This window comes from Haloterrigena salina JCM 13891, from assembly GCF_000337495.1.
Taxonomy (GTDB): domain Archaea; phylum Halobacteriota; class Halobacteria; order Halobacteriales; family Natrialbaceae; genus Haloterrigena; species Haloterrigena salina.
In genome coordinates this window covers 1-57,671 of the sequence record NZ_AOIS01000063.1, presented here as the reverse complement: position 1 = coordinate 57,671, position 57,671 = coordinate 1, and the positions used below count along the sequence as shown (strand labels likewise).

Annotated in this window: 52 protein-coding genes and 1 tRNA gene; 31 read left to right on the top strand and 22 right to left on the bottom strand. The window is 66.9% G+C overall.

What is annotated here, in order from left to right; all coding sequences use genetic code 11:
* Positions 1 to 217 precede the first annotated feature (217 nt).
* Positions 218 to 790, top strand: a complete 573-nt coding sequence (locus C477_RS19645; protein WP_008896306.1) for a HalX domain-containing protein — start codon at positions 218 to 220, stop codon at positions 788 to 790.
* Here C477_RS19645 and C477_RS19640 read toward each other — a convergent pair.
* Together C477_RS19640 and C477_RS19635 are read right to left on the bottom strand one after the other, a co-directional pair.
* The gene (locus C477_RS19640) at positions 787 to 2,748 is read right to left on the bottom strand and encodes a PAS domain S-box protein (RefSeq protein WP_008896305.1); all 1,962 of its coding nucleotides are present in this window, start codon (positions 2,746 to 2,748) and stop codon (positions 787 to 789) included. The genes C477_RS19645 and C477_RS19640 overlap by 4 nt on opposite strands.
* A 186-nt stretch (positions 2,749 to 2,934) precedes the next feature.
* Positions 2,935 to 4,086 (bottom strand): acyl-CoA dehydrogenase family protein, encoded by a 1,152-nt coding sequence (locus C477_RS19635; protein ID WP_008896304.1) that lies wholly within the window; start codon positions 4,084 to 4,086, stop codon positions 2,935 to 2,937.
* A 277-nt stretch (positions 4,087 to 4,363) separates the two neighbouring features.
* Between C477_RS19635 and C477_RS19630 the strand changes: the two genes are divergently transcribed.
* Positions 4,364 to 5,389, top strand: coding sequence for a DUF4382 domain-containing protein (locus C477_RS19630; RefSeq protein ID WP_008896303.1), 1,026 nt, complete (start codon positions 4,364 to 4,366; stop codon positions 5,387 to 5,389).
* 130 nt (positions 5,390 to 5,519) lie between these two features.
* Here the strand turns inward: C477_RS19630 and C477_RS19625 are convergent, their stop codons facing one another.
* From C477_RS19625 to nikR, 3 genes are all read right to left on the bottom strand, one after another.
* The gene (locus C477_RS19625) at positions 5,520 to 5,966 is read right to left on the bottom strand and encodes a hypothetical protein (RefSeq protein ID WP_193366273.1); all 447 of its coding nucleotides are present in this window, start codon (positions 5,964 to 5,966) and stop codon (positions 5,520 to 5,522) included.
* 150 nt (positions 5,967 to 6,116) lie between these two features.
* Positions 6,117 to 6,494 carry a cupin domain-containing protein gene (locus tag C477_RS19620; protein WP_008896301.1) on the bottom strand — a complete coding sequence of 126 codons (378 nt, stop codon included), beginning with the start codon at positions 6,492 to 6,494 and terminating at the stop codon, positions 6,117 to 6,119.
* A 59-nt stretch (positions 6,495 to 6,553) separates the two neighbouring features.
* The gene (gene nikR, locus C477_RS19615; RefSeq protein ID WP_008896300.1) at positions 6,554 to 6,982 is read right to left on the bottom strand and encodes a nickel-responsive transcriptional regulator NikR; all 429 of its coding nucleotides are present in this window, start codon (positions 6,980 to 6,982) and stop codon (positions 6,554 to 6,556) included.
* 185 nt (positions 6,983 to 7,167) lie between these two features.
* Between nikR and C477_RS19610 the strand changes: the two genes are divergently transcribed.
* Complete coding sequence (locus C477_RS19610) at positions 7,168 to 7,968, top strand: creatininase family protein (RefSeq protein ID WP_008896299.1); 801 nt, start codon at positions 7,168 to 7,170, stop codon at positions 7,966 to 7,968.
* A 568-nt stretch (positions 7,969 to 8,536) separates the two neighbouring features.
* The gene (locus C477_RS19605; RefSeq protein ID WP_008896298.1) at positions 8,537 to 9,355 is read left to right on the top strand and encodes a mechanosensitive ion channel family protein; all 819 of its coding nucleotides are present in this window, start codon (positions 8,537 to 8,539) and stop codon (positions 9,353 to 9,355) included.
* Between the two features lie 39 nt (positions 9,356 to 9,394).
* On the opposite strand, the gene C477_RS19600 is transcribed toward C477_RS19605, so the two are convergent.
* Positions 9,395 to 9,805, bottom strand: a complete 411-nt coding sequence (locus tag C477_RS19600) for a hypothetical protein (protein WP_008896297.1) — start codon at positions 9,803 to 9,805, stop codon at positions 9,395 to 9,397.
* A gap of 273 nt (positions 9,806 to 10,078) precedes the next feature.
* Here C477_RS19600 and C477_RS19595 point away from each other — a divergent pair, with 273 nt between their 5' ends.
* A complete protein-coding gene (locus C477_RS19595; RefSeq protein WP_049914696.1) occupies positions 10,079 to 10,531 on the top strand; it encodes a hypothetical protein in 453 nt (150 codons plus the stop codon).
* A gap of 294 nt (positions 10,532 to 10,825) precedes the next feature.
* Positions 10,826 to 11,281, top strand: a complete 456-nt coding sequence (locus tag C477_RS19590) for a hypothetical protein (protein ID WP_008896295.1) — start codon at positions 10,826 to 10,828, stop codon at positions 11,279 to 11,281.
* A gap of 136 nt (positions 11,282 to 11,417) precedes the next feature.
* On the opposite strand, the gene C477_RS19585 is transcribed toward C477_RS19590, so the two are convergent.
* On the bottom strand, positions 11,418 to 12,086 hold the full coding sequence (locus C477_RS19585; protein ID WP_008896294.1) for an O-methyltransferase: 669 nt from the start codon (positions 12,084 to 12,086) through the stop codon (positions 11,418 to 11,420).
* A gap of 121 nt (positions 12,087 to 12,207) precedes the next feature.
* Between C477_RS19585 and C477_RS19580 the strand changes: the two genes are divergently transcribed.
* Positions 12,208 to 12,894: a LysE family translocator gene (locus C477_RS19580; protein ID WP_008896293.1), complete on the top strand. Its 687-nt coding sequence runs from the start codon at positions 12,208 to 12,210 to the stop codon at positions 12,892 to 12,894.
* A 4-nt stretch (positions 12,895 to 12,898) separates the two neighbouring features.
* Here C477_RS19580 and C477_RS19575 read toward each other — a convergent pair whose 3' ends face one another.
* From C477_RS19575 to C477_RS19565, 3 genes are all read right to left on the bottom strand, one after another.
* Positions 12,899 to 13,471, bottom strand: coding sequence for a DUF7332 family protein (locus C477_RS19575; protein WP_008896292.1), 573 nt, complete (start codon positions 13,469 to 13,471; stop codon positions 12,899 to 12,901).
* Positions 13,472 to 13,745: 274 nt separating this feature from the next.
* Entirely contained in the window at positions 13,746 to 14,420 is a 675-nt protein-coding gene (locus C477_RS19570) for an HD domain-containing protein (protein ID WP_008896291.1), read from the bottom strand.
* 551 nt (positions 14,421 to 14,971) lie between these two features.
* Positions 14,972 to 15,616, bottom strand: a complete 645-nt coding sequence (locus C477_RS19565) for a hypothetical protein (RefSeq protein ID WP_008896290.1) — start codon at positions 15,614 to 15,616, stop codon at positions 14,972 to 14,974.
* Between the two features lie 316 nt (positions 15,617 to 15,932).
* Here C477_RS19565 and C477_RS19560 point away from each other — a divergent pair, with 316 nt between their 5' ends.
* From C477_RS19560 to C477_RS19550, 3 genes are all read left to right on the top strand, one after another.
* Entirely contained in the window at positions 15,933 to 16,349 is a 417-nt protein-coding gene (locus C477_RS19560; RefSeq protein WP_008896289.1) for a cobalamin B12-binding domain-containing protein, read from the top strand.
* Positions 16,346 to 17,419 (top strand): methylmalonyl Co-A mutase-associated GTPase MeaB, encoded by a 1,074-nt coding sequence (gene meaB, locus C477_RS19555; RefSeq protein ID WP_008896288.1) that lies wholly within the window; start codon positions 16,346 to 16,348, stop codon positions 17,417 to 17,419. The genes C477_RS19560 and meaB overlap by 4 nt, the downstream gene beginning before the upstream one ends.
* 90 nt (positions 17,420 to 17,509) lie before the next feature.
* Positions 17,510 to 18,472, top strand: coding sequence for an alpha/beta fold hydrolase (locus C477_RS19550; protein WP_008896287.1), 963 nt, complete (start codon positions 17,510 to 17,512; stop codon positions 18,470 to 18,472).
* 365 nt (positions 18,473 to 18,837) lie between these two features.
* Here the strand turns inward: C477_RS19550 and C477_RS19545 are convergent, their stop codons facing one another.
* Positions 18,838 to 19,227, bottom strand: a complete 390-nt coding sequence (locus tag C477_RS19545) for a Zn-ribbon domain-containing OB-fold protein (protein ID WP_008896286.1) — start codon at positions 19,225 to 19,227, stop codon at positions 18,838 to 18,840.
* Positions 19,227 to 20,393: a thiolase domain-containing protein gene (locus C477_RS19540; RefSeq protein ID WP_008896285.1), complete on the bottom strand. Its 1,167-nt coding sequence runs from the start codon at positions 20,391 to 20,393 to the stop codon at positions 19,227 to 19,229. The genes C477_RS19545 and C477_RS19540 overlap by 1 nt, the downstream gene beginning before the upstream one ends.
* Before the next feature lie 178 nt (positions 20,394 to 20,571).
* On the opposite strand from C477_RS19540, the gene C477_RS19535 reads away from it, so the two are divergent.
* From C477_RS19535 to C477_RS19520, 4 genes are all read left to right on the top strand, one after another.
* Positions 20,572 to 21,639: a M42 family metallopeptidase gene (locus C477_RS19535; RefSeq protein WP_008896284.1), complete on the top strand. Its 1,068-nt coding sequence runs from the start codon at positions 20,572 to 20,574 to the stop codon at positions 21,637 to 21,639.
* A 165-nt stretch (positions 21,640 to 21,804) separates the two neighbouring features.
* Positions 21,805 to 22,056, top strand: a complete 252-nt coding sequence (locus tag C477_RS19530) for a hypothetical protein (protein ID WP_008896283.1) — start codon at positions 21,805 to 21,807, stop codon at positions 22,054 to 22,056.
* A gap of 79 nt (positions 22,057 to 22,135) precedes the next feature.
* The gene (locus C477_RS19525; RefSeq protein ID WP_008896282.1) at positions 22,136 to 23,758 is read left to right on the top strand and encodes an SLC13 family permease; all 1,623 of its coding nucleotides are present in this window, start codon (positions 22,136 to 22,138) and stop codon (positions 23,756 to 23,758) included.
* 294 nt (positions 23,759 to 24,052) lie between these two features.
* Positions 24,053 to 25,282: an MFS transporter gene (locus C477_RS19520; protein WP_049914709.1), complete on the top strand. Its 1,230-nt coding sequence runs from the start codon at positions 24,053 to 24,055 to the stop codon at positions 25,280 to 25,282.
* A 58-nt stretch (positions 25,283 to 25,340) separates the two neighbouring features.
* On the opposite strand, the gene C477_RS19515 is transcribed toward C477_RS19520, so the two are convergent.
* From C477_RS19515 to C477_RS19505, 3 genes are all read right to left on the bottom strand, one after another.
* On the bottom strand, positions 25,341 to 25,862 hold the full coding sequence (locus C477_RS19515) for an SRPBCC family protein (protein WP_008896280.1): 522 nt from the start codon (positions 25,860 to 25,862) through the stop codon (positions 25,341 to 25,343).
* 104 nt (positions 25,863 to 25,966) lie between these two features.
* Complete coding sequence (locus C477_RS19510; protein ID WP_008896279.1) at positions 25,967 to 27,769, bottom strand: aldehyde ferredoxin oxidoreductase family protein; 1,803 nt, start codon at positions 27,767 to 27,769, stop codon at positions 25,967 to 25,969.
* Between the two features lie 109 nt (positions 27,770 to 27,878).
* On the bottom strand, positions 27,879 to 28,157 hold the full coding sequence (locus C477_RS19505) for a hypothetical protein (protein ID WP_008896278.1): 279 nt from the start codon (positions 28,155 to 28,157) through the stop codon (positions 27,879 to 27,881).
* Between the two features lie 273 nt (positions 28,158 to 28,430).
* On the opposite strand from C477_RS19505, the gene C477_RS19500 reads away from it, so the two are divergent.
* The 5 genes from C477_RS19500 to C477_RS19480 all read left to right on the top strand — a co-directional run bounded on the left by C477_RS19500 (position 28,431) and on the right by C477_RS19480 (position 37,901).
* Positions 28,431 to 29,723 (top strand): L-lactate MFS transporter, encoded by a 1,293-nt coding sequence (locus C477_RS19500; protein WP_049914694.1) that lies wholly within the window; start codon positions 28,431 to 28,433, stop codon positions 29,721 to 29,723.
* A gap of 178 nt (positions 29,724 to 29,901) precedes the next feature.
* The gene (locus tag C477_RS19495; protein ID WP_008896276.1) at positions 29,902 to 31,431 is read left to right on the top strand and encodes an NADH-ubiquinone oxidoreductase-F iron-sulfur binding region domain-containing protein; all 1,530 of its coding nucleotides are present in this window, start codon (positions 29,902 to 29,904) and stop codon (positions 31,429 to 31,431) included.
* On the top strand, positions 31,428 to 34,796 hold the full coding sequence (fdhF, locus tag C477_RS19490) for a formate dehydrogenase subunit alpha (protein WP_008896275.1): 3,369 nt from the start codon (positions 31,428 to 31,430) through the stop codon (positions 34,794 to 34,796). Before C477_RS19495 ends, fdhF begins: the two co-directional genes overlap by 4 nt.
* A gap of 108 nt (positions 34,797 to 34,904) precedes the next feature.
* The gene (locus tag C477_RS19485; protein ID WP_008896274.1) at positions 34,905 to 35,648 is read left to right on the top strand and encodes an NAD(P)/FAD-dependent oxidoreductase; all 744 of its coding nucleotides are present in this window, start codon (positions 34,905 to 34,907) and stop codon (positions 35,646 to 35,648) included.
* Between the two features lie 96 nt (positions 35,649 to 35,744).
* Complete coding sequence (locus tag C477_RS19480) at positions 35,745 to 37,901, top strand: IucA/IucC family protein (protein WP_008896273.1); 2,157 nt, start codon at positions 35,745 to 35,747, stop codon at positions 37,899 to 37,901.
* Positions 37,902 to 38,076: 175 nt separating this feature from the next.
* Here C477_RS19480 and C477_RS19475 read toward each other — a convergent pair whose 3' ends face one another.
* Positions 38,077 to 39,075 carry a type IV pilin gene (locus C477_RS19475; RefSeq protein WP_008896272.1) on the bottom strand — a complete coding sequence of 333 codons (999 nt, stop codon included), beginning with the start codon at positions 39,073 to 39,075 and terminating at the stop codon, positions 38,077 to 38,079.
* A 61-nt stretch (positions 39,076 to 39,136) separates the two neighbouring features.
* On the opposite strand from C477_RS19475, the gene C477_RS24790 reads away from it, so the two are divergent.
* From C477_RS24790 to C477_RS19425, 11 genes are all read left to right on the top strand, one after another.
* Positions 39,137 to 39,271 (top strand): hypothetical protein, encoded by a 135-nt coding sequence (locus tag C477_RS24790; protein WP_008896271.1) that lies wholly within the window; start codon positions 39,137 to 39,139, stop codon positions 39,269 to 39,271.
* Positions 39,272 to 39,322: 51 nt separating this feature from the next.
* A complete protein-coding gene (locus C477_RS19470; protein ID WP_008896270.1) occupies positions 39,323 to 40,057 on the top strand; it encodes a competence/damage-inducible protein A in 735 nt (244 codons plus the stop codon).
* Positions 40,058 to 40,110: 53 nt separating this feature from the next.
* Positions 40,111 to 41,331: a bifunctional phosphopantothenoylcysteine decarboxylase/phosphopantothenate--cysteine ligase CoaBC gene (coaBC, locus tag C477_RS19465; protein ID WP_008896269.1), complete on the top strand. Its 1,221-nt coding sequence runs from the start codon at positions 40,111 to 40,113 to the stop codon at positions 41,329 to 41,331.
* Between the two features lie 229 nt (positions 41,332 to 41,560).
* Positions 41,561 to 42,133, top strand: a complete 573-nt coding sequence (locus C477_RS19460; RefSeq protein WP_049914708.1) for a DUF7344 domain-containing protein — start codon at positions 41,561 to 41,563, stop codon at positions 42,131 to 42,133.
* Between the two features lie 105 nt (positions 42,134 to 42,238).
* Complete coding sequence (gene hpt, locus C477_RS19455; RefSeq protein ID WP_008896267.1) at positions 42,239 to 42,808, top strand: hypoxanthine/guanine phosphoribosyltransferase; 570 nt, start codon at positions 42,239 to 42,241, stop codon at positions 42,806 to 42,808.
* Positions 42,809 to 42,928: 120 nt separating this feature from the next.
* Positions 42,929 to 44,572, top strand: coding sequence for an ABC transporter substrate-binding protein (locus tag C477_RS19450; RefSeq protein WP_049914693.1), 1,644 nt, complete (start codon positions 42,929 to 42,931; stop codon positions 44,570 to 44,572).
* A gap of 24 nt (positions 44,573 to 44,596) precedes the next feature.
* Positions 44,597 to 45,550 (top strand): ABC transporter permease, encoded by a 954-nt coding sequence (locus C477_RS19445; RefSeq protein WP_008896265.1) that lies wholly within the window; start codon positions 44,597 to 44,599, stop codon positions 45,548 to 45,550.
* A 10-nt stretch (positions 45,551 to 45,560) separates the two neighbouring features.
* On the top strand, positions 45,561 to 46,616 hold the full coding sequence (locus tag C477_RS19440) for an ABC transporter permease (protein WP_008896264.1): 1,056 nt from the start codon (positions 45,561 to 45,563) through the stop codon (positions 46,614 to 46,616).
* Between the two features lies 1 nt (position 46,617).
* Positions 46,618 to 47,685 (top strand): ABC transporter ATP-binding protein, encoded by a 1,068-nt coding sequence (locus tag C477_RS19435; RefSeq protein WP_008896263.1) that lies wholly within the window; start codon positions 46,618 to 46,620, stop codon positions 47,683 to 47,685.
* Positions 47,682 to 48,992, top strand: coding sequence for an ABC transporter ATP-binding protein (locus tag C477_RS19430; RefSeq protein WP_008896262.1), 1,311 nt, complete (start codon positions 47,682 to 47,684; stop codon positions 48,990 to 48,992). Before C477_RS19435 ends, C477_RS19430 begins: the two co-directional genes overlap by 4 nt.
* Positions 48,989 to 49,519 (top strand): hypothetical protein, encoded by a 531-nt coding sequence (locus C477_RS19425; protein ID WP_008896261.1) that lies wholly within the window; start codon positions 48,989 to 48,991, stop codon positions 49,517 to 49,519. Before C477_RS19430 ends, C477_RS19425 begins: the two co-directional genes overlap by 4 nt.
* A gap of 50 nt (positions 49,520 to 49,569) precedes the next feature.
* On the opposite strand, the gene C477_RS19420 is transcribed toward C477_RS19425, so the two are convergent.
* The 6 genes from C477_RS19420 to C477_RS19395 all read right to left on the bottom strand — a co-directional run bounded on the left by C477_RS19420 (position 49,570) and on the right by C477_RS19395 (position 57,256).
* Positions 49,570 to 50,535: a phosphatase PAP2 family protein gene (locus C477_RS19420; RefSeq protein WP_008896260.1), complete on the bottom strand. Its 966-nt coding sequence runs from the start codon at positions 50,533 to 50,535 to the stop codon at positions 49,570 to 49,572.
* Positions 50,535 to 52,214, bottom strand: a complete 1,680-nt coding sequence (locus C477_RS19415; RefSeq protein ID WP_008896259.1) for an ABC transporter substrate-binding protein — start codon at positions 52,212 to 52,214, stop codon at positions 50,535 to 50,537. The genes C477_RS19420 and C477_RS19415 overlap by 1 nt, the downstream gene beginning before the upstream one ends.
* 598 nt (positions 52,215 to 52,812) lie before the next feature.
* Positions 52,813 to 52,887, bottom strand: a tRNA-Met gene (locus C477_RS19410).
* Between the two features lie 66 nt (positions 52,888 to 52,953).
* A complete protein-coding gene (locus tag C477_RS19405) occupies positions 52,954 to 53,400 on the bottom strand; it encodes a GtrA family protein (protein ID WP_008896258.1) in 447 nt (148 codons plus the stop codon).
* A gap of 199 nt (positions 53,401 to 53,599) precedes the next feature.
* On the bottom strand, positions 53,600 to 53,866 hold the full coding sequence (locus tag C477_RS19400; protein ID WP_008896257.1) for an HAH_0734 family protein: 267 nt from the start codon (positions 53,864 to 53,866) through the stop codon (positions 53,600 to 53,602).
* Positions 53,867 to 54,016: 150 nt separating this feature from the next.
* Positions 54,017 to 57,256 carry a cbb3-type cytochrome c oxidase subunit I gene (locus tag C477_RS19395; RefSeq protein ID WP_008896256.1) on the bottom strand — a complete coding sequence of 1,080 codons (3,240 nt, stop codon included), beginning with the start codon at positions 57,254 to 57,256 and terminating at the stop codon, positions 54,017 to 54,019.
* A 178-nt stretch (positions 57,257 to 57,434) separates the two neighbouring features.
* On the opposite strand from C477_RS19395, the gene C477_RS23180 reads away from it, so the two are divergent.
* The coding region (locus C477_RS23180) for a 50S ribosomal protein L44e (protein ID WP_008896255.1) at positions 57,435 to 57,671 on the top strand (237 nt) is incomplete at its 3' end.

Sequence of the window (57,671 nt, the reverse complement as noted above, 5' to 3'; positions counted from 1 at the left end):
TTGACAGTATATTGGTTCAATGAATCGTAACCCTACGTATATTTACACGTTCGGAGAGTCCGGGTTCTAGCTTCGAACACGATATATCCGACCGCTTCCGTCCGTGATTCATCCGTCTAGTGGTCCGAACACTGATATTTGGTCGCGAGATTTATCACGAAGAGGTACCATTGGAGACCCGTGGCTGTAACGATGCAGAGAACGGAGGGGGCTCCCAATGAGTGACGACCTCGAGATTCTCGTCGTCGACGACGAGGCGCGCCTCGCGGATCTGTTCGCCGCGTGGCTCCAGAGCGAGTGGACCGTCGACACGGCCTACGACGGCGAACAGGCCCTCGAGAAGATATCCGACTCCGTCGAAGTCGTCCTGCTGGACCGTCGAATGCCGGGTCTGTCGGGCGACGAGGTGCTCGAGCGAATCAGGGACGCCGGCTACGAGTCCCGGGTGGTGATGGTGACGGCGGTCGATCCCGACTTCGATATCATCGAGATGGGGTTCGACGATTACCTCGTCAAACCGGTCTCGAAGGACGAGCTGATCGAGATCGTCGACGACGTCGCCGACCGAACGGAGTACGAATCGGATATTCAGGAGTACTACGCGCTCGTCTCGAAGAAGGCGCTGCTGGAGTCCGAGAAGGCCGATCGGGAACTCGCGAACAACGAGGAGTACCAGGACCTCTGTGACCGCGTCGAGGAACTCGAGGCCCGCGTCGACGAGACCGTCTCCGGAATGTCGTCCCACGACGACTTCGTCGGCGCGTTTCAGGACCTTCAATCGGAGCACTAATCGCCTTCGTCGAACGCGAACTCGAACCGAGCCCCTCCGTCGACGCTTTCGGTCGCGGTAACCGACCAGCCGTGTCCGGTAGCGACTTCTCTGACGACCCAGAGTCCGATCCCGAGCCCCCCGGCGGCGGTCGAGACCGACGGATCGAACAGGTCGTCGTTGATCTCGTCGGGTAACCCCGACCCGTCGTCCGCGACGAAAAAGCCGCGATCGGAACCACCCTCGGACTCGAGGGCGCCGACGCGAACGGCGACGTCTTTGCCGCCGTGCTCGATCGAGTTCCGGAAGAGGTTCTCGAGTAAGCGCAGCAGTCGCGATCGGTCGGCCTCGATAGCCATCGTCTCCGCGACCGAAAGCGTCGCGTCGGCCGTCGAAACGTACTCCCAGGCGTCGTCGGCGACCGACTCGAGGTCGACGGGTTCGGAGTCGGTCGCCCACTCCCCGTCGCGCGCGATCGCCAGGACGTCTTCGATGATCGCCTCCATTCGATCGAGTCCGTCGCGAACGCTGTCGACGTACTCGAGCGATTCGGTCTCCTCGAGCAACTCGAGATAGCCCTGCGCGACGCCGAGCGGATTGCGCAGGTCGTGGCTGACGATCCGCGCGAAGGCGTCCAGCCGCTCGTTCTGTTCGCGGAGCTTTCGCTCGCTGCGCTTTCGTTCGGTGATATCGCGGACGACGCCGACCGAGCCCACGAACGCCTCGTCGCGGACGAGGACGGCGATCTGGGCCTCGCAGGGGATTCGCTCGCCGGCTTTCGTCTCGAGGGAGAGTTCGACCGTGTCCGTACTGTCGCCGCTGGAGAGCAGCGAGCGGATCATCTCCCGGCCGGCGTCGACGTCGGCCTCGCCGAAGACGATCGAGGCGTGCTCGCCGAGCAGCCCCTCGCGGCTGTAGCCGGTCATCGCCGTCAGCGCGTCGTTGACGGTCATGAAGTGGCCCTGTTCGTCGAGGACGTACATCCCGTCGCCGGCCGTCTCGACGAGGCGCTCGTACCGCTGGAGCGTCCGCTCCTGTTGTTCGAGTTGACCGCGGATCGCGATCGTCTCGAGGACGTGAGAGGCCGTCCCGGCGACCATCTCGATCCCCGTCCGTTCGGCCTCCGAGAGCGTCTCGAGCGCGTAGACGACGAACACCCCGTACCGCTCGTCGCCCGACGCGAGCGGCGCGACGGCGGCGGCGCGGACGCCCCGGTCGACGGCGTGCTCGCCGAACGGAACCGCGCCGCACCGGTCGGCCACGTGCTGGTGGCTCTGGAACTCGTCCGTTCGGATCGCCCGCTCGAGGAGCGGCTGGTCGCCGTCGCCGATCCCGAAGGTGCGTTGCATCGGCCACTCCATGCTGTCGGGGTCGGTCAGCCAGGGGACGATCTCCCCCTCGCCCTGATCGTACTCGCCGACCCAGGCGAACGCGTAGCGGTCGGTCGCGGTAAACTCCTCGCGGAGGATTCGCTCGACGTCGACGGGAGAGGTGACGTCAACCAGCCGCCGCCTGACCGCGGAGACGAGCGCCGCGATGTCGTCGGGCAACGACGCGAGGCCGTCGTCCGTTTCGGAGTCGGTATCGCCCGCCTCGAGATCGTCGGGCGCGGTTCGCGAGTCGGCGCCGACGCGTTCGGTGATCGTCTCGGCGAGGCGATCGGGCCGGCCGGTCTCGTCGGTTCGAGCGACCACCTCGCTCAAGACGGCGACGGACGCGTCGCTCTCGTCGTCGCCCCAGTGGACGAACGCCGGCGTCGACGGCGCCTCCGCTTCGACGGTGTCGACGAGCTGTGGCACGTTCGGGATCGAACTCGCGTCGATGACGACGGCGTCGATCGCTCCCCGTTCGAGTCGGTCGACGGCCTCGGCCGCGCGCTGGGCGATAACGACGTTGACCGGCGCGTCGGTCAACGCGAGCGTGACGGACGCACGCGTGGATCGATCGTTGCTGACACAGAGGACGCGTGGCCGACTCATATCACTCAGTCACTCTCGGATTCGGTATCGATCGTCGATACCGCTGCCTACCGGGGCGAAACGGATTGTTCTTTCGGCGTGTCAGTCACGCCAATGGACCATCGATCGGCTGCGGACGCGGTCGCGGACGCATCGACTGGCCGGAGGTCGACGGTCGACGAACGCGGAAGTTCCGCCGGCCCGACGTTACGGCGCCTGCCCGTAGATCAGGTTGCGCTGAATCTCGTTCGCCCCCTCGTAGATGACCGGAATGCGGACGTCGCGGTAGACGCGGGCGATCCGTCGCTCGTCCAGGATCGACCGACCGCCGTGGAACTGCATCCCCTGTTCGGCGACCGAAGTCGCGGTCTCGGTCGCGTTGGTCTTCGACAGCGCCGCCCAGTAGCCCTCGTTCTCCCCGTTTTGTACTTTCTCGCAGGCTCGCCAGGTGAGCGAACGGGCGCTCTCGAACTCGATCAGCATGTCCGAGAGGCCGTGCTGGACCGCCTGAAAGTCGCTGATCGTCCGACCGAACTGCTCGCGGTCGTGGACGAACTCCCAAGTGGACTCGATGGCCGCCGCCGCGAGGCCGATCCCGTGGCCGGAGACGGCGATTCGGCCGTGGTTGAAGAAGTCCGCGAGCATCCAGAACCCCTCGCCCTCCTCGCCGATCAGGTTCTCCTCGGGGATCCGGCAGTCCTCGAGTTCGATATGGGCCTGTTTCGAGGCGCGCATCGCCATCTTCTCGGGGATGTGTTCGGCCTCGTAGCCGTCGGTGTCGGTCGGGACGATAAAGAGCGAGTAGTTGGCGTAGGGGTTCGACTCGTCGTCGCCGGTGCGCGCGTAGAGGGTGATCCAGTCGGCCTCGACGCCGTTGCCGATCCAGTACTTCTCGCCGTTGATCACGTATTCGTCGCCGTCCTTCTCCGCCGTGGTCTCCATCCCCGCGAGGTCGCTGCCGGTGTCGGGTTCGGAGACGCCAAGCCCCGAGCGCTGCTCGCCCTCGGCGACCGGTCGGATGTACTCCTCGCACTGCTCGTCGGTGCCGTACTCGTAGGTGAGTTCACAGCCGAAACTCGCCAACTGGAGCGTCAGCGCGATCCCCGCGTCTGCGCGGTAGAACTCCTCGGTCAGCGCAAGCAGTTGCGGGAGATCGAGCCCCCGGCCGCCCCACTCCTCGGGAATGTCCTGCGCGACGAGGTTCGCCTCCTGACCCGCCTCGAGGATCTCCTCCGGATACTCGCCGGCCTGGTAGTACTCCTGGGCGTTCGGTTCGATGTGTTCGCGCGCGAACTCCCGGGCTTCGGCCTTGATATCGCGGGCGTGCTCCGGGACGATGCTGTCGTCGAGTAGGTCCATATGGTGTCAGAGGACAGCACGATAAATATAGGTGCGGTGATCCGTTGCAAGCCACAGACCGGGATGCGGCGGGGCGGCCGTCCCCTCGGCGTCGCCGGTCGCTGTCGCTCGCGGGAGGAGACGAATCGGTGTTCGCCGAAACGGCGTCCTGCGGAGCGCTCGACGGTTCCGTCGGGTTCCTTCCTGCAGAAAGTCGCCGTCCGAAACGTTCGTGAACCGTTCTGTCCGTTCAGAACGACTGTCACCCTTTTAGCGACCCGCATCCGACGGACGGCATATGACGACCGACCCGACGAACGACGAACGAGACGACGAACCGTACGACTCCGATATCGACCGCCGGGCGTTCATCGCCGCGGGCGGCACCGTCGGCGCGACGATGCTGGCCGGCTGCGCCGGCGATGCGACGCCTGAGGACTCGAGCGACGCGCCGGACGACGAGGCTGACAGCGAGGAGACCGACGGGCCGACGACCGCCGACGCGGCGAACTTCCGGCTGCTCGTCAGCGACAGGCCCGCCGACATCGGCAACTTCGATCGACTCGACGTGTCCTTTGACAGCGCCCGCATCTTCGACGGCGGGGGCGAGGAGTCGGACGACGGCGAGAGTGGCGAGTCCGAGACCGACGGCGAAGACGCCGAAACCGACGACGAGGAAGCGGCCGACGACGGGGACGAGGAGGAATCGTCCGAGGACGGCGACGACGGGACATCGTCGGGTGACGAATCCGGCGACGAATCGGACGCGAACGACGGCGAATCGGACGCAGACGGTGACGAATCCGACTCGAGCGAGACCGGCGTCGAGCGACGCCGCGGATTCTACTGGCTCGACCTCGAGGGCGCGACGGTCGACCTGACGCAGGTCGTCGGCGAGAAGGCCGTCTCGGTCTTCGAGGGCGGCCTCTCGGCGGGGACCTACGAGAAGATCGAACTCCACGTCGCGGACGTCGAAGGCGTCGTCGACGGCGAGACGGTGCCCGTGAAGGTGCCGAGCGAGAAACTCCAGATCACCCACGCCTTCGAGGTTCGCGAGGACGAACCCCTCGAGTTCGTGTTCGACATCAACGTGGTCAAGAAAGGAAACGGCGGCTACAACCTGACGCCCGTCATCTCGGAGAGCGGCGTCGCGGGCGAGGACGTCGACGTCGAAGAGGTCGACGACGAATCCGACGAGAGCGACGAGGACGCCGACGACCGTGGCGACGCCGAGGCGAACGACGGCGAGACCGGCGGCTCCGGCGGGAACGAAACGGACGACGGCAGTGCGGACGACGACAACGAGAGCGGGGCGAACTCGTAGTTCCGACGGCGCAGTTGGATCGCCCAGCGGCGGAGCCGGGTCGCCGTTCACCGCTTCCGCTGCGAGACGGTACCGTCACCGGCGGTAGCGTCGCTCAGACGGTACGGCCGGTAGTCGAGTGCCGTCGCTGCTATCGAAGCTCCCGAACGAGGTCGTTGACCGAGGCCGAATTGGCCGCGTGGTCCTCGAGTCGCCAGCGGTCCCACACCACGTCACAGACGACGTGGACGTAGAGGACGACGCCGGTCACGATCGCGAGCGAGCGGCTCGCGAGCGCCAGCAGCGGGACGACGGTTCCGATGATGAGGAGGTGGCTCAACAGCCGTGAGAGCACGCCGACGTCGCCGTTCTCGAAGATCTGCCCCTGGTCGGCGACGGCCGCGATCGGATTCGCGAGGCAGAACCAGACGGCGTCCCAGCTCCCGGTCTTGATCCGCGCGATGAGCAAGTGATCGACGTCGATGAGCACGCCGGCGGCGGTGCCGTAGACGACGACCGCGACGGCAGGGAGTTCGACGCCCAGCGCGCTGATCGGCGACAGTACGGCGGCGAGAACGCCGGCGGCGACGAGCGAGATGGCGGCGTGGTGTTTCGAGTAGATCGGCGGTCACCTGGGAGTCGAAACCACGGCGAGGCACAAAACCGTCCCGCTGTCTCTCGATTCCTCGCCGACCGCGACCGAGCGCGACACCCCGCGGCGCGGTTCGATCGAAGCGACGCTGCGATCTCAGCCGGCGAAGCCCGAAAGCGACCACTCTCCGTTGTCGCCGTCTTCCTCGGCGATACTCGGGGCGCTGACGAGCACGAACGCGCTCTCCGCGTCGCCGTTGCGGATCTGGCGGGTCGACGACGGGGGGATCCACAGCGCGTCGCCGGTCTCCATCGCGACCGGTTCGTCGTCGATGATGACCGTCGCATTCCCCTCGATCAGCACGTAAACCTCCTCGTGGCCGTTCTCCGTGTGATCGTGGGGTTTGCTGTTCCAGCCGGGATCGCAGCGAGCGACCGTCACCCCCACCTGCTCGGTCTCGAGCGGATCCGATAAGAAGTGCATCGCGCTCGAGACCTGTTCGACGTCCTCGTAGTTCACCTTCCGGTAGGTCATGTCCGTGTGTTAGGCTGCCGTACAGTAAAACTAGTCGTTCGATCGAACCCGAGACGGGGTCAGTTACCCTGTGCGAACGGATCGAAATCGTCGACGGGAATTACCGAGTAGTCGACCGTCAGCGCGTCCTTGGTCGCGCGGATCTTTCCGACGAACGTCGAGATATCCTCGAGTTCGCCCTCGAGGACGAACAGTTCCATACAGTAGTGGTCGCCGACGTGGCTGTGGAAGTTCGAGGCGACGAGGTCCTCGTGTTCGTGACGCAGGTGCATCATCTGTTCCTCGACGCTGGTCGTTTCGTAGTCGAAGAGGACGGTGACGATTCCCATCAGATCGCGGTCCTCGAGACGGGTGTCCTCGAACTCGCCGAGGAGGTTCCGCGAGGCCTCCCGGACGACCTCGCTCCGGCCGGTGTAGCCGTGTTCGTCCGCGAACTGATCGAGTCGCTCGAGGAGTTCGTCCGGCATCGAGACGCTGACGACTGCCATATAATAACTTCCGGGGACTGATCTATTAAGAGTTATCATAATAGTCCGTCTGGAACCGGCTCGAATAGCAATCGAATCGGTCGATCGACCCGGCGGACCGCGTCGAGGCGGCCCTCGAGTCGGACCGAGGCGGCGACGGGTTCCGCAGCACCCACTGTTTTCCGGCTTCGCCGAGAGCGTCGACTATGTACCTCGCCAACCGGAGTTGGCCGGAACTCGGCGACTACGTCGCGGACGAGTCGCTCGCGGTCGTCCCGCTGGGCTCGACCGAGCAGCACGGCCCGCACCTCCCCGAAGGGACGGACCACATGATCGCCGAGGCGCTGGCCCGCGAAGCGACCGATCGTACCGGGTACCTCTGTACGCCGCCGATTCCGATCGGCGTCAGCTCCCACCACCGGCAGTTCCACGGGACGATGTGGGTCGAGGCGCCGATCTTTCGGGACTACGTCGAGAGCCTCTCGCGAAACCTCACCTACCACGGCATCGACCGCATCGTCTACGTCAACGCCCACGGCGGCAACGTCGCTCACCTCCGGGAGGTCGGCCGGCGGCTCCACGACGACGGCACCGCCTACGCCATCGAGTGGATGTGGGACGAGTCCATCCCCGAACTGATCGAGGAGGTCTTCGAGACCCCCGGCCCCCACGGCGGCCCCAAGGAGACGGCGATGATCATGCACATCGCCAACGAACTCGTCCGCGAGGACCGCCTCGAGGAGGCCCGCGACGGCGGCGCGGTCTTCGACTACGACGCCGAGCGAGTACACGGCGCGACCACGTTCTACGACTGCATCGAGAACAGCCCCAACGGCGTCTTCGGCGACCAGACCGACGCGACCCCCGAGGTCGGCGAAGAGCTGTTCGAAGCCGCGACGGACCAACTGGTGGCGCTGCTCGAGTGGCTCGACGAGCGGCCGATCGAGGAGCTCATGCCGGAACCGCAGCTGGAGCCCCGGTCGGATCGCCGTCGAGAGGGCGCGTGAATGCCCCGCTGACGGTTCCGTTCTGCCGATGGAGGACCGATCTCGGTCGCGCTCGGCCCTCGGCAGCCGGACCGATTCGCCGTCGTCGCTAATCCGCTATTACGGCCGTCGGGTTAGCTAGACACCGAAACGGCCGCTCGCTGAGCGACCGCGAACGACCGCTCCGAATCGGTGGGCGAATCGGACCGAGTCGTGGATCGAAACGACCTCGAGCCTCGTCTCGAAGCGCGGATAGTACCGGGTCTCGTCATGCACGAAACCCGGTAGTTACCGTCCGAGATTCGTCTCCGAATTCGACGGTGCCGTCGCGCGATCTGTCGGCGGGTCGGCGACAGGATCGCCAAACCCTCATTATCGCACGCCGGCGGGACGACAACTCCGACACCAGCGGCGAGCTACGCGTCGTCACGGCTCGAAACCGATACCGCTCCGTTACCGTCCGTTCGACGCGCAATTCGGGACAACGGACACTTCAATTGCGGTGCCATCGCCGGGCCGAACGGGTTGGTTTCACTATATTTCGATAGGGACTCAATTACGAAACCCCGCGGGGACGACGCGTCGGTGTATGGTTCAACCGCAACTCGCCCAGCAAGGACAGGTTCCCGACTGGTTACAGGATCCGATCGCGGAACTCGTCACGTTCCTTCCGCGGCTGATCGGCGCGCTGGTGATCCTCTTCATCGGCTGGATCATCGGCCGCGTCGCCGCGCGCGCCGTTCGAAGCCTCGCCGACGGGATCGAACTCGACAGGATGGTCCTCGAGACGCCGCTGGGGCGCATCCTCGGCGGGACGGAACGGGCCGTCTCCAGCGCCTTCGGCTCGCTCGCGAAGTGGTTCGTCTACGCCCTTGCCATCCTCGCGGCCGCCAACGCCCTCGCGATCCAGTTGCTGTCGGAGTGGATCGCGACGGCCGTCTCGTACCTGCCGGCGTTCATCGCCGGACTGCTCGTCATCGTCATCGGCTTCGTCGTCGCCGACTTCGTCGGTGACATCATCGAGCGGACGCGAGCGGCAGCCGAGACGGTCTACGGGAACTGGTTCGCCAACGGCGCCCGCATGTTCCTCTACTTCACCGCGATCGTCATCGGGCTCGACACGATGGGGATCGACGTCAGCATCCTCTACGTCTTCGCGCGAGCGCTCGCGTGGGGCCTCGCCGCGGCGGTCGCCATCGGCGCCGGCGTCGCCTTCGGCTGGGGCGGCAAGGACTACGTCGCCGAGAACATCGGTCGCTGGATGGGACGCACCGCCACCGTCACGCCCGACGAAGAAGGCTCGAGCGGGGGTCGCTCGACCGGAAGCGATCGGTCCGCCGGCAGTCAGTCTCGCCGCTCCGATCGGGACCCTGGCTCCGAGCCCGGACCGACCGACGACGACGACTGATCGCCGCGCGACGATCACCGTCCGCCGCGCCGGACGCCGTTACTCGACGACTGACTCGATCCGCTGCTCGTCGGTCGCTCGATCGGGTGGAAACAGCGGCTTGACCGGGACGACGACGTGGGACTTGACGAGCCGGTCGTCGGACGGCCGCCACTTCTCGACTCGCGCGAGCGAGCGCGCCTCATAGCAGTCCTCGAGCGACTCGAGGGCGGCCTCGAACGCGTCGGCGTCGAACCGGTCGGCCGAGACGGGGTCGGAAACGACCGCGAGTCGGCGCGTCCGCGCGTACACGTCGAGGCGTCCCTCGAAGACGTGTTCCAGGCGTTCGATACAGTCGTGCACCTCGCCGAACGACGGGTCGTCGTCGCGCGTCGGGAGGGAGACGTACGCCTGATACTCGTCCGGCCGCTTCCGGACGTGTCGTTTCCAGAGTCGGGTTACGAACCGCACGAATCACCCTCCGGAGTCGGCCGAACGGGAACGGTCGGTCTCGGCGAACGACGGAACGGATCCGCGCGGATCGCCGTCCGTCGGTCCGTACCGACGGACGTCCGACTCGCACTCGGTTGCGTCTCGGGCCACATCATTCTCACCTTCGTCTCGTCGACGTCGGTAATACGTTCTTTGTTGTCGACCGCGACCGAACTGTGGTCACGATCCGCGCGGTCGAGCGCGGCCGGTTCGCGAGAGTTTTGTACAACGACTCGCTACCGCTTTGCAGCTATGAAACGATCGTTCGCGTCACGTCCCAGTTTGGTGCTCGTCGGGGCCGTCGCGCTCGTCGCCGTCGGCGTCGCGAGTAATATCGGGTTGGACTCGCCGTACCGGTTGTTCCCGTCCCTACTTCTGATGGCGCTCGGCGTCGCCGGCGTCGCGACCCAGGTCCGCGACGACAGCGTCGCTCAACTCCGCCTGACGGCGAAACGCTGGTGGGTCGTCGCGTTCGTCGCGTTTCTCCCCTACGCGCTGGTCGCGGCCCCTGAAAGCGATTCGGCGGCGGCCGTCACCGACGGACTCGCCGCCCCGCCGATCCCGCTCATCCTCGAGTCGATCTCAGGTGCGGTCGTCTGCTGTGCGGTGGCGGTGACGGTGCTGTACGGCTTCGCCAGCTACGGCGTCCACCCCGGCCGACCCTCGCCCGAGGAACGCGTTCTCGCGGACGGCGGAGACGACTAACGCGAACCGACGGCGAACCGGTCGTGACGGAGACCGGCGCCGCTCGACGGAACAGGGCCGTGTACCGGAGCCGCCGCGAATCCTCCTCGAGTCCGTGTCCGGCGAAGATCGACGTTTTCGGTGACGCTGCCGGCCGCCGACGACTGAGCTATCAGCCGGGTCGCAGTTCGCGACCCGAGAGCGGACCGATCGCGGTCGATTTCGCCAGCAGTCGGCCGATCGTCGCCGCTCACAGCGGTCGACGAATCGAGCCAACAGCTATATATCCGACCGCCTATTCATCCCGGCAAAGCGGTGCACGACGTGATTCCGACCTCCATCCGTTCGGATCGGCTGTTGCTGGCCGTATCGTTCGCCTGCTTCGCCGTCGCCGGCATGGCGACCAGTACTGTCGAGGCGCTCGTGCCGACGGTCGGAGCGACCGCGGTCGCCATCGCGGGCGTTTACTGCGTGGCCCAGTACGCGACCCGCGTCTCCCGACGGACGCTGGCCGGGCTTTCGGCCGCCTTCTGGCTCGGTTTTCTCGCGACCGCCGCGCTCCACGGCATCGGCCTCGAGACCATCGGCGCGACCGTCCCGGGCAGCGACGCGACGATCGCCGGCTCGCTGACCGCGGTCACGTGGGCGACGCTGCTGACCGCCGTCGCCGCGACGACGTTCCTCGGCTTCCGTGAGTACGGCGCCACCACCAGCGCCGATTCGCCCGAGGAACAGGTCCTCGAGGGCGACTCCGACTACTCGACGCAGTAACGCTCGTTTTCGGTCCCGTTGGTCGGACTCTTCGCTCGAGTTTCGGTGGAAGTGTCGGAATTTCGACGGAAAGCTGACGATAAGTCGCGCTGCTACCGATCCTAGTAGGACAGCACGTCGGCTCCCTCGAGGCGCCTCACTCGAGCCGGTAGCTGATCGCGATCCCCTCGCCCAGCGGCAGCGCGATCGTCTCGAAGTCGGGGTCGTCAGTTACCCGCTCGAGGTAGTCGGCGATCCCCTGCGTGTGCTCGTCGACGTCGCCGGGTTCCTCGCCCTCGACGAGCGCGAGCAGTTGCTCGAAGTCCATCGGTGCCGCGGTGATCGCGTTGTCCGCGACGACGACGCCGCCCGGCGACAGCTTCTCGCGGACGGCCTCGAACGCGTCGCGGTAGCGGTGTTTCTGGCAATCGATCAGGACGACGTCGAACGGGCCGTCGTAGTCGTCGATCGTCTCGAGCGCGTCGCCCAGTTCGTACCGCGCGCGGTCGTCGTAGCCGCCCTCACGCATGTACTCGCGGGCCATCTCGAGTTCGTCCTCGTCGACCTCGGTGAGGACGATCTCGCCGTCGTCGGGGAGGGCCTCGGCCATCCAGTAGGCCGAGTAGCCGTAGCCGGAACCGAACTCGAAGATCCGCTCGGCGTCGGTCAGGCGGGCGAGCAGGCGGAGAGTGGCGCCGACCTCGGGGCCCACGTATGGGAACCCCTCCTCGCGGGCGTAGTCGCCCATCTCGCGCAACGTTTCGTCCGGGTTCGGTCCGACCGCACGAACGAAGCGACCGATGTCGTCCGAAAGCACGTCGACCATGGCTCGCCCTTCGTCGGCCCGGGTATCAAAGCCGTCGACTCGGGCGAGTCGTTGTCACGGGCCGAGAACCCATACGAAATCGAAGTCAGCGTGCTTTTCACGGCTGGTTGCCCACTCGAGTATGAGAACCGTGACCGTCCTCACGACGGCGCTCGCGGGCGTGGTCTTCGGACTCGCGCTCGCCGCGCCACCGGGACCGATGAACGCGATTATCGCCGAAGAGAGCGTCATCCGCGGCCGGATCGCCGGCTTCCGAGCCGGACTGGGTGCGATGAGCGCGGACGCACTGTTCTTCGTCCTGACGCTGGCCGGCGCCGTCGCGGTGATCGACCGCTATCCGGCCGCCCGGCCCGCGCTCTACTTCGCTGGCGGACTGCTGATGCTGTACTTCGCCGTGGGTGCGGTAGAAGAGGCCAGAAGCGCCACCACCTTCACCGGCGGCCGCGAGGACGGGTCGTCGGGCTTTCGCAAGACGTTCGTCCTCTCGCTGACCAACCCCTACCAGATCGGCTTCTGGCTCACAGTCGGCGTTGGCCTGCTCCAACCTGGAACGCTCGACATCCTCTCGCACGTCCCCGCCGCCGGGTCGGCCCTCGAGGGGGTGCTGGTCGTCGAAACTGGCTCTCCCGCGCTGTTGACCGGCTTCTTCGCGGGGATCGCGCTCTGGATCGTCGTCTATCCGGTAACGCTGGACGCGGTCGGCCGCCGCGTCGACGCCTTCGCGCCCGTCATCGCGGCGTTGAGCGCCGTCGTCCTCGTCGGGTTCGGGCTGGTCTTCCTCGCGATCGGAACGCTTCGGGTCGTCTGAGGACTCAGCACCGAATCATCTCGAACGGGCTGTCGCTGGCCCGTTGACCACCGCGTTGCCCGTCGTCGCTCCCGTTCGCGGCGCTGTCTCCGCTCTCGTTTTCGGCGCCGCCGTCGCTCCCGGCGGCCTCGTCGGCCCCGAGCCCGCTCGAGGCCATCTCGAGCATCGGCAACTGGAAGTCGAACCCGCTGATCAGTTCGACCGACTCACCGGGACTCGAGAGGAGATCGAGGAAGCCGTCGCCGACGAACTGAATCCCGGCGACGACCTCGACGATCGAGGTCCCCCCGGTCGAGCCGATCATTTCGGCGCCGAGCGCCCAGCCGGAATCGGTGAGCGGCCCAGCGTGGAGGCGAATCCAGATGTTCGTTCCGTCCGACGAACCGATGACGAACTCGGAGCCTCCGGCGTCGAAGCAAGCCGACGCCTGCCCGGCGACGTCGACCTCGGTCTGACTCGCAGCCGGCGATCCGTCGACGACGGCCGCCGACTGCTGTGCGGCTCCGACGACCGGCCCAACTGTCAGTATAGCTAGGCAACAACACACGACAAGGCCGGTTCGGCGAACGCGTCCCATTACCACCGATTCGAGGCTACACTGTCATGAACGCAACGGCCGTCTCGACCCGATATGATTCGTGTCTGAAACGCCTCCTTCGTCCGTCGAGACTCAATCGACACTGGTCGGCCGCCGAAGCGTTTCAGCTTCCGCGACCGGACGGGACTGATAGCGTCGCTCTCGAGCGGCGGGGATTCTCGTGGGGAGATCGACGGCTCTCGTCGGGATATCGGCGGGACCGGGCGCTCGAGAAGGGTATTTCATCGACCGGTCGAACGGGATGAGACCGGCTCTAGTCGCCCATCGCGGCGATTTCGTCCTCGAGCCACTCCCGGAACCACTTCACGCGCTTGAGCCGGCGGTGGGCGATCCCTTCGGCGGTGTCGCTCTGGACGCGGGAGGCAGCGTCGTAGCCGCGCTCTAAGACGCGGTCGACCATCTCGTCGCAGTCCATGTGAGTCCGCGCCTCGTAGCCCATCCGCAACAGCATCAGGGCGGTGCCGTTGGCCCCGACCTTATCGAGCAGGTCGGCCTCGATGAGACACTGGGCCTCGAGCGTGAGATCGGTCAGGTCGCCCTGGTAGGAGTGGTGTTCGATGGCCCGACAGACCTGCTCGATGAACGATTCGGGGTAGTCCGCGCGGGACTCGAGGTACTCCCGGGCGACGCGCGCGCCGGCCTCGGCGTGGAGCTCCTGATCGGTCTCGAGTTTGGCGACGTCGTGAAAGAGCGCGGCGACGCGGGTGACGTCGATGTCGGCGCCCTCCTCGCGCGCGATATCCGTCGCGAGTTCGACCACGTTGAGGATGTGATTGTGTCGGTACTCCGCCGAGTGCCACGGGTACCAGCGCATCCGACCGCCCTCCTCTTCCTTCTCGACGCTGGCCGCGAGATACTCGAAGACGAATCCCTTCATCTCCTCGAACTCGGCGTCGGATACCCTGGTCTCTTTTATTTCGACGCCCACGAGAGATCCCTCCGCAATAAACGAACGATAGTCATTACTCGAATGTTAGGTCGTTACGTTCTTTAGCCTTTGGTTCGGGGGAGTTTCTCTCACGAGACGGCCGTTTTCTCGGTATCGGCTCGGCCGATATCACTCGGTTCGTCTCGTCGGCTCGCGGTTCGCACCCGACCCGTAACGACGCTGGAGACGACCCCAAACAGACGTCAAGGCGCCTCCGAACGCGGTTGCGGTCGTTACGGGCACGGTCACGCGCGGCAACCCGCCGCCGACTCGCTGAGGAAGCCGCGTGGCACCCCGCCGGACTGGACGTAGTACGACTCCGCGAAGGGCGAATTTGCCTCGATAACGAACGATACGGCCTGTGATCACGTCGCCGACAATATCCGGGTCGACGCGTCGGCGCCGTGTGCGGTCACCGAGGTAGTCGATTACCGTAGCAGTTTACGAGTCGATCGACGCGAGGGCTCGCGTCGGGTCGTCGGTCGGTCGCGTCGAACGATGACCACGTATTCAGTAGGCGATTAGCGCCATCTGTCCGGATCGCTGGTGATTCAGCCGTCGTCCGCTTCACCCGTGAGATCGTCTCGAAGCGCTTCGAGCGCCCGAATGCCCTCGTCGATGTGTTGTGCCGCCGTCTCGGGCGATCCAAGCTCCGCGATATCTTCGTAGGTATGCTCGAGTCCGGACAGGAACAGCTCCGCCCGTTCACCGAAGGAGTACTCCTGGTGTCCCGCCGCGATTTCGAGCACCATCCACCACCCGATCGGTTGGTTCGAATCCTCGTTCGGATACGTATCGATCGGCGCGGGCCGAGTGTCGAACGTCTCGAACGCGGCGGTCGTCAGCTGGTTCGCAACGTCGTGACACTGCAGTAGCAACTCGCCGCCCTGTTCGCCGGCGGTCTCGTACCAGTCCTCCGTAACTTCCGTCACGTCCCATTCCGAGACGAGGTCCGCTTCGACGAGCGCGTCCCACGCCTCGGATTCGTGTTCGACGAGGGCGTCACTGTCGCCGGCGACCGTGAGCCACACGTTACTACCGTCGACCGCCTCGTGCGTAACGGGCATGAACGCCGCGTACTCACAGCAGGACAACTCCGGGAGCCTGTCGATCGCGTCGACGACGTAACGTTCGATGAGCCGTCTATTCTCGGCTTCGCCGACCGTCTTGAAGCGTATTTCACTGATTTCTCGCATGCGTCTCGATCCTCGACGGCGGAGCGAAAAGCCGTGTTCAATAGCACAATTATGACCCCAAAGACCAAGGGGTTACAAGTAACAACGTAGAGTGTCCGAACGGACAAATTACGGGTTCTCTTGGTTCTCGGTTCCATCAGCAGCTACTGTACGACGAGTTTCAACGCAGCGAGTGAGAGCCGGTTCGCGGAGACCGACACGGGTCCAAATCGTCGACTCGATACCGTTTCCGCTCGAGAACGGATGTTTCTAACCATCATAGTCTTCCATTAATGTCTTCCGTTAAAGTCAAACGGTCGGACGAAGAACCCCCGCTATGAGCAGCGAACAGGAACAGGAGTCGATCCGGTGTCTCGTCGCCAAAGTCGGTCTCGACGGCCACGATCGGGGAGCTCACGTCATCGCGCGGGCGTTCCGCGACGCCGGCTTCGAGGTCATTTACTCCGGGCTGCACAAGGCGCCCGAGGAGATCGTTCAGGCGGCCGTCCAGGAGGACGTCGACGTGCTCGGAATCTCCATCCTCTCGGGGGCTCACGACACGCTCATCCCGAAGATCATGGACGGGCTCGAGGAGTACGGCGCCAAGGAGGACACGCTCGTGCTGGCCGGCGGCGTCATCCCCGAAGAGGACCGCGAGGAACTGATGGCGGAGGGCGTCGCGGCCGTCTTCGGCCCCGGGACGTCGATCGAGGAGACCATCGAGTTCGTCCGCGAGAACGCCCCCCAGCGATGAGCGCCGACGAGGAGTTGCTCGAGGACCTGCTCGCGGGCAAACACCGCGCGCTGGCTCGAGTCATCTCGAAGATCGAGAACCGGTCGCCGGGGTACCGGGATCTCGTCTCCGAACTGTACGCCCACACCGGCGACGCCGACGTGATCGGCGTCACGGGCAGCCCCGGCGCGGGGAAGTCGACGCTGGTCGACAAACTCGCGGAGACCTACCGCGACCGCGGCGAGACGGTCGGCGTCATCGCGATCGACCCCTCCTCGCCGTTTACCGGCGGCGCGGTACTGGGTGATCGCATCCGGATGGCCTCGACCGTCGGCGATATGGACGTCTTCGTCCGCTCGATGAGCGCCCGCGGGACGCTGGGCGGACTGTCGACCGCCACCGCGGACGCCGTCAAGGCGATGGACGCCTTCGGAAAGGACAAGATCATCATCGAGACCGTCGGCGCCGGGCAAAACGAGATCGACATCGTCCGCACCGCCGACACCGTCGCCGTCCTCGTCCCGCCGGGGTCGGGCGACGAGATCCAGACGCTGAAAGCCGGCATCCTCGAGATCGCGGACGTCTTCGTGGTCAACAAGGCCGACCGCGACGGCGCCGACCGAACCGTCCAGGAGCTGCGCGATATGATCCAGCTCGACGAGGGCGGCGGCATGGCCGGCGGAAGCGGCCACCACAGCCAGGAGGTCATCGACGCCCACGACGACTGGGATCCCGAGGACGACATCGACGAAGCCGACGCCGAGACGTGGTCCACCCCCATCGTCGAGACCGTCGCCACGCGCGGCGAGGGGGTCGACGACCTCCTCGAGGCGTTCGCCGACCACCGGCAGTACCTCGTCGACTCCGGCGAGCACGCCGAACAGGTCCGCGGTCGCTACGCCGAGGAGATCCGCACGCTGTTGCGCGAGGACGTCAACGCCGTGCTCGAGGACCGACTCGCGGCCGCCGGAGGCGTCGAGGACCTCGCCGAAGCGGTCCGGCAGGGCGAGACCGATCCCTACTCCATCGCCGACGACGTGTTGGCCCCCGTCGAGACCTGTCTCGACGATCTCGAGATCGATAACGGCTAACGGAATCGACGCGATACCGGCGGCGATCCCGGTGTCGGCGACTGCGTTCCAACCGCAAATCTAAGACGCTCGCGGTCGTACCGATCGGTCATGAAGGCCCGAACAGTCCTCGGCGCAGCGGTCGGCACCGTCGGCGCAGCTGTCCTCGGCAATCGCCTCCTCACGAAGCGAGCGGGCGACCTCGAGAACCCGCTCGTCGGGATCGAGCGGACGTATCGCTGGCGCGGCATCGAGACGCGCTACACCGTCGCCGGCGATCCGAACGATCCCGATCTGCTCCTCTGTCACGGCATCTACGCGGGCGCGAGCAGCCACGAGTTCCGGCCGATCGTCGAGCGACTGGCGGAGGATTACCACGTGATCGCCGTCGACCTCCCCGGGTTCGGCCGCTCCGAGCGACCGCCGCTGGTCTACTCGGCGACGCTCTACGCCGAGTTCCTCCGCGACTTCGCCGACGAGGTGACCGACGAACCGATCGTCGTCGCCACCTCGCTGACCGGCGCCTTCGCCGTCGGGGCCGCCGCGGAGACCGAATCCTCCGACCGGGATGACTTCGAACAGCTCGTGTTGATCTGCCCGACCGACGAGACCGCCGACGAACGGCCGTGGGTTCGGACCCTCGTTCGAGCGCCCGTCGTCGGGACGACGCTCTACAACCTGCTGGCGAGCAAACCCTCGATTCGCTACTTCTACGACCGCGACGGCTACTACGATTCCGACCGGATCGACGACGAGACGGTCGACTACGCGTGGCGGAGCGCCCACCAGCCCGGCGCCCGCTACGCGTCCGCCTCGTTCAGCAGCGGCACCCTCGACCCCGACTTCGACCTGCAGACCGAACTGGCCGGCCTCGAGACCCCGACCACGCTCGTTTGGGGTCGCGACGCCGATCTCGTGCCGTTGCGCGAGGGGCGGGACCTCGCCGAGGCCGCCGACACCGACCTCGTCGTCATCGACTACGCGACGCAACTGCCCCACGCCGAGCACCCCGACAAGTTCGTCGAGTACCTGACCGCGGAGCTGCCACACGTCGACGTCGATATCGGGGACTAACGACGGTCAGGCGGGGATCGACCGAGCACCGCGACGGGAGACGCGTCCCATCTGTCGTCGTTCGGTGCGGACGACTCACCGTTCGAGTCCCGAGCTGAGCCACAAAGCATATTCCGCGGAAGTGCGATTCGCCGAGTAGGATGGTGGACAGCGGGTAGGGGTACTCGCAGTTTCTGTCCACCGATTTATCTCACGTCGTGACGGAAGAGACTCCGTCCGTCAGGAGCGACGCGACGATCGATCCGAGTGCGTCGCACAGATGGTCGAGAGAGTGTCTCGGACTGAGAAACGCGTCCGAGAAAATCGTCTGCGAACCGCGTCTGCGAAGGCGGAGCGAACGGCGCCACAAACCGCGATTCGATCCGCTATACCGGGCTGAACCCGAGCACGCGCTCCCCCGTCGTCTCCGACACCGTGACCTCGATCTCGACCTCGAGTCCGGTCTCGACGTCCGCGGGGTCGATGCCGACGACCTGTCCCGTAATGCGCACGGGTCCGAAGTTCGCGATGGCCGTCGCATAGGGGGCGTCCTCCTCGAAGGCCGGCGTCGGGACGTGCGTGACGGTGAACGTCTGGATTTCGCCGCTGTCGGGTAACTCGAGGTCCTCGAGTTCGGTCGCGCCGCAGTCGGGACAGACCCGACGGGGCGGCAGGGAGCCGTGGTCGTTCGGACACGCGAGGTAGTACGCTCGGTCCTCCTCGGCGGCGTCGAGCCACTCGTCGAAGCCGGCGTCTCGGGTTTCGGAGTCGCTCATTACTCGCTCACCTCCAGGACGTGAACGGTCGCACTCGCGACGGTGCCGCCCGCGTTGTGGGCGACGCCGGTCGTCGCGCCCTCGACGAACTCGCTGTTGGGGTGTTTTCCGGAGAGCAGTTTCGTGACCTCGGCGATCTGGGAGGCGCCGGTTGCGCCGACCGGGTGGCCCTTCGCCTTCAGCCCGCCCGAGAGGTTGATGGGCGTCTCGCCGTCGGCGGTCGTTCGGCCGTCTCGGGCCGCCGAGACCCCCTCGCCGATCGGGAACAGATCGAGCGACTCGATCGCGAGCACTTCGGCGATCGTGAAGCAGTCGTGGACCTCCGCGAAGTCGACGTCCGCGGGGTCGACGCCGGCGTCGGCGTACGCTTCGTCGCTCGCCTCGCGGGCCGCGGGCGAGCGCGCGAGGTACTCGCGATCGTGGAGGGCCATCCGGTCGCCGCCCTGCCCGGTGCCGCTGATCGAAACCGGCGCCTCGAGACCGTGTTCTTCGGCGTACTCCTCGCTCGTGAGGACCACGGCGGCCGCGCCGTCGGAGATCGGACAGGAGTCGTACAGTCCCAGCGGGCTGGAGACCTGCGGGGCCTCGAGGACGTCGCTGACCTCGATCGCGCTCTGGTACTGGGCCTTCTCGTTGTTCAGGGCGTTCTCGTGGTTCTTGACGGCGACGTGGGCGAGATCCTCGTGTTCGCCGCCGTACTCGTCGAAGTAAGCCTGGGCCATCAGCGCGTAGGCGCCGGGGAAGGTCATCCCGGCGCGGACCTCCCAGAGGTCGTCGGCGGCGATCGCGAGCGCCTCGGTCGCGCCCGCGGTGCCGAGGTTGGTCATCCGCTCGGCGCCGCCGACGAGGATCACGTCGTCCTCGCCGTTGCGGATGCGCATGACCGCGTCCCGGACGGCCGTGCCGCTCGAGGCGCAGGCGGACTCGTAGCGGGTCGCCGGCGCCCGCACGCCCGCGGCCTCGGCCATGAGGGGCCCGTGATGGCCCTGGTGTTCGGACAGTTCGCCCATGAAGTTACCGTAGAGGAGGGCGTCCACGTCGTCTCGAGGGACGCCGCTGTCCTCGAACGCCGTGATACTCGCTTCCGCGAAGAGGTCCCGGCTGGTCCGCTCGGGCGCGTTTCCGAACGGGGTCAGGCCGACACCTGCGACACGTACGTCACTCATATACACACGTCTAGCGGACCACCGCGTTAATACCCCGCGGTTAATATGGAAACCCCCAGCCGTCGCGAGCGATTCACGCGCGTGGCCCGCGATCGAGCCGTCCTACGAATTCGCCCGCCGAACTCGCCGAGGGCTCTCCATCCGCGGGTTTATAGTCGAACCCATCACAAGATCGGTCATGGCATCCGTTCCGTTCGATTTCGAGTTTCTCGCGGAGCTGACCGAGACGAGTGGCGTCCCAGGCTACGAGGACCGCGTTCGCGATCTCGTCGTCGACGCGTTCGAGGAGCGCGTCGACCGGATCCGAACCGACGCGATGGGGAACGTCGTGGGAACGCTCGAGGGCGATTCCGACTACTCCGTCGCAGTCGCCGCGCACATGGACGAGATCGGCTTCATGGTTCGTCACCTGAAGGGCGACAACGAGGGCTTCGGCTTCGTCGAACTCGACGCGCTGGGCGGCTGGGACGCACGCGTCCTCAAGGCCCAGCGGGTGACGATCCACACCGACGACGGCGACCTGCCGGGAGTCATCGGCTCGCCGCCGCCACACACCTTGAGCGACGAGGACCGCGAGAAGACTCCCGAGGTCGAGGACGTCGTCGTGGACGTCGGCCTCCCCTACGAGGACCTCGAGGAGCGGGTCTCGCCCGGCGACCTCGTGACGATGGACCAGACGACCGAGCGCGTCGGCGAGACGGTCACCGGCAAGGCCTTAGACGACCGGATCTGTCTGTTCGCGATGCTCGAGGCGGCCGGCCGGCTCGAGGATCCCGACGTGACGATCCACTTCTGTGCGACCGTCCAGGAGGAGGTCGGCCTGCGGGGCGCCCGCGCGCTGGGCGTCGACGTCGACCCCGATCTGGCGCTCGCGCTCGACGTCACCGTCGCCAACGACATCCCCGGCTTCGAGGCCGGCGACCGCGTCACCGAACTCGGCGACGGCGCGGCGATCAAGCTCAAGGACGGGAGCGTCATCACGAATCCGAAGGTCCACGAGCGGCTCCAGTCGGTCGCCGACGAGGCGGAGATCGACTACCAGCGCGAGATCCTCCCCGCCGGCGGCACCGACACGGCCGGCTTCCAGCTCTCGAATGGCGCCAAACCCGTCGGCGCGATCTCGATTCCGACGCGATACCTCCACACGCCGACCGAGGCCGCCCACGTCGACGACGTCGCGGCGACGATCGACCTCCTCGAGGCGTTCCTCTCGAGCGAGGACGGCGATGAGGACTACACCCTCTGAGATGGACTCCGAGGCCGCTGCCGCGATCGAGACTGCGACTGAGACGGTCTCGATCGGCCGCCGACAGCCGCGGTTTTTTCTACCAGTCTGTGTCGGGCGGAAAGACAGTGGCGAGAATCGAACGATTTCAACAGAGCCTTTTGGTATTCCTCGTTCGGACTACGTATGACATCTTCTGACGTTCCGGATCTGGACCTGGACCGGATCTCTCCCCTCGGCTGGCGGTTGCTTCGAGTGGCGGCCGGCTACGAGCAGCGGGCGGTCGAGCGGGAGGTTCCCGAGCTCATGCAGGCCCACATCTCGATGCTCGAGAACGGGAATCGGTCCCTCTCCCGATCCCGCCGGCAAACGCTCCTCGAACTCTACAGCGAGGAGCTCACCGAAGACCAGATCCGCGCGATCGTTCGTCACTTTTAGCGGCCGTTCGGCGGCGCTTCGTAGGATGTGACCTCATGACAAGACTTAAGGACGATAATGATAATGATCGACTGTATCAATGATACACGGTCGAATGAGCCAGTCTAACAAGCGGATCGTCAAATTCCTCATCGCAGTTGTCGGAACGATCGCCATCGCGGCCGCACCGTCTCCGACCGGCCTCTCGATGGCGGGCCAGTACGCGCTCGCGACGATGTTCTTCGCGGGCTTCCTCTGGGTGACGGGCACCTTCCCGCTGGCGGTTACCGCGTTGACGATCCCGTTGTTGCTGACCGGCACCGGCGTCTACGACGACATGGACGTCGCGCTATCGGGGTTCGCCGATCACATCATCTTTCTGTTTCTGGCGGGCTTCATGCTCGCGAACGCGATCCAGAAGTACAACATCGACCGGCGGATCGCGCTGTACACCATCGCCAAGATGGGGAGTTCGCCGCGGCGGCTGATCCTCGCGATCATGGTCGTGACCGCCACGTTGTCGATGTGGGTCTCGAACACCGCGACGACGGCGATGATGACGCCGATCGCGGTCGGCGTCCTCACGCAGGTGCTCGATCGCGACGATCTCGCCTCGGTCGACGATCCGGTCCCCGACGACCAGCCGAGCGAAACGGCCGCCGACGGCGGGACCGTCGAATCGACGCCGGTCGAGTTCACGAACATCCAGATTTCGATGCTGCTGGGGACCGCTTACGCGGCGAGCGTCGGCGGCGTCGGCACCATCATCGGCACGCCGCCGAACGCGATCCTCGTCGGCCAACTGAACGCCGTCCTGGACTACGAAGTCGGCTTCGCCGACTGGTTCCTCGTCGGCTTCCCGATCGTCGTCGTGACGCTGCCGCTGGTCTGGTTCCTCCTCACCTACGTCCTCTACCCGCCTGAGGTTCCGGACGTCACCGAGGCCCGAGCGAACGCCAGGGAGCAACTCGCTGCGGAGGGAAAACTCAGTACGCGCGGCAAGCGAGTCGCCGCGATCTTCGCCGCGACGGCCGGCCTCTGGATGATCGGCGGTCTCGGCGAATTCTTCGAGCCGTACCTCTCGAGCGTCTGGATGACGTCGCTGTTCGGCGGCGAGGGAGCGACGGTCTTCGGCGTCGACGGCCACCAGGGGCTGCTGTACTATGTGGTGGTCGGCGTCGCCGCGGTGCCCGCGCTCGTGCTGGCCGACACGATGGAGTGGGACGAACTGGTCGATATCGACTGGGGGACGCTGTTGCTGTTCGGCGGCGGCATCTCGCTGGCCAACGCCCTCGCGGACACCGGCGCGACGGAGTGGATCGCTGAAACGGTCTTCGGGGGGCTCGTCGGGTCGCCCATCGTCCTCATCATCGCCGTGGTCGTCCTGCTGGTCATCTTCCTGACCGAGATGACGTCTAACGCCGCGACGACGAGCATCATCGTCCCCATCCTGATCAGTCTCGGGAGCGTCTTCTCGGCGACCCTCGGCCTCACCGACTTCTCGACGTCGCTGTTCCTCGCCGTGGCCGGCACGATCGCCGCGAGCTTCGCGTTCGCGCTCCCGGTCGCGACGCCGCCGAACGCCATCGTGTTCGGGAGCGGCTACATCGAGCAGCGCCACATGCTGCGAACGGGACTCATCCTGAACGCCATCATGACTGCGGTGCTGACCGGACTCATCTGGTTCCTGTTTACCTTCGTCTGGCCGCACACGCTGTGGTGAGTCCGACCGCGCGGCGCCGCGAGAGGGGCGCCCGTCGTTGGACGCTCTTGCGACCGGATTCGGTGGAACCGGGTGCGAAATCGCTCGCACAGCCGACCGAGCCTCGAGACCGACGAGCCACACGAACTCCCCGTCACGATCGATGATCGACACGCAGCAACCGACGCCCGTCGCGTCGGCGCGACGGCACTACAGGAGCAACGACCGCGGATCGAACGCGGCGCTCGAGCGGAGAGCGCTGCGTATCCGCTCCGACCGAAACGACGCCGAACGGACGGAGACAGGGACGAACCGATGAACGGGCCGACCGAGTCCGCGCCGGGCGCCGCCCTCGATCTACAGCCGCGGAGCTGGAAGGGGTACACCGCCCTCATCCTCGTCTGGCAGGTCGCCGCGAGCGGCTGTTTCTACGCCGTCTACGCGGTCACGCCGTTCGTTCGCGCGCAGTTCGGCGTTTCGACGACCCGGATCGGGTTCCTGTTGACTGCGCTGATGCTCGGTTACACGGTCTGCGTCGCGCCCGTCGGCCGCCTCATCGACCGGTACGGCGAGGCTCGAGTGCTGGTCGTCGGCCTGACCGGCCTCGGCGCGACGACCGTCCTCGTAACCGCCGCTTCGACGTATCCCCTTCTGCTGGGCGCCGTCGCCGTCCTCGGGGCCTTCTACGCGACGGCGATCCCCGGGACGAACAAGGCCGTTTTCAACGCGATCCCCGCCGAGCGGCTCAACGTCTCGATGGGAATCAAACAGATGGGCGTGACCGCCGGGAGCGGCCTCAGCTCGCTACTGGTGCCGCTCAGCGCCAGTCGCGTCGGCTGGGAAGTCGCGTTTCTCGGGGCCGGCGCGGTCGCGGCCGTCGTTACCGTCGCCTTCCGCGTCTGCTACGACGCCGGAACCGGCGACGCCGACGAGTCCGGGACGTCCCTCCGGACGCACGTCGGGGATCCGGAGTACGTGCTGCTCGTCGCCGCGGGGTTCTTCCTCGGCGCCGGGCTGTTCACCACGGTCGGCTACACGCTCCTCTACGTGACCGACGTCGTCGGCGCGAGTTCGGTCTTCGCCGGGGCGACCCTCGCTGCCGCCCAGGCCAGCGGGAGCGTCGGCCGCATCGGATTCGGCTGGATCGCCGACAACTGGTTCGGATCGCTGACGCGCTCGACGCTGGTGCTCCTGGCGATTCAGGCCGGCGTCTCGGCGATCCTCTTCGCGGTGATCCCGTTCGTCGAACCGCCGCTCGTCGTCCTGGGACTGTTCGCGTTGCTCGGCGCGTTCATCCTCGGTTTCACCGGCGTCTACTACTCGTGTATCGGCTCGATCGTGCCGACCGACGGGATCGGAAGCGCCACGGCGGGCGGACAACTCGCGCTCAATTCGGGCGCGCTTGTCGCGCCGCCGGCGTTCGGCTACCTCGTCGACGCTCGCGGCTACGAGGACGCGTGGACGCTGCTCGCGTGCACGACGGTCGTCGCGTTCGTCCTGTTCCTGGTGCTCATCGGTCGTCGGAGCGTCGGCCGACGTCCGTGAGAATCCGGGCCGAAACCGAATTATCGGGCCGAAACCCGTCACCCGGCTGCCTCGCCGATCAGGGCATCTCGTGAACCGTCAGTTCGACATCCCGAGATCGGCCCTCGATGTCCGCGACGAGCCGTTCGACGACCTCTCGCGCCTCGCCGAGGAGTTTCGGCTCGACCTTCTTGACGACCCAGTCCAGCGAGACGAACCGGGGGAGCGAGAGCGTGTTCTCGTCGGCCGAGTGCGGGTCGTAGACCGCTTCGAAGTAGATCCGACTCGCAGTCTCCTCGCCGTCGGGAGCCGATTCGGGCTCCGCTTCGACGCGCCACTCCCCGCGGGCGTCGATGTCGTTGGTCAGCCGCCACTCGAGCGACGACGGCGCGTCGATGGCGACGACCTCCGAGCGGGCGGTGTAGCTGAGCTTCCACCACGCCAGTTTCAGGTCGTAGATCGAACCGACGTCGCCGTCGCCGTGAACGCGAACCTCCTTGAGGTGTTCCGTGTACCGCGGGTAGTCGGTGAACGACCGCACGTACGGAAAGACCGCCTCGGGCGGGCGATAGGCGAGCGTACTGAGGAGAATTCTGTCCACGGCGGCGCTACGATGGGTCCGAAAGTAAGGATTACCCTTGGCGTCGAGTCGGCGATCGCGGGTCGTGGGTCGCGGTCGCTCGGGATCGGACGTCTCCGTCCGCGTTACTCTTCGGGAACGGACGACGTCGAGGACGCGAGCAGCGAGTCGTTGTCGACCGCTTCGGCGAGGTCCAGTCGCTCGACGGTCGCTCGAGTCGGTCGCCCGTCGGGACCCCAGCCGCGCTTCCGGTAGTACCGGTCGAGGGTCGCCTCGAACCGCTCGCGGTCGACGGCCTCCCCGGCGTTGGGTCCGGACTCGAGGGGCTCTCGAAGCGGCGACGGCAGCACGTCGTCGGAGCGAGTCACGCCCTCCCGGACGTTGAACAGCCGCGTCAGGTTCCAGACCCGCTCGCCGACGGTCGCGAGGTCGCCCAGCGGCTCCAGCCCGACGGCGTCGAGCCACGCCGCCCCGAGGTCGTCGAACGCCTCGCCGACGAAGTCATCGACGATGAGACACCACAGGATCGACCGCCGGTCCTGCTCGGCGACGACGGTCTCGGCCGTGCGGTCGGGGCTCCACTCCCCGTCGAACACCTCGCGCTCGATCGGCCGGGCCCGTCGGTGACAGGCCCCCCGGTCGCTGGTCGCGTATGCCAGCGCCATGCTCTGTGCGCCGCGGGGATCGTACGCCGGCAGCGCCATCGCCTTGACTGTCGGGACGAGGTCGTCCCCGCCGAACCGCTCGGCGGCCGCGTCGACTCCGTCGGCGAGCGCGTCGCCCAGCGGCGTCTCCCGCGCGGCGATCTCCTCGAGCAGCCGCCGGGCGCCGTCGGGGTCGCCGAAGTCGAGCGAGCGCTCGAGCAGGGCCGCGTCGGCGGCCTTGATCGTCCACGCGACGGCGCTGCCGGCGCTGATGAGGTCCACCCCGAGCCGGTCGCAGGTCTGGCCCAGTTGTGCGACGGCGTCGAACTCGTTAATACCGAGGCCGGCCCCCAGCGACATCGACGCGGCCCCGCGCGGGACGTAGTCGCCCTCGTCGGTCTCGACGCGGAAGCCGCCCGGGTCGTCGGTGTCGGCGTCCGCGCTCTCGTTCTCCCGTCCGGTCGCCCGCTCCCTGACCGCGCCGACGCCGATCGCGTCGGCGTCCTCGAATCGGCCGTCCGCCCAGCCGCGGGTCGAGAGTGCGCCGACCTCGTTGGCGAAGTCGACGCTCTCGACCGTCTCGCTCGCTCGCAGCCAGCGGCCGGTCTCGTCGTCGCGGTACCGCTCGGCGAAGGCCTCGCGCAGGGCCGTCAGGCGCTCGTCTTCGAGGGCGGGCGGTTCGCCCCTCGCGACGACGGCCTTCAGGCGCTTCGATCCCATCACGGCACCGGCGCCGCCTCGGCCCGCGTGGTGGTCGCCCTCGTCGGAGGCGATCGTCGCGTAGGCGACCTCCCGTTCGCCCGCCGGGCCGATGCAGGCCACCGCCGCGTCGGGATGAGCCGCCGCCGTTTCGATGGTGTCCTCGCCCCACGCGTCGGTCGGTTCGACGGTCGCCGCGCCGTCCTCGACGACGACGCGGACGGGTTCGTCCGCTTGGCCGGTGACGAGCAGCCCCGCGTTGGGCCCGAGCGCGCCGACGAGCGCGTCCGGGAACGAGCCGCCCGCGTAGGAGTCGAGGAACCCGCCGGTCAGCGGCGACTTCGTGACGGCGGCGTACCGCGACTCGCCGGGCAGGCGTCCCGAGAGCGGCCCGAGCATGAAGAGCAGGGCGTTCGACGGACCGAGCGGATCGACGCCGGCCTCGAGTTCCTCGTAGAGGTACCGGGCGCCCAGCCCCTTCCCGCCGACGTATCGACGGAGCCACGCCTCCGGGACGGGAACGCTCTCGACCGTTCTCGTCGAGAGGTCGACGCGGAGGAGACGGTCCGGCGTATCGGGAGTCACTACGACACGGAACGTCGCGGATCGGAAAAAGCGTTATCACCGCCTTCGTCGGTGTCTACTCCGTGTCACGATCGTCACGCCGAGGCGTCGCGACGCCGTCCGCGCCGGCTCACCGCAGTTCCATTTCCTCGGCGCGCTCGGCGGCGAGTTCCGCGATCTCGTCGACGGAGCTGTCGGAGCGGTCGGCGAGGACGCGGGTCAGCATCCCCAGCTGGATCGCCGCGGCCTCGCGGAGTTCGGACGCCTCCTCGGTGTCGTTGCCGAAGTAGTACTCGTGGCGCCCGTCCTCGTGGACGAGACCGGCGTACACCGAACGGAGCTCCGCCTCGTCGCCCGTGATCGCTGCGGCCGCTTCCGTCTTGACTTCCTCGAACTGGGGGTTCGTCATATCACGGACGCCGTTCTCGAGGGACTAAATCGGAACGGTCCGCGGCCCGCGACTCGAGCGGCGTCGGTCCGAGCGGCGAACGTGAGTATCGCGGGCGACTCCGCGCGGTCGCTCGGTGCGGCTGATACCCGGCCGTAATTGAAAACCGAGAGACAGTATTCTCCGACGATGAATGCTAGATAGTTTAATTAGCGTTTATACCTGTGATAATCTAATCGTTTAGGCCCACCAGTTATAAACTGATAAAAATGACCCGTCGTATTACGGTGGTGTATGTCAGGGGCAGACACAGAGAAGAATCGATGGATGATCGCGCTCTCCGCCGTTGCGATCCACCTGTCGATCGGTTCGATATACGCGTACAGTGTCTATCAGAATCCGCTCCAGGAACTCCACGGGTGGAGCATCTCCGACGTCACCTTCGCCTTTACCGTCGCCATCTTCGTCCTCGGTATCTCGGCGGCGTTCCTCGGCAAGTACGTCGAGAAGTACGGTCCGCGGCTATCCGGACTCACCGCGGCGGTGTTGTTCGGCGGGGGGACGATCCTCGCCGGCGTCTCGATTCAGGTCGGGAGCTACGTCGGTTTCCTCGCGACCTACGGCGTCCTCGGCGGTGCCGGACTCGGTCTCGGCTACATTTCCCCCGTCTCGACGCTTGTCGAGTGGTTCCCGGATCGCCGCGGCATGGCCACCGGGATGGCGGTCATGGGCTTCGGTGCCGGCGCGCTCATCACCGGCCCGGTCGCACAGGGGCTGATGACGTCCCTTTCCATCCCGATGAACTTCTACGTTCTCGGGACGGGCTACTTCCTCGCGATGGCCCTCGGTGCGAACTACCTCGCCAAACCGCCCGCTAACTGGGTCCCCGAAGGGATGGATCCCGACGAACTCGAGGACACCAACAGCAAGGGCGTCACCGTCTCGAGCGACCTGGCACAGCTCACGGCCAACGAAGCGATCAAGACCAAGCGGTTCTGGCTCGTCTGGACGGCGCTGTTCATCAACATCTCCGCCGGGATCATGCTCCTGTCGGTCGCCTCGAACATGACCCAGGAGATCACCGGCGCGTCGGCCGCGCTGGCCGCCTCCATCGTCGGCGTCATCGGCGTGTTCAACGGCGCCGGCCGTATCGGCTGGGCGAGCGTCTCGGACTACCTCGGTCGGACGACGACCTACGCGGGGTTCTTCGCCATTCAGATCGTGGCGTTCGCGCTGATGCCGAACATCTCCAACGTCTGGATCTTCGCCGCGTTCATGTTCGCCATCGTCACCTGCTACGGCGGCGGCTTCGCCTGCCTCCCCGCGTATCTGGGCGACCTGTTCGGAACGAAGGAGCTCGGCGCGATTCACGGCTACTCGCTCACCGCGTGGGCGCTCGCCGGCGTCGCCGGACCGACGCTCGTCTCCAAGATCGTCGAGCAGACCGGGAGCTACTCGCTGTCGTTCTATATCGTCGCCGCCACGCTCCTCGTCGGCCTCGGCTGCATGGCGCTCCTGCGTTTCGATATCGAGAGCATCAAAGCGGAACAAACGGAGGGGAGCGCCGCACAGCCGTCGATGGACTGACGCCGCGAGCGACGCGGGGTCCGAACGGAGACGGCCTCGTCCGTCGAGCGGTGACGAACGGAATCGCGAGCTACCCCGATACGATCGCTGCGATACCACCGTAGACGCGGCCGTCGCGGCCGCGTCGCGGTCTTCACGAATACGGAAACTGAAATGACTCGAACGAGAAATGGTACCGATGACTGATACGCGCGCGGTCGAGCGATCGACGGTTCTCCGGGTCGCGACCGACCCGACCGCCGACCGCGAGACCGCGTACGAGACGGCCCGTAGCACAGCCGACGCCGTTCCGGTCGTCCGGACCGGACCGACCGGAATCGATGCGGTCGAGCCGCTGGTGCTCGCTACCGTCGACGGCCGGACGGCGTTCCACCCCGATCCGGACCGATCGACGGTCGCGGACGTCGTCGCCGCCCTCGAGGACGGCGACCTCCTGCCCGACGACGCCACCGCGGTCGTCGAACACGACCCGGAAACGAGGTCGCTTCCCGCCCCCGAGCGCGGCCCGCTGTCCGTCGGCCGCCGCGATGTCCTCGGTCCGTGCGGGTGGGTGAATCCGCTGGTCCCCGAGGACTACGACCTCGTCTCGACCGACCGGGACGCGGGGGGCGTCGCCGACGCCGGACTGCTCGGCCGCGGTCGCGGCGATGCAGCGGCGAACGAGGACGTCGGCGAGACGTGGGCGACGGTCCGCGAGACCGACGGCGACCCGATCGTCGTCGTCAACGCCAACGACGCCGACGACCGCCAGCGCGTCGATCGGACGCTGCTCGCGGCCGCGCCGATCGCTGTCCTCGACGGACTCGCGTCGATCGCCGAACACGTCGGCGCCGAGGACGCGGTGCTGTTCGTCGACGAGACCGACCCCGACCTCCACCGCCACCTGACGGCCGCCATCGACGCGGCGGCCGACGTGCTTCCCGTCGTGCCGCAGCTGGTCGCCGGCCCGGACGAGTACCGCGCCGGCGCGCCGACCGCGGCACTCGAGGCCCTCGAGGGCAACGACCGAATCGAACCGCGGCGGCAGCCGCCGTCGCCGGCGGTCCACGGGTTGTACGGCCGCCCGACGGCGATCCACTCCGTCCGGACGGTGCTGCAGGTTCGGCGACTGCTGACGGACGAGACGGACGGCGCGTCCACCGCCGACGAGACCGGCCGCGACCCCGGGACCCGCCTGTTCACCGTCACCGGCGACGTGGCGTCGCCGGCGACCGTCGAACTCGGGCCCGAGGACGCCCTCGGGGCGGCTCGCGAGGCCGTCGACCTGGAGGGCTCGTTCAAGATGGCCTGCGTCGGCGGCGTCCTCGGCGGACTCACCGAGTCGCTGGACGTGCCCGCGACGGCCGACGCGCTGACCGCGGCCGACCTCGGGACGGAGGGCGCGATCGAACTGCTGAACGACCAGCGGTGTGCAGTCGCGACCGCCGGCGAGCGGGCGCGGTTCGCCGCCGCCGAGAACAGCGGCCGGTGCGTCCCCGGCCGCGAGGGAACGAAACAGCTGACGGAACTCCTGCGGGCCGTCTACGACGACTCGCTCGAGAGCGACGCGATCCGCGAGCTCGGACGCGTCATGTCGCGGACGAGCAACTGCCGGATCGGCGCCCGCGCGCCGCGGCCGGTGCTCACGGCGATGGACGCGTTCGAACCGGAGTTCCGCGCGCACACTGACGGCCGCTGTCCGAGCGGCACCTGCACCGAGAACCTATGAGTACGAACCTGAACACCGACGCGAACACAGACACGGACGCGAACGAGGCGCTTCCGGGCGTTCCGGATCTCAGCGACCCGCGAGCGGAGACGCCGGTCACGGCCGAGTTCGAGACCGGGACCGCGAACGACCCCGAGGCCGGCACCCGCGGTGACGAGCCGACGACCGTAACGGTCGACGGCGAGCGGGTGACCGTCCCGCCGGGCTCGACGGTCATCGACGCGATGGAGGCCGTCGACGACGACGTCGTCAGCGTCGGCTCCGGCGTCGACGGCATCGACGACGAAGACGACACCGACGTCCCCGCGCTCTGTCACTACGACCGCGACAGCGACTGCGGCGACGAGATCGGGCCGCGCAGCGAGTGTCGGACCTGCATGGTCGAGACCGACGAGCACGGGCTCGTCCCGTCCTGCTCGTTCCCGGCCGAGGACGGGCTCACCGTGGAGACGGACACCCCAGACGCCGAAGAGAGCCGCAGCGTCAACCTCGACCTGCTGCTCTCGAACCACAACCTCCGCTGTACGACCTGCAACGGCAACGGCCGCTGCGAACTGCAGGCGACGGCGATCAGCGAGGGCGTCGACCACCCGCGGTACGGCGTCTTCGACGACCGCAATCAGTACGAACCCCTCGACGACACCTCGTCGTTCATCCAGATCGACCGCAACAAGTGCATCCTCTGTAACCGCTGCGTCGAGGGCTGTAACGACGTGCAGGTCGAGGGCGTCCTCCGCATCGAGGGCCACGGCGAGGACACCCGCATCGGCTTCCAGTCCGACGCCGAGACGATGGCCGACTCCGAGTGCGTCTCTTGCGGGCACTGCGCGACGGTCTGTCCGACCGGCGCGCTGACCGAGAAGGGCATCGGTGGCGCTGCAACGCTTCCGCTTCCCGGGTTCACCCAGCGCAACTCGATCGGGACGGTCCTCGACGGCGAGGACGCCGAGACGCTCGACGACACGACCGCGCCGAACCGGTCGCCGAATCCCGGGGGCGACGTCTCGGTTGGCACCACTGCGACCATGAACAACGAGAAGCGCGGTATCGCCGGGTTCATGGAGCGAGCCAAGGAGAAGGCCGCCGACGCCGCCAGCGAGTACGGGAGGCAGGCGTTCCTCGCGGCCGAACACACCGCCGAAGGGATCGCCGCGAACGTGCTCCCCGAGCGGTACATGTTCGATATCGCCGAGGCGGTCGGCAACCACCAGCTCGACAAGATCGAAAAAGAAGAGACGACCTGCGGCTTCTGCGCCGTCGGCTGTCGGTTCGAGATGTGGGGCGAGGACGGCGACACGCTCGGCGTCGAACCGGTCGACGACCCCGCGGACGCCCCCGCCAACGACTTCTCGACCTGCGTGAAGGGCAAGTTCGGCCACGAGTTCGCCAACAGCGAGAACCGGCTGACCAGTCCGCTGATCCGTAACGACGACGGCGAACTCGAGGAGGCTTCCTGGGACGAGGCCCTCGATCTGGTCGCCGAGCGGCTGACCGACATCCAGGACGAGCGCGGTATCGACGCGGTCGGCTGTCTCGCCTCCTCGAAGGGCAGCAACGAGGAGGCCTACCTCGTCCAGAAGTTCGCCCGACAGGTGCTGGGGACGAAGAATATCGACAACTGCGCACGGCTCTGTCACTCCTCGACGGTCGCGGCGCTCCAGCAGACGGTCGGCTTCGGCGCGATGACCAACCGCATCAACGAGGACGTCGGTGAGGCCGACGCCTACCTCATCAGCGGCTCGAACACCACGGAGTCCCACCCCGTTCTCGCGACGCGGATCAAGCAGAACGTCCGAGAGGGCTCCGACCTCGTCGTCTTCGACCCGCGAAAGGTCGACATCGCCGAACACGCCGACCACTACGTGCGGACCAACCCCGGCTACGACGTGACGTGGCTCAACGGGCTCATCCGCTACACCATCGAGCACGACCTCCACGACGAGGCGTTCATCGAACGCAACACGAAGAACTTCGAGGAACTGAAGGAGAAGGTCCAGGCCTTCACCCCCGAAAAGGTCGAGGAACTGGCCGGCGTCTCGCCGGACGACCTCGCCGAGGCCGCCGAGACCCTCGCCGAGGCCGACTCGGTCGTCTTCGGCTGGGCGATGGGCATGACCCAGCAGAGCACCGGCACCGAGAACCTGCTCGCGATGGCCGACCTCGCGCTGGTGCTCGGCCAGTTAGGGAAGCCCGGCGCCGGCCTCTCGCCGTTCCGCGGCCAGAACAACGTCCAGGGCGGCGGCGGCGACATGGGGACGCTCCCCGGCAGCCTGCCCGGCTACCAGGACCCGTCCGACGAGGACGTCGCCGAGAAGTTCGAAGCGGAGTGGGGCGAGCGACCGCCCGAGGAGCCCGGCCTCACGGTGCCCGAGATGCTCGCGGAGGCCCACGAGGGCAACCTCGAGGGACTGTACGTCGTCGGCGAGAACCCGGCGCTTTCCGAACCCGACGTCGAACACGCCGGCGAGGCGCTCGCGGACCTCGAGTTCCTCGTCGTCCAGGACATCTTCATGACCGAGACCGCCGAGCACGCCGACGTGATCCTGCCGGCGGCAACCTCGCCGGAGAAACACGGCACGTTCACCAACACCGAGCGCCGGATCCAGCGGGTCCGCCCCACGGCGGAGCCGCCGGGCGAGGCCCGCCAGGACTGGCAGATAACGCAGGCACTGGCGCGCCGCCTCGGCTACGGGTGGAACTACGACCACCCGCGCGAGATCATGGACGAGATCAGCGACCTCACGCCAATCTACGGCGGGGTCAGCTACGAGCGACTCGAGGAGGGCGACGAGCACGGCCTCCAGTGGCCGGTCCCCGACGAGGACCACCCCGGAACGCCGTACCTCTACGACTACGAGGAGGGCGAGTTCAACTTCCCCGACGGCAAGGCGCGGTTCGTCCCCGCCGACGGGGGCCACCCCGGGGAACTCCCCGACGAGGATTACCCGCTCACGCTCACCTCCGGCCGGGTGCTCTACCACTGGCACACCGGCCAGATCACCCGCCGCGTCGAGGGCCTGATGAGCCACGTCGGCGAGAGCTTCGTCGAGATCAACCCCTCGACGGCCGACGAACTCGGCGTCGCCGACGGCGAGTACGTTCGGGTCGAGTCTCGCCGTGGCGAGATCGTCGTCAAGGCGCAGGTCACCGACCGCGTCGGTGACGGGACGCTGTTCATCCCGATGCACTTCGCGGCCGGCGCAGTCAACAAACTCACCCAGGAGACGTTCGACCCGCAGGCCGGCATCCCCGAGTACAAGATCTCGAGCGTCCGCCTCGAGCCGCTCGGCCGAGACACCGACGTGACGGTGCTGCAGACGCCGGACGTCGGCGCCAGCAGCGGGCCCGGCGTGGCCGACGACTGACGGTCGCCCGACGGTCCCGCGGTTCGGGAACTCGTTTTCGCTCCGTCTTCGTCCCGCTCCGAACCCGAGACGGCAACCTTCTATACCGCCGCCGGGCAACGGATCCCCATGCGAGACGTCTGTATCGTCGGCGGCGGCGTCGCCGGCCTCGCCGCGTCGATCTTCACCGCTCGAGCGGGTCTGGACACCCTCGTCATCGACGGGGGCGAATCCATCCTCGCGCGAAACGCCAGCCTCGAGAACTACCCTGGTTTCCCGGACGGCGTCGACGCCCGCCGATACCTGCAACTGAGCCGCGACCAGGCGCGGAACGCGGGTGCCGAATTCGAACTCGGGCACGTGACCCACGCCGAACCGGTCACCGAAGGCGAACTCGAGGACGGGTTCGTCCTCGAGACCGAGGGCGGCGACCCCCTCGAGGCGCGGCGGGTGATCGCGGCCTCGTGGCCGAACAGCGACTACCTCGAGCCGCTGGACGTCGGGCGGATGCAACGGGGCAACAAGCACTTCGTGAGCGTCGACGAGGGCGGACGGACGGCCGTCGACGGCGTCTACGCCGCGGGCCGAATCGCCGACGAACCCCATCAGGCCGTCGTCGCGGCCGGCCACGGAGCGAAAGTCGCCCTCGCGGTCATCTACGACGCCGACGTCGCCTTCTACCAGGACTGGGTCACGCCCGAGGGCTACTTCACCGGCCGCGACCGCGACGTGCCGCCGGGCTGCGAGGAGATCGACGACGAGGAACGACTCGAGCGCGACGAGCGGGCCCGCGAGACGATGCACGAGGCCTTCGCCGAACCGCTCGACGAACAGCCGACGATGCACCCGAGCGTCGACGACGGCGAGGACTGACGGCGATCGGACGGCAACGCGGTCGCGACCAGTGTATCGCCACCCGGTGAGTTAACAGCGGGGCGCGTGGAAGGACCGGTTCGTCGTGGCTCTACTATGACCGGGACGAATCGCGGGGATCGCGACTACCCCACTCTCCGCACGGCGGCCGAACGGGCGACCGTCGGCGCCGCCGCCAGATACGCTCGGACGCACGACCTCTCGCGACCGGCCGGGGACGCCTACCTCGAGGCTCTCGAGGGCGCCCGACGCGAGATCTGCCATCGATTCGCTCGCGGAATACTCCGCGGCGATCTGGCCGGGTTTCCCGCGGCTCGGTTCGTCGACCTCGAGACGGTCTCGGCGGACGCGGACCGAATTTCGGCGGCGGGTTCGATGCTCGGAGGCGACCCTCTCGAATCGGTCGTCGATGACGTCGTCGCGGCGGTTCCCGAATCCTGTCGTCGACTCGCCGTCGTTCCGTGTTCCGACTCCGGGACCGTTCTGTTCGTCCCGATCGCGCGGCGACACGGCTACGACCGGTTCCGACCGGTCGGAGCGCTCTATCGATGGACCGAGGGGACCCTCGCGGAACTGACTCACCCCGCGGACCTCGTTCCGCTCCTCGAGTGCGAGGGGGCGTTCAGCGACGCCGAGCAGGCCGAGCGGATCCGCGGTGAGGTGGCCGAGAGCGTCGCTAACCTCGCGCTCGCGCGACTGGCCGGCGACGCTCACGCGCGGACCGTCGTTCGCGACGCCAGTGCGGACCGAGCGCCGCTCGAGGCCGTCGCGGACGGCGTTCCGGCGGCCGACGACGCCGCCGCGTTCGAGCGGATCGTCACTGACGGCCACCCATTCCATCCGAGCGGCAAGATCCGACGTGGAATGACCCCGGCGGAGGGGCTGGCCTACGCGCCCGAGTTCACCGACCGGATCGATCTCCGGGTCGTCGCGATCGACCGCGAGTACGCCCTCGAGACGAGCGTCGGCGACCGATCGGATGGCGGCGAGCGAAGCGTCGCCGAGGCCGGAGAACGCCTGACCGATCGGCTGTTCGCGACGTTCGACGGCCTCGAGGGCGCCCTCGAGCGAGCGCTGCCGACGGGCCGCGACCCCGACGCGTACGCCGTCGTTCCCGTCCACCCCCTCCAGTATCACCGGACGATTCCGGACCGCTACGCCGACCGAATCGACGACGGTCGCGTCGTTCCGATTCCCGACTACGCACACCCGGCGACGCCGCAGCTGAATCTCCGCACGATCGTTCCGTACGACACCGACCGAACGGATCACGTCGATGGCCCGCTACCCCACCTCAAACTGGCGATCCCCGTCCAGACGACCAACGTCGTGCGGACGCTGTCGCCCCAGGCCGTGGCTAACGGGCCGCGAGTTACCGACATCGTTTCGACGATCGCGGAGCGAGAGCCCGTCGAGTCGCTGGGGCTGCTGGCCGAACCCGCGGCGACCTGCTACCACGCGCCCGGCGGCCCCCATCCGTGCGGCGAGGCGTACGACGACGCTCGGCACCTGTCGGGACTGCTGCGAACGAATCCCGAAGCGCACCCGCTCGTCCGGAACAGTCCGGACGACATGATACCGGTCGTCGCCTCGAGCCTCGTCGCCGACTCGCCGGCCTCCGGCCGCCCGCTCGTCTGCGACCTGATCGAACAGTACGCGACGGCGCGCGGTCGTTCGGACCCCGCGGACGCCGCCCTCGAGTTCCTCGAGCGCTACGCCGCGGTCGTCGTCCCCGACCAGTTGCGGCTCTCCTCGGCGTACGGGATCGCTCTGGAGAGCCACCTCCAGAACAGCCTGGTCGTCTTCGACGCCGCGGACGCGTCCCCGACGGCGACGCTGGTCCGGGACCTCGGCGGCATTCGGGTTCACGGCCGACGGCTCGAGGCCCGCGGACTCTCGCTCGAGCCGTATCCGGATTCGGACCTCGCGGCCGACGGCGAGGCGGCCCTACACCGGAAGCTGTACTACGCGCTCTTCCAGAACCACCTCGCCGAGCTCGTCGCGACGGTCGACTACGAACTCGCGGTCGACGAGCGCGCGTGCTGGACGCGGATCCGCGAGCAGTGCGAGCGAGCGTTCGCGGAACTTCGCGCCGACGGGGACGTTCCGGAGGATCGCATCCGGCGCGACGAACGCGCGCTGCTCGACGAGCCGGCGACGCACAAGGCGCTGACGGCGATGCGACTACGGGGCAAACGCCACGAGTACGTTACGAACGAGGTATCGAATCCGTTGTCTCAGTCCGACCGGTAACGGAAGATCGTCCGGTAAGCCGGCTAAACAAGTGGACAGCTACACGGGCTCACGACACCGTGAGGAACCGGTCTATATGTCAGTCGAAGGTCTCGGTGATGCGCGGGGTATTATAGGAGATCGGCCGATAGCGACCTCGGTCATCGAGCGGTGAACGGCAGTCTTTCGAATCGAGTTAGCTACCGGTGTAGTTCTCGTGCTCGTGGCAGGGCTCGCCGTTGATTTCGGCACCGCTTCCGCATTCCGTGATCTCTCCCTCTAGCACGTCTCCCTCGACGATGGCGTTTTTCTTCAACTGTACTTCGTCGTCGGCGATGACGTTTCCTTCGACAGTATTACTGTCCTTGATAATCACGTGCCGCTCGCTCATAACGTCCCCACCGATAGTGCTCGATTCCGTGGATCCGACTTCCAAGTAGACGTCTTTCCCGCTATCTAGACTCTCAATCGACCCTTCGACGTCCGAACCGTCTCGGAGATAGACGTTTTTCACATCAGCAGTGACATCTCCATCGACGACCGAACCCACCTTCAAGTCGAACCCGTCTAGACTGTCTACGTTACCATCAACGGTAGCGTCCGTGATTTCGAGTACTCCGCTCGTGTTGATATTTCCGATTAACGTGCCACCGTCTCTGACGCGAATATCGTTCGGAAGTCGACTCCCGTCATCTGTGAAGTCACACGCAACGGTATCGCCGTCCTCGATGATGATTGGATCGCCGTTTTTCAGTTCGCTTTCGTAGGCTTCGCAGCCGAAATCAGCGAACGGGCCCCGAAGTTCATAGGTGTCGATGAGAGTATCAGAGCCGATCACCTGAATCACGTCGCCCTCCTCGAGCGAGTCCGGACAGTCGCTGCCCTCGAGAAGCGTGATCGATCCCTTTCCGAGCGTCCCGTCGCCGTCCCAGGAGCCGCAACTCCCCTCGCCCCGTAGTTGGAGTTCGGTGTTCCCGGCGGACAGGCCTCGAGCGTCGGCCAACGCGATCAGTACCGTCCCGTTCTGGTCCTCTTCGTAGACGATATCGGCCTCCGGCGACCGGTCGATGAGATCGGTACCGAGGATCGCCGTCGCGAGGATCGCCATCGTTATGGTCACGATTCCGACGAGCAGCACCGTCCCGATGACGATCGAGATGCCGCGGTCTCCCCACTGAAGCTGACGTATCCGCATCGGTCGTAGTTTCAATTACAGTGACTAACACTTTGTGGGTACAGTCTGTGGTTCCGATAGAATGCGACGCGACGGACGCGGACTGTTCGACGAGCCGGCGACGCACAAGGCGCTGACGGCGATGCGACTACGGGGCAAACGCCACGAGTACGTCACGAGCGAGGTGTCGAATCCGCTGTCTCCATCCAACCGGTAGCGAACCGCCGCGACGCCACCCTTTTTGCCGTTCTCCGCATCGATTCACTCGATGGAGGTCGCCATTCTCACCGTCGGCGACGAAGTGCTCGCCGGCGACATCGCGAATACGAACGCGAAGTGGCTCGCGAGCCGCCTGACCGACAGCGGCGCGACCGTCGATCGGATTCTCACTCTCCCCGACGACCGCGACCGCATCGCGGCGACGATTCGGGAGTGGACGGACCCCCTCGACGCCGTGATCGTGACCGGCGGGCTCGGCGGTACTCACGACGACGTCACCGCCGATTCCCTCGCGGACGCGTTCGACCGCGAGCTCGTCGTCGACGAGTCCGTCCGCCGAGACGTCCACGAGACCGTCGCGGAGTACCGCGATCTCGATCCCGAGTCGGTCGCGCCCGAGGAACTCGACTTCGACGTCGACGCCTGGGCGGCGCTGCCCGCCGGGAGCCGACCGCTGCTCAATCCGGAGGGGCTCTGTCCCGGCTGCGTCCTCGAGAACGTGTACGCCTTCCCGGGCGTGCCCGCAGAGCTGAAAGCGCTGTTCGAGCGGGTCGGCAGGGAATTTAGCGGCGACGCCGTCTCGAGGACCGTCTACACGCCACAGCCGGAGGCATCGGTCGTCGACGCGATCGCCGACGCTCGCGAGCGCTTCGACGTGACGATCGGCAGCTATCCGGACACGGAGCGGCGAAACCGCTTGAAGGTGACCGGTACCGATTCCGAAACCGTCGATCGAGCCCTCGAGTGGCTCGCCGACCGGGTCGACCTCGTCCCGGAAGCGTAGCTCCGGAACCGCCTCGCTACGCTTAACACGCATCGAGAGAGAATAGCAGACGAATGCTCGAGGGAGTCAACGTCGCGCTCGGAGTGACGGGGTCGATCGCGGCCGTGAAGACGGTCGAACTGGCCCACGAGTTGCGACGACAGGGGGCCGAGGTGCGCGGCGTCATGACCGGCAGTGCGCAGGGGATCATCCATCCCTGGGCCGTGGAGTTCGCCACCGACAACGAGGTCGTCACCGAGATCACCGGCAGCGTCGAGCACGTCGAGCTCTGCGGTAACGACGGCTGGGCCGACGTGTTCCTGATCGCCCCGGCGACGGCGAACACGGTCGGCAAGATCGCCAGCGCGGTCGACGACACGCCCGTGACCACGTGCGCGACGACCGCGCTCGGCGCCGACACGCCGGTCGTCCTCGCCCCCGCGATGCACGAACCGATGTACGACCACCCCGGCGTCCTCGAGGCCATCGACACCGTCGCCGAGTGGGGCGTCGACTTCGTCGATCCGCGCCTCGAGGAGGGGAAGGCCAAGATCGCCAGCGAGGAGGCGATCGTCTGCGACGTGGCCCGCGCGGCCGGCGAGCGATCGCTCGAGGGCGAGCGCGTCGTCGTCACCAGCGGCGCGACCGCCGAGTCGATCGATCCCGTGCGCGTGATCACGAACCGATCGTCGGGGAAGATGGGGCGTGCGGTCGCGAGGGCCTGCTACGCTCGCGGCGCGGACGTGGCGCTGGTCCACGGCGTCGTCGGCCCGCGACCGATCGGGGACGGCGACGGACCGTCGGAAACCGACGGCGACGGGAACCTCCCCTACGCCGCCGTCCGGCACGTCGAGAGCGCGAGCGAGATGCTCGCGGCGACCCGCGACGCCTGTGCGGACGCGGACGCGCTGGTTTCGGCGGCCGCGATCGGCGACTACACCGTCGAGGGCAGCGACGAGAAGATCCGCTCCGGCCAGCAGCTCTCGCTCGACCTCGAGCCGACGCCGAAACTCATCGACGAGGTCCGCGAGGCGCGACCCGACCTGCCGATCGTCGGCTTCAAGACCGAGACCTCCGGCGACGAGGCGGCGATGATCGAGAAGGCCCGCGAGACGCTCGAGCGCGCGGGCCTGGCCTTCGTCGTCGCCAACGACGCGGGCGTGATGGGATCGGATCGGACCGCGGCGCTGCTGGTCCACGACGCCGACGCCGCCCGCTACGAGGGAACGAAGGCGGGACTGGGCGGCGAAATCGCCGACTCGATCGCGGCGGTCGTCGGAAACAACTCGTTATAACCGAATTGACGTTTACGAAACCGGGCAAAGCGGGGCAAGAGAATTATATACGAGGCGTTCGTGCGACGACGTAACAGCTATGCGAACAGTCTCAATTGGTGATTCGAGTGCGGGATGGAACGCCGTCGTCGCCCCCGACGGCGCCGAGCGGTACCCGGTTGGCACCACGAGGTGATTCGACGTGCCCCAACAACAACACCGGCGGCCCGACGAAACCGACGGTACGGACGTGACTGACGAACCGGCGGACACCGAGGAGAGCGATCCGCTTTCGAAGGGCGAAATCTTCGAAGTGCTGCGCAACCAGCGGCGACGCTACGTGTTGCAGTACCTGAAACAGGACGGTCGACCCGTCGCGCTCGGCGACCTCGCCCAGCAGGTCGCCGCCTGGGAGTACGACACGATCCCCGAGAAGGTGACGCCCGAACAGCGAAAGCGCGTCTACACGACCCTCCAGCAGACCCATCTCCCGAAGATGGACAAGTCCGGGATCCTCGTCTTTGACTCTGAGACGGGCGTCATCGAGGCGACCGACCGAACGCGGGACATCAGCGTCTACCTGGAGATCGTCCCCGGCCGCGAGTTCGCCTGGCGGGAACTGTACCTCTCGCTGGGGGCGATCAGTTCCGCGCTGGTGGCCGCGCTGTGGCTCGAGATCTATCCGCTGACGCTCCTGTCCAATCTGACGTGGGCCGGGATCATCGCCGTGACGGTCACGCTGGCGGCGGTCGCCCACATCTACCACGAGCGGAACATGCGGCTCGGCCACGGCGATCAGCCGCCCGAACTCAGTTACAGATAAGTAGCGCTCGCCGGCGCGCCGGCGGCGCGGCGACCCGCGGTGGGGGTCCGACACACGGCTCGAGCGGATCGTCAACTTTTACTCCGCTACCGTCCGACCCACGACATGGATCAGTTGAAGCGGTCGCTTCTCGAGGCGCCGATTATCGAGAAAAACGGTTACCACTACTTCGTCCACCCGATCAGCGACGGCGTGCCGAAACTCGACCCCGGCCTGCTCCGGGAGATCGTCATCCGAATCATTCGGAAGGCGGAGCTCGAGGACGTCGATCGTATCGTCACGCCGGCGGCGATGGGGATCCACATTTCGACCGCGGTCTCGCTGATGACCGACATCCCGCTGACCGTCATCCGGAAGCGCCAGTACGGCCTCGACGACGAGGTCGCCATCTCCCAGCAGACCGGCTACTCGGAGAACGAGATGTACATCAACGACGTCCGCGAGGGCGAGAAGGTGCTCGTCCTCGACGACGTCCTCTCGACGGGCGGCACGCTCGCGGCCGTCCTCGACGCCCTCGACGAGATCGGCGCCGAGGTCATCGACACGGTCGCGGTCATCAAGAAGGTCGGCGGCGAGAACAAGGCCGCGGACGCCGGCCACGACGTCAAGACGCTGATCAACGTCGACGTCGTCGACGGCGAGGTCGTCATCGTCGACGAGGACGGCGACTCGTAGGCGTCGCGCATCCGGCGAGTCCGTCGTTTCGAATCGATTAGATATCACTAGTAGTTACTGAACGGGCAGCTGAGCGCTCGGTAACAAGGAATATAGTAGCGGACTGGGTATCCGTCACCAATGGCACACACTGGTGAGGGAGATACCGATCGATTCCCTCGTCGATCGGTGCTCGCCGGACTGGGGGGGTTCGGCGTCGCCGGCGCGGCCGGCTGTATCAGCACTAACCCCGGGGTCGAACTCGAGAGCGACGTGGAGGAACTCATCTTCGAGGGCTTTCAGGAGGCGGGCGTCGAACCGCCCGTCGAGACGACGATGTACTCGAACGCCGAGAACGAGGGACGAAAGCGGTGGGCGCAGCTGGTCCAACACGAACTGGACGACACCGATCTGTTCGACGTCTCGTTCGAGACCCTCGAGTGGACCTCCTACATCGATCTGGTCAACAACATGGCCGCCAACGAGGAGAACGCGCTCGTCTGTCTGGGATTTATCGGCGGCTGGGACCCACACCAGTACGTCTATCCGGGCTTTCACTCCGACAGTTTCACTCCGACCGGCCTCAACATCAACCACTACGAGAACGAGCGGGTCGACGAGCTCATCGACGAGGGCGTCACGACCGTCGACGAGGACGAGCGCGTCGCGATCTACGAGGAGTTACAGGAACTCCTCGTCGAGGAATCGCCGCTGTCGTTCGTTCGCGCGCCCGAAGAGATCGTCACCTACCGCGCCGACGCCGTCGACGGGTTCCGGACGTATCCGGTCCCCGGCGACGAGTACAAGTCGATCTACGCGCCGACGCTCGGCGTCTACACGGACCTCGCCACCGACGAGACCGAGCTCGTCGGCGACGCGGGGACGAAGATCGACAGCTACGATCCGGTCCGGGCGGCCGACGACGTCTCGTACATGGCCACCGGCCTGCTCTACGAACAGCTCCTCGAGATCGACTTCGACGGGAGCGCGCAACCGCTGCTCGCGACCGACTGGCACCGGATCGACAAACGGACCTGGCGGTTCGAGTTGCGAGAGGGCGTCCGATTCCACACCGGCGAACCGTTTACCGCCGCGGACGTCAAAGCGACCCTCGAGCGCTACGAGGGGTCGCCCAGCGAACGGGACGTCTACACCTGGTACGAGAGCGCGGACGTCCTCGGCGACCACGAGATCGAGATCACGCTCCGGCGGCCGTATGGGCCGCTGGAAACGGCGATCGCGCAGGTGCCGATCGTCCCGAAAGCCGTCGCGGACGGCACGCACGACATCTCCGAGCGACCGGTCGGAACCGGTCCGTACGCGTTCGAGGAGCACGAGCCCGCCCGGCTCTGGCGGCTGGTCGCCAACGAAGATCACTGGCACGATGGGAGCAACGGCGTCCCCGAGACGCCGCCGATCGAGACTGTGACGATGCGGATCATCACCGAATCGTCGGCCCGCCGCGGCGCTCTCGAGACGGGCGATATCCACCTGACCACGGGCCTCCCGAACGAGAGCCTCGACGCGTTCGAGGACGACGACGGGTTCGTCGTCGACCGGACGACCGGCGCGGCCGTCGACTTCCTGGGCTATCCGAGCTACCGCGAGCCCTTCTCCAATCCGAAGGTCCGGCGCGGGATCGGGCGGCTCATTCCGCGCCAGCGAATCATCGAGGACGTGTTCAACGGCGCCGGCACCGTAGCCTACACGCCGATCTCCCCGACCCACGAGACCTTCGTCGATCCGGAGTTCGAAGCGCGCATCGTCGACGAGTACTTCGGCTAACCGCCGCTCGCAACTCGGTTCCAAATGACGCTGGCCACCTACGTCCGAAAGCGGGTGCTGGTTTCGATCCCGGTACTGCTGGGTGTGACGGCCCTGACGTTTTCGCTGCTCCACCTGACGCCGGGGGATCCGGTCGACGCCGTACTCGGCTTTCAGGAGGTCGACCCGGACGTCCGGGAATCGCTGAAAGCCGAGTACAACCTCGACCGCCCGGTCTGGGAGCAGTATCTGTTCTGGCTGCGCGACGCGCTCGTCCTCGAGTTCGGCCGGTCGCCGATCACGGGTCGCGACGTCGGAGCGACGATCGCCGATCGGCTACCCTACACACTCGTGCTCGGGGGCGCGGCGTGGCTCTGTTCGCTCCTAATCGGGATTCCGGCGGGGGTCGTCGCGGCCGTCAAGCGGGGCGAACCCGCCGACGAGGTCAGCCGCATCGCGGCGCTGGCCGGTATCGCGACGCCGAACTTCTGGCTGGGGCTGGTCCTCCTGTTCGTCTTCAGCGTCCGCCTCGGCTGGTTTCGAGTCATTCCGCCCGACGCGCCGCTTTTGAGTCCCGCGACGCTACGGTTTCTGATCCTGCCGACGATCACGCTGGGGACGGCCTCGGCCGCGCTCGTCGCGCGCCTGCTGCGCTCGTCGATGCTCCGGGAACTGAACGCGTCGTACGTCCGGACCGCCCGCGCGAAGGGGCTGCCCGAGCGGACGGTGATCTGCAAACACGTCCTGCGCAACTCCCTGATCGCCGTCGTCACCGTCGCCGGCCTCCAGTTGACCCTCCTCGTCGACGGCGCGGTCGTCGTCGAGCAGGTGTTCTCCTGGCCCGGCATGGGGCGGCTCCTGGTCGGCGCGATCGGACAGCGCGACCTCCCGACCGTCCAGGCGACGGTGCTGGTCGTCGCCGTCTCGGTCGTCCTCGCGAACCTGCTCGTCGATATCGCCTACGCCGTACTCGACCCGCGGATCAGAGACGAACGGTGACACACGACCCATGACACGAGAGACACGAGATCGATCGACGACCGACCGCGGCCGGATTCGCATCGAGGGGTTCGACGAGGCGGTCGCGGCCGACCGCGACGACGACGCCGTCGATCGCTGGGCCGACGGACGGACGAACGACGCTGAGACCCCGTCTCGAGGCCGTTTCGAGGACGCCTGGCGCCGCTTTCGATCGAACCGAACGGCCGTGCTCGGCCTCGCGATCATCGCGGCGCTCTCGGTCGTCGCGATCTTCGCCCGCCCGATCGCGTTCTCGACGGCCGAGTACACGATCACGATCCAGCCGTTCTCGCTGGCGCCGTACGATCCCGCCGAGATGTACGTCGGGCCGCCCAACGCCGGGCCGTCGGCGGCCCACCCCTTCGGAACCGACTGGGCGGGCCGGGACCTGTTCTCACGGGTCCTCGTCGGCGGGCGGTTCAGCCTCAGCATCGGGGTCGTCGCCGTCGCGCTCGCGCTGGTCGTCGGGATTCCCCTGGGCGCGATCGCCGGCTACTTCGGCGGCTGGATCGACGAACTCGTCATGCGGGTCGTCGACATCCTCTACGCGTTCCCGTTTCTGGTGCTCGCGATCGCCGTCGTGGCGGTCGTCGGTCGCGGCTACTGGAACATCGTCGCCGCGCTCGCGCTGACCGGCTGGATCGGCTACGCCCGCCTGCTGCGGGGAGAGATCCTCTCGGTGAAAGAACGCGAGTACGTCACCGCCGCGAGGGTCCTCGGGACGCCGGACCGGACCATCATCGCCAGACACGTCGTTCCGAACGCCGTCGCCCCCGTCGTCGTCCAGGCGACGCTGAACGTCGGGACGGTCGTCCTGACGGCCGCGGCGCTGGGATTCCTGGGCCTCGGCCTCGAGCCGAGCACCGCCGAGTGGGGATCGATGCTCGCGAACAGCCGCGATTCGATCGCCGCCGGCCACTGGCACCGCACCGCCTTCCCCGGGCTGGCGATCTTCCTGTTCGTGATGGCGATCAACCTCGTCGGCGACGGGATCAACGACGCGCTCGATCCGCAGGGCGAGACCGCCGAACGGAGGCGTCGGTAGCGTGGCGCTGCTCGAAGTCGAGGACCTCGTCGTCCAGTTCTACACCGAGGACGGCGTCGTCCGCGCGGTCGACGGGATTAGTTACGAGATCGAACGCGGCGAGCACCTCGCGCTCGTCGGCGAGAGCGGCGCCGGCAAGACCGTCACCAGCCTTGCCCTACTGGGGTTGATCGAGGACCCCGGCGAGATCGTCGGCGGCGAGATCCGCTTTCGGGGGCGGAACATCTTGGAGTGCTCCGATTCGGAGCTGCGATCGCTCCGCGGAAACGAGATCGCGATGGTGTTTCAGGACCCCGAAACGGCGCTCAACCCCGTCTACTCCGTCGGCGAACAGATCGCCGAGGCGATCCGCGCTCATAGGGACGTCACCGACGAGCAGGCCCGCCGACGGACGGTCGAACTCCTGGAGCGTGTCGGCGTTTCCGACGCCGAGCACCGCTACGCGGACTACCCTCACGAGTTCTCCGGCGGCCAGCAACAGCGGATCGTCATCGCGATGGCGCTGTCCTGCGAGCCCGACCTGCTGATCTGTGACGAGCCCACCACGGCGCTCGACGTCACGGTCGAAGCCCAGATTCTCGAGTTACTCGAGGAACTCGTCGAGGAGTTCGAGACGGCGATCCAGTTCGTCTCCCACGACCTCGGGGTCGTCGCCGAACGCTGCGATCGCGTGCTCGTCGTCTACGCCGGGCAGGTCGTCGAGCGCGCGTCCGTCGACGACCTGTACTATGATCCCAAACACCCCTACACGGTCGGGCTGATGGCGTCGATCCCCCGCCTCGGCGCCGACCGCGATCGGCTGCCGACGATTCCCGGCGCCGCACCCGACCTGATCGATCCCCCCACGGGCTGTCGGTTCCACCCGCGCTGTCCGTACGCCGAGTCCTGCTGTGCGACCCGCGAGCCGTCGCTCGTCGACGCGGAGACCGGGACGACTGCGACGCCGCTCGAGGCCGCCCCTACCGCCCATCTCGCCGCCTGCCACGAGTACACCGGTGCCCTCGAGGACGGGCTGGACTACGACGTCGTCGTCAGCGGCGAGGACGAGGGTCGGGGTGAGTCCGAGTGAGCGACGACGAACCGCTGCTCCGCGTCGAGGGCCTCGAGAAGGAGTACGCGGCAGCCGACGGCCTCCTCGACCGCCTATTCGGCTCCGGGCGCACGGTCACGGCCGTCGACGGCGTCGACCTCGAGGTCCGCGAGGGGGAGACGCTCGGACTGGTCGGCGAGAGCGGCTGTGGCAAGAGTTCGCTGGCCCGCTCGCTGCTCCGGCTCACCGAGCCGACCGCCGGCACGGTGTCCTACCGCGGCACCGACCTGACCGCCCTCTCGCGATCCGAACTCCGAGCGGTGCGGACGAACGTCCAGTACGTCCCGCAGAATCCCGGCGCGAGCCTGAACCCGCGGCTGACCGTCCGCGACATCGTCGGCGAACCCCTCGAGGTGCACGACGTCGTCCCGCCGTCGGAGCGCGACGCCCGCGTCCGGGACTTACTCGAGACCGTCGGGCTCGCGCCGGGCCACGCCGAGCGGTACCCCCACGAGTTCTCCGGCGGCCAGCAACAGCGTCTCGCCATCGCCCGCGCGCTGGCCGTCGAGCCCGAGTTCGTCGTCTGGGACGAACCGGTGTCGTCGCTGGACGTCTCGGTCCAGGCCCAGATACTCAACCTGCTGGCCGATCTGCAGGACGAGTTCGGGCTCTCCTACCTCTTCATCGCCCACGACCTCTCGGTCGTCGCCCACGTCGCGGAACGAGTCGCCGTGATGTACCTCGGGAAGATCGTCGACGTCGGCCCGACCGAGGCGGTTTTCGACGACCCGTCACACCCCTACACGGCGGCCCTCCGCTCGGCGATCCCCGAACCAGACCCGCGCTGGGAGGGCGACCGGATCGTTCTCGAGGGCACCGTCCCCGCGCCCAGCGACTGCCCGTCGGGCTGTCGGTTCCACACGCGCTGTCCGAGAGTGCTCTCGCCCGCCGAATACGACCTCGCGTCCGACACGGTCCGGGCGATCCGTCGGCTACGGAAACGGCTCGCCGACGCCGGGAACGGCCTCGAGTCGGTACTCGCCGCTCCGACGACCGACGAAAACGTTCCCGCGGCGATCCGCGACGAATTCGATATCCCGCCCGAACTCGAGGACGACGACGCCGAACGCGTCCTCGCGGACGCCCTCGAGTCCGTCGCGACCGGCGAGATCGACGACGGTCGGGCGCGACTCGCGTCGGCCTTCGCGACGCCGTGCGAGACCGATCGACCGCGACTCGAGCCGGTCGGCGGCGACGGCGACCGTTCGATCGCCTGTCACCGGTTCGACGACGCGTACGCGGACCACCTGCCGAACGACTCCGAAACGAGGACGTCCGAACGATGACACGAAAACGAGTCGACGACTCGAACGCGCTCGAGCGGGACGGAGAGGATCCGTTCGCGCCCGCGGCGACCGCGGACAGGACCGGTCGGACGATCAACTGGGACGCGTTCAGCCACGCGTTCGTGCCCGTCGCGCTCCGCACGCGGGCCGTCGAAGTCTCGATCGCGACCGACCGCGACGTCTACGAGCGCAGCGACCCCGTCGCCGTCCGCGTCGAGTTCCGCAACCGGCTCCCGTTTCCGATCCGGCTGCGGACCGACTCCCCGGAGCGGTGGGTCTGGGCCGTCGACGGAGCGACGGCCGCCTCGCGGCTCGAGCGCCCGGTTCCCGACCGTCCCGACGCGTTTTCCTTCGCCCGCGGCGAGCGCAAGCGGTTCAGTCGCGAGTGGTCCCAGCGCATCCGGATCGCCGAGGACGAGTGGGAACCCGTCGATCCCGGACGCTACGCGCTCACGGCGCGGGTCAATCGAGACGACGCGGCCGACCGCGGTCTCGTCGCCGCGACCGAGATCGAAATCCGGGAGTGAGCCTCGAGCGCGAACCCGTCGGATATGTCGAGGGAACCGGTCGCGTCCCGTTACGACCGTTGACCCGTCGACGGCTCGTCGCTCGAGGGGTCCTCGACGTCGGTCCCGTCGGCCTCGCCGTACTCGTCGTCGGCGGACGGGGAGGGATCGGCCGGCGTACGCATTCCGGCGGTTCGACGGATTCGGTCCACATACTCGTCGATCTCGATGCCGAAGTCCTCCGAGAGCGACCAGCGGCCAACGAATCGGTCGGCGGCGTACACCGTCCCGACCGCGAGCGCGATGCCCGCGACGACGTCGATCGCCCAGTGGATCCCCAGGTACATCGTCGACACCGCGATACTCGCCGCCAGCGGCACCGCGACGGCGAACCAGATCGGGTACTCGTCTCTGGTTCGGTAGGCGAAGATCGCGATCGTCGCCGACAGCGAGGTGTGCAGCGACGGGAAAACGTTGGTGTTGTGGTTGACCTCCTGTGTCAGGTACTGATACTGCGGGCGGAAATCGTACAGCACGGTCTCGATCGCGGTGGGCATGATGTTTCGCGGCCCGTAGGCGATCACCAGGAGATAGAGGAACAGTCCGATCAGGTAGTTCAGCGCGTACGCGGACAGCAGCTCCCGGAGCGGGCGCGTATCCGACAGCGCGAAGTACGCGATCACGGGGAAGACCAGAATGAAGACGTAGCCGTAGATGTAGACGAACGAAAAGTACTGGGTTACCAGCGGGCTGGCGAACTGCTGAAACCAGATGATCGCCTCCCCTTCGATGGCGTAAAACGTCGGCGTCAGGTTCCAGTCGATCGCCCAGGAGATGTCGGGCAGGCGCTGTCGAGTGAATCGGTTCGCGAGTAACACGACGAGCACCACGCCCGCGACGGGCGCGGCCTCTCGCATTCGGTCCCGCCACTCGCGGCGGGTCGCCCGCAACCGGCGTCGGCCGATACAGACGGGGACGAACCCGACGAGCAGGACGACGATGATGGCCGTTACCTGCGTCAACAGCTCGGCGAGCATTAGGACCTCACGATGTATTCTCCGTCTTCGTCGTACTGGAACCCGTGTCGTTCGAATTCGCGCTTCGCTCGTTCTATGTCCAGTTCTCCCGTATCCCCACTGTTTGTTTCGTCACGGAAAAAGGGCGCGTATGGTGCCGAACCGTCCCACTCGAGGTCGTCCGGAACCCACTCCCCCGTAACCGGCGTGACGGTCGGGCTCGCCTGCTCGTTGAAGACGTCCGCCACGAGCGACTCCCTGTCGATCAATCGCGCGACGTTTCGCCGGAAGTGGAGGTTGCTGAACGGCGAGTTCCTGACGTTGAACCCGATGTGGTAGAACGTCCACGACTCGGACTCGACGAGTTCGAGGCCGTCCGGCACGTCTCCGACCGTCTCCGAGCCGAGGATAGTGCCCGTCACGTCGGCGTTCCCCGCCTCGAGCTGGTCGACGGCCGCGCTACTGTTCGGTTCGACGTGAAAGGCGATCTCGTCGACGCGGGGCTCTGGCAGGTCGACGTAGCCGCGGCGGGTGAAGTGGTCGTCGAAGCGCTCGAAACGAAGGTGCGAGCGCGGCTCCTGCTCGGTGAGCGCGAACGGACCGCTGCCGATCGGCGGAATCTCTTCGGTGGTCACGAGATCCCACGTCCCCTGGATAGGCTCTGCGCCGTTCTCGAGGCGGTCTTCGACCGCCGTCTTCCAGATGTGTTTCGGGAGAATCGGGACGGTAAAGGCCAGTTCACCGACCTCGTCGCTCGTCCCGAATCGCATCCGAACGGTTCGGTCGTCGACGGCCGTCACCGATTCGACGGCGTCGCCCACCCCGCGGTATCTCGGCGCCGGCGACTGCCCGTCGCGGTCGCCGAGCGAGGTGTCGTCCAGGAGATCGTACGTAAACTTGACGTCGTCGGCGGTCACCGGCTCGCCGTCGTGGAACAGGCAGTTCGATCGGAGCGTGATCGTCGCGACCGACTCGTCCCACTCCCAGGACTCGGCGAGCCACGGCCGGAGCTCGTCGTCGTCCCGGGTCGCTACCGAGTCGTAGAGCAGATCGACGAACGGACCCCGATAGCGGTACGCCGCGGCGAGGGGATTGATGTTTCTCGAGGGGCTCGAGTCGGTGATCACCGCGTTCAGGACGACCTCGTCCTCGAAGTCGTTCTCGTCGGGCTCGAGACCGAGATAGCCGAGTCGGGTCCCGAGGTGGTGATCGTTCCAACCGGCGAACCGATCCGTTCTGACGAGCCGCCGCTCGTCGGGAACGCAGATCGGCACGATCGGATGCGTTTGCGCCAATCGGTCGAGCGCTTCGCCGATCGCTTCCTCCCGTTCCGACCCCGTCGTCGAGCGCTGTCGCTCGAGTAACTTGTCGAGCTCGGTGTCCACGAACCCGTAGGGGTTTTGCCAACCGGCTTCAGGGGCGAACTTCGAGTGAAACGTCTCGTACAGAAAGTCGGGGTCGTATCCGCCCGGGTGGCGACTGATGTAACAATCGAAGTCGTGCTCGAGCAAGACGGTCTGCAGCAACTCGGCGTCGGCGCGGGGCTCGATCCGGACGTTGATACCGACCGCCTTGAGGTTCTCCTCGAGTTGGCGGGCGATCTTGATCGCCTGTCGGTCGTTGTCCGTGGGTAGCGTTAAGATGGTTATCGAGAGTTGATCGCTGGCGGCGCCGGTGATGAGTCGCTGAATGCGGTCCATACAGCCGGCTACGGAACCGGCGATTCCAGTACTTCCAGCGGCGAGCACGGCACGTCTACTTACTCGGTCGTCAGACCGATCCGACGGGAAGGTCATCCAGGGCTACTAGTTGAGTCTGCGTTTCAAATATAACAATTTTGCGAACCGGTGCTGTGATATTTACCGTCGTCCGAGACGCACACCGGAGCGAGCGGTACGAGACGCCGTCGTGAGCACTGATCGGTGCGAAATGCCGATCGCGTTTGTATCCTTCCTCTGTTCGGACGCCAACCGGTTAAACGACCGCCATGCTATCGATGGCTCGAGGGAGTTGAACCGCGCCACTCCTCGCTTTGCTCGGCGTTAGTGTTCGTCTCGAAACGTAGCGGGAGGTAGATTTGAACCACGCCAGCACTCTCGCTTCGCTCGAGCGCTGTCTGGTTCAAACGACCCCGTGCTATACCTGCCGCTCGCGAATTTGCTCGCGGCAGAAGTATAGCGGGAGGTAGATTTGAACCACGGTCGCAGCGAAGCTGCTCCCTGCTTCAAATCTACTTGGCTATTTTCGAGACTCATGAAACGCCTCGCCGTGCTTGGCGTTAGTGTTCGTCTCGAAAAGTAGCGGGAGGTAGATTTGAACTACCGGTCTGCGGGTTATGAGCCCGCCGGAATCTCCTGGCTATCCCATCCCGCTACTACATCATACCCGAGTGCACTAGTTAAGGGTTATGATTCGGGCGCCGTATGGGGATTTCTACCGTCAGTCGTGATGGACTTTCCACGTGTAGAGGCTTTCGCAGGTGTAGTTGACGAAGAAGCCGACCACGATGCCGACGACGTTCGCCGCCAGATACCAGACGCCGAACCGATCGACCAGCACGCCGTAGACCGTCAACGTGACCAGGAAGCCGGCAAAGCGCACCGCGTTCGAGCGCAGGAACCGCCGGACCAGCGCTCGAGGCGTCATATCGCCGTAGGTGGCGAACGTCCAGTGTTCGTTGATCGCGAAGATGACGACGATCGACAGCTCCCACGAGATCGTCTTCGCCCCTAGATACCAGAGTTCGAACACGTCGACCAGCAGGGCGAGGCCGACGATATCGACCGTCGCACCGACGATCCCGACGCCGGCGAACTGGCTAAACCGCGCCGTCGAGAGCAATGCGCGAAGCCGGGTCCGAACGGCCTCCGCGAGCGAATCGCTCATCGTGGACACCGTCGGTGGCTCGGCCGGTGGTCTCGGTCGATGAACACGGCTCTATCGATCATTGACCGGAGCATCGGTTTCGGATTTTCGATCCCTGGAGATCCGGCAGAGACGCATCTGTCCGTGGTCGCGACAGTATCGACCGCGCACACAAAAGATTTCGGAGAGACTCGGCGCCCGTGCCGAACCGGCGGGCGGTTCAGACCGCGAGGTCGGCCTTCGCTCGGATGACGTCGACGTCTTCGGCGTCGACGCGGTCGACATCGAGGAAGTGGGGCGTGTAGTTGCGCTTCTCGTAGTCCTCGTACTCGTCTTCGGTGCCGACGGTACACCACAGCTGGACCTCCTCGGGACCGTGCCACTCGCCGTTGCGGTTGATCCCGAAGCAGACCAGTTCCGTTCCGTCGTAATCGACGATGGCCCCCTTCCGAATCCCGGGATCGCCGTGGATGATGAGCCGCTTCATATCGGCGACTTCTCGCGAGAGTGGATTAAGCCTTCTGTCTTTCGGCGTTAGTCGTGTTCTCGCGTCACTCGACGGCGAGAGTGGGGACGCCGAACCGTCAAACCGCTTCGATGCGCCTCGAGTCACCGATACCCGTCGTTCGGGTCGAAGCTACGCCGCCTCGAGCCGCCGCTTTCGGGCGTCCCGGAGATGACGTATCGACGCCGCGGTAAAGGCGAGCGCGCCGAGGATCATCGGCGTGTCGCCGAGCGTTCGCGCCCACAGCAGCGTCTGGACGTGGTCCCGGTCGTAGAACTCGAGGCTACGCGCGGCGGCGTAGCCGTCCTGGTAGGACGCCTGGAGCTGCAGGAAGCCCACGGGGAGCAGCGAGGCGACGGTCATGACGGTGAGTCCGATGTTGGTCAGCCAGAACGCGCCGCGGAACCACGCGGGGTTCCAGGCCGATTCGGGGGTCACCACGCGCAGGATGTACGTCCCCAGTCCGAGCGCGAGCAGGCCGAAGGCGCCGAACGTCGCCGTGTGGGCGTGGGCGACGGTCAGGTAGGTGCCGTGCTCGTAGTAGTTGATCAGCGGCAGGTTGACGAAGAAACCGAGCACGCCGCCGCCGACGAAGTTCCAGACGGAGGAACCGAGGATAAAGAGCAGCGGCAGCGTGTAGGGGAACTCCTCGCCGCGGGCCCGCAGCGAGCGGTACTCGCCGAGACTCCGGTAGAGGACGAAGACGAGGGGAACGAACTCGAGCGTCGAGAACGTGGTGCCGATGGGGACCCAGATATCGGGGAGGCCGACCCACCAGTAGTGGTGGGAGACGCCGACGATGCCGGCGGCCATGATCGCGAACACCTCGAAGAGGATCGCCCGCTCGGCGTCGGCCTTCTCGATCAGGTCCATCGAGACCAGCGCGGCGGAGATGACGGCGGTGACGAAGAACTCGAAGACGCCCTCGACCCACATGTGGACGACCCACCAGCGCCAGAACTCCGTCACGGCCACGTTCGTCTCGGGCGTGTAGAGCATGCTCGCGGCGAACAGCAGCGCGATGGAGCCGCCCGCATAGGTCACGAAGTGGCCCAGTCCCGTCGCGGGTTCGTCCAGTTGGCGCACGCCGCGAAGCACCAGTCCCGTCCAGGCGACGAACCCGGCGAGCAGGCCCAGCTTCCAGACGCGGCCGACCTCGAGGTACTCGAGACCCTCGCTGCCGAGCCACCACCAGAGGTCGCCGTCGTCGCCGCTCGTTCCGGGCGAGCCGAAGTAGCCCCGCGTCCCGAGCCAGACGCCCGCGAACGCGCCGACGGTGGCGGTCACGAGCACGCCCAGCAGCGCGGTCGCGCCCTCGGCCTGCCACGGCGGATCCTGTTCGGTGAACAGGCCCGGCAGGAAGAGCCCGCCTGCGAGCCACAGCGTCGTGATCCAGAGAATGCCGAGGTTTACGTGCCAGGCGCGTCCCACGGAGAACGGCAGCAAGGAGACGAGGTCGATCCCTAACGCCTCGCCGATGCCGTAGAAGCCGGTGCGTTCGACGTAGTAGTGGGCCAGATAGGCACCGACGAGGGCCTGGGCGACGAACAGCGCGCCCGCGACGGGGACGTACCGCGCGGCGGCGTACTGGGCCGGCGTAACCGACACCGAGTCGGGCGAGGGGACGTCGACGAGTTCGGTCGTCGGCTCGGCGACGTCGAAGGAGTGGTAGGCCCAGACGCCGAACCCGCCGCCGGCGATCAGCAGGACGACGCTGATCGCGCTCCAGACGACGACCTGGCCGGTCGGCCGGTTCCCGGTCGCGGGCACGTACGGCCAATCGTTCGTGTAGGAGTGGTCGGAATCGGGACGGTTTGTGTGGGCCATCCACGCCGTCCAGCAGGCGAAGTCGGCGATGCGGGCGGCCTCCTCGGGCGAGTCGACGTAGCCCTGCGGAATCCCCCGCTCGGGAGCGCCCCCGTAGTAGCGGTCGACGTACGCCTCGCGGAGTCGCCGGTGGGCGTAACCCTCCGCCGCCGAGTAGCGAGCGACGTCGCCCTCGGGCGCGTCGGCGTCGAGTTCCCGCTTCACGCGCCGTTCGACGGCCGCCCGGTTGCCCTCCGGAAGGGATGCAAAGGAGTCGCTCCCGCGCTGGCGCGCGTAGTACTCCCGCATGTACTCGGCTTTCGACTCGAGCGCGTCGGCCGTCAGATCGACCCCGAAGTACGAGCCGTTGCCCAGGATCGACCCCTGATTCATGAGCCCGTTGGCCTGAAACGCCTTCTTCCCCGTCCGGACTTGCTTGGCGGTCACGACGGTCTCCCCGTTCGGGCCGCGGATCTCGTCGGGGATCGGCGGGGCCCGCTCTCGAGAGACGTAGGCCCCGAGCGTCATCGCGGCGAGATTGGCGACGAACAGCCCCACGAGCGCCAGCGACCCGGTCGAGTTCGAACGGAGCGCATCGAGGCCGAGATCGCGCTCCGCCCCCGTTCGCACCAGTAACGGGACCAGTTCGGTGAGCACGCGGTCGATCAGAACGTCCCCGTCGCCGACCTGCAACAGGCTCGTCGCCAGCTCCCCGACCGCGGGATCGACGCCGTCGCCGTCGGAACACAGCGTCGTCGCCGCGACGGCCATCGTGATGGCCGATCGAGCGCTCATCGACCGACCGCGACCCGCGGGCCCCTCGCCGAGGCCGTCGTTCAAGCCCGCGTCGAGCGTCCTCGCTCTCGAGGGCGTCGAACCGCTCGACGCCGTCTGCGCCAGTTCCGCCTCCAGGTCCGCCACGAGCGCCGGCAGTTCCTCGGCGAGCGCGCGCTCGAGTTCGTGGCCGACGACCACGGCGTCGCGTTCGAGCAGATCCGCGAGCAAGCGGTCGACGGGGCGCTCCGCGGTCCCGTCCAGTCGCGCACGGAGTCGCGAACACGCCTCGGCGAGCGGATCGTCGGTCGGGAGGTCCGTCCCGTCGGCCGACTCGGCTCCCGATGCCGATCGGTCGCTCAGAACCTCCTCGAGCAGTGCTTCGGCGTCCGCGTCCGCGTCGGTGCCGGCGACCGACAGGCGGGTCCGGATCGCGTCCAGCGTGCGCTCGTCCAGCCGATCCTCGTTGAGGCCGTAGCGCCGCAGGAAGTTCTCGAGCGCCCGATCGAGCGGGTCATCCGATCCGAACTCGGCGGCGCCGTTACCGCCGTCGAGTTCCGACGCCGCGAGCAAGTCGTCGGCGCTTCGGTCGAGCACGTGCTCGAGGAGTTCGTCGACGGCGCGCTCGGCGACGTCGGTCGCCCGCCGGCTCGCCGCGTCGCGAACCCGTGTCGACAGTTCGCCGACCGCTTCGGCGCTCGACTCGAGTCGATCCGTCACGGAGTCGGTCGCTTCCCGGCGGCTGTCCGTCCCGAGACGCCCGGAATCTGGAAGGAGATTGCTGAAACCCATCGCGTGCTGTCACACTCCGTTGCTGTGCTATCTGTTTCCAAACAACGAGGTAAGCATATAGACGTCAGTCGCCGGTCACTTATTTCCGGGTGATAGTTTCCGCGTCCGATCGACTGACGGCGACGAACCAAACGGGTTTTAAACAGCGCTGCCTTAGCCCACGCCAAGTGAGATAACCATGCAGATGCCACGCCGATTCAATACGTACTGTCCGCACTGCAACGAACACCACGAACACGAAGTCGAAAAGTCCCGAACGGGCCGCTCGAGTGGTCTCAAGTGGGACGCTCGCCGAACCCGGCGAACCACCTCGAGCATCGGTAACTCCGGTCGCTTCTCGAAGGTGCCGGTCGGCGAAAAGCCTACCAAGAAGACCGACCTCAAATACCGCTGCAGCGAGTGCGGCAAGGCCCAC

Coding starts and splice junctions, on each gene's coding strand:
- C477_RS19400 (WP_008896257.1), bottom strand. CDS start 53,866: ATGAAGCGGCTCATCATCCACGGCGATCCCGGGATTCGGAAGGGGGCC.
- C477_RS19425 (WP_008896261.1), top strand. CDS start 48,989: ATGACACGAAAACGAGTCGACGACTCGAACGCGCTCGAGCGGGACGGA.
- C477_RS19520 (WP_049914709.1), top strand. CDS start 24,053: ATGAACGGGCCGACCGAGTCCGCGCCGGGCGCCGCCCTCGATCTACAG.
- C477_RS19445 (WP_008896265.1), top strand. CDS start 44,597: ATGACGCTGGCCACCTACGTCCGAAAGCGGGTGCTGGTTTCGATCCCG.
- C477_RS19560 (WP_008896289.1), top strand. CDS start 15,933: ATGAGCAGCGAACAGGAACAGGAGTCGATCCGGTGTCTCGTCGCCAAA.
- C477_RS19580 (WP_008896293.1), top strand. CDS start 12,208: ATGAGAACCGTGACCGTCCTCACGACGGCGCTCGCGGGCGTGGTCTTC.
- C477_RS19635 (WP_008896304.1), bottom strand. CDS start 4,086: ATGGACCTACTCGACGACAGCATCGTCCCGGAGCACGCCCGCGATATC.
- C477_RS19475 (WP_008896272.1), bottom strand. CDS start 39,075: ATGCGGATACGTCAGCTTCAGTGGGGAGACCGCGGCATCTCGATCGTC.
- C477_RS19485 (WP_008896274.1), top strand. CDS start 34,905: ATGCGAGACGTCTGTATCGTCGGCGGCGGCGTCGCCGGCCTCGCCGCG.
- C477_RS24790 (WP_008896271.1), top strand. CDS start 39,137: ATGCGACGCGACGGACGCGGACTGTTCGACGAGCCGGCGACGCACAAG.
- hpt (WP_008896267.1), top strand. CDS start 42,239: ATGGATCAGTTGAAGCGGTCGCTTCTCGAGGCGCCGATTATCGAGAAA.
- C477_RS19450 (WP_049914693.1), top strand. CDS start 42,929: ATGGCACACACTGGTGAGGGAGATACCGATCGATTCCCTCGTCGATCG.
- C477_RS19585 (WP_008896294.1), bottom strand. CDS start 12,086: ATGGTCGACGTGCTTTCGGACGACATCGGTCGCTTCGTTCGTGCGGTC.
- C477_RS19405 (WP_008896258.1), bottom strand. CDS start 53,400: ATGAGCGATTCGCTCGCGGAGGCCGTTCGGACCCGGCTTCGCGCATTG.
- C477_RS19595 (WP_049914696.1), top strand. CDS start 10,079: ATGAAACGATCGTTCGCGTCACGTCCCAGTTTGGTGCTCGTCGGGGCC.
- C477_RS19495 (WP_008896276.1), top strand. CDS start 29,902: ATGACTGATACGCGCGCGGTCGAGCGATCGACGGTTCTCCGGGTCGCG.
- C477_RS19605 (WP_008896298.1), top strand. CDS start 8,537: ATGGTTCAACCGCAACTCGCCCAGCAAGGACAGGTTCCCGACTGGTTA.
- C477_RS19620 (WP_008896301.1), bottom strand. CDS start 6,494: ATGACCTACCGGAAGGTGAACTACGAGGACGTCGAACAGGTCTCGAGC.
- C477_RS19440 (WP_008896264.1), top strand. CDS start 45,561: ATGACACGAGAGACACGAGATCGATCGACGACCGACCGCGGCCGGATT.
- C477_RS19645 (WP_008896306.1), top strand. CDS start 218: ATGAGTGACGACCTCGAGATTCTCGTCGTCGACGACGAGGCGCGCCTC.
- C477_RS19540 (WP_008896285.1), bottom strand. CDS start 20,393: ATGAGTGACGTACGTGTCGCAGGTGTCGGCCTGACCCCGTTCGGAAAC.
- C477_RS19420 (WP_008896260.1), bottom strand. CDS start 50,535: ATGCTCGCCGAGCTGTTGACGCAGGTAACGGCCATCATCGTCGTCCTG.
- C477_RS19415 (WP_008896259.1), bottom strand. CDS start 52,214: ATGGACCGCATTCAGCGACTCATCACCGGCGCCGCCAGCGATCAACTC.
- C477_RS19395 (WP_008896256.1), bottom strand. CDS start 57,256: ATGGGTTTCAGCAATCTCCTTCCAGATTCCGGGCGTCTCGGGACGGAC.
- C477_RS19640 (WP_008896305.1), bottom strand. CDS start 2,748: ATGAGTCGGCCACGCGTCCTCTGTGTCAGCAACGATCGATCCACGCGT.
- C477_RS19525 (WP_008896282.1), top strand. CDS start 22,136: ATGATACACGGTCGAATGAGCCAGTCTAACAAGCGGATCGTCAAATTC.
- C477_RS19575 (WP_008896292.1), bottom strand. CDS start 13,471: ATGGGACGCGTTCGCCGAACCGGCCTTGTCGTGTGTTGTTGCCTAGCT.
- C477_RS19480 (WP_008896273.1), top strand. CDS start 35,745: ATGACCGGGACGAATCGCGGGGATCGCGACTACCCCACTCTCCGCACG.
- C477_RS19550 (WP_008896287.1), top strand. CDS start 17,510: ATGAAGGCCCGAACAGTCCTCGGCGCAGCGGTCGGCACCGTCGGCGCA.
- meaB (WP_008896288.1), top strand. CDS start 16,346: ATGAGCGCCGACGAGGAGTTGCTCGAGGACCTGCTCGCGGGCAAACAC.
- C477_RS19530 (WP_008896283.1), top strand. CDS start 21,805: ATGACATCTTCTGACGTTCCGGATCTGGACCTGGACCGGATCTCTCCC.
- C477_RS19500 (WP_049914694.1), top strand. CDS start 28,431: ATGTCAGGGGCAGACACAGAGAAGAATCGATGGATGATCGCGCTCTCC.
- C477_RS19470 (WP_008896270.1), top strand. CDS start 39,323: ATGGAGGTCGCCATTCTCACCGTCGGCGACGAAGTGCTCGCCGGCGAC.
- C477_RS19545 (WP_008896286.1), bottom strand. CDS start 19,227: ATGAGCGACTCCGAAACCCGAGACGCCGGCTTCGACGAGTGGCTCGAC.
- nikR (WP_008896300.1), bottom strand. CDS start 6,982: ATGGCAGTCGTCAGCGTCTCGATGCCGGACGAACTCCTCGAGCGACTC.
- C477_RS19630 (WP_008896303.1), top strand. CDS start 4,364: ATGACGACCGACCCGACGAACGACGAACGAGACGACGAACCGTACGAC.
- fdhF (WP_008896275.1), top strand. CDS start 31,428: ATGAGTACGAACCTGAACACCGACGCGAACACAGACACGGACGCGAAC.
- C477_RS19610 (WP_008896299.1), top strand. CDS start 7,168: ATGTACCTCGCCAACCGGAGTTGGCCGGAACTCGGCGACTACGTCGCG.
- coaBC (WP_008896269.1), top strand. CDS start 40,111: ATGCTCGAGGGAGTCAACGTCGCGCTCGGAGTGACGGGGTCGATCGCG.
- C477_RS19565 (WP_008896290.1), bottom strand. CDS start 15,616: ATGCGAGAAATCAGTGAAATACGCTTCAAGACGGTCGGCGAAGCCGAG.
- C477_RS19505 (WP_008896278.1), bottom strand. CDS start 28,157: ATGACGAACCCCCAGTTCGAGGAAGTCAAGACGGAAGCGGCCGCAGCG.
- C477_RS19535 (WP_008896284.1), top strand. CDS start 20,572: ATGGCATCCGTTCCGTTCGATTTCGAGTTTCTCGCGGAGCTGACCGAG.